The sequence below is a fragment of the Thermobifida fusca YX genome (assembly GCF_000012405.1).
In the GTDB taxonomy this organism is placed as follows: Bacteria; Actinomycetota; Actinomycetes; order Streptosporangiales; family Streptosporangiaceae; genus Thermobifida; species Thermobifida fusca.
The window spans coordinates 3189874-3246952 of record NC_007333.1; the positions used below are offsets into that span (position 1 = coordinate 3189874).

The window sequence follows — 57079 nt, forward strand, 5'->3', positions numbered from 1 at the left end:
ATGGAGGTGTAGCGCCCGGCCACCGACTCGATCTCCCGCATCCGAGGGAGTGCCTGTTCGGGGCGGAGCCCGTAGGCGGCGGCAGTGGCCAGCGCGATCACCGCGTTGGAACGGTTGGCGTCACCCGGCAGCCGCAGTTGGAGCCGGTGCGTCTTCCCTTCCGGGTCGGTGACGGTGTCGGTGGCGTTGTCCAGCGACCAGGTGGTGTACGGCCGGCTGAGGCCGCATTCGGGGCACTCCCAGTGCGGGTCGGGGTCGCGTTTGAGGTGCCCCCCGCATTCGGGGCAGCACCACGAGTCTTCTTTCCACCGCTGCCCGGCCGCCACCCAGGTGGCGTGGGGCGCGGCAAGCCCTGCCCAGGCGACCAGCGGGTCGTCGGCGTTGGCGACGACGTGCGCCTGGCTGGCTGCTAGTGCTTCCCGCCATTTCTTGGCCAGCAGGTTGATTTCGGAGGCGCGGTCCATCTGGTCGCGGCTCAGGTTCATCAGCACGACCACGACCGCGTTGGTTTCCCGGAGCACCTGCGGCAAGTATTTTTCGTCGGTTTCGAGAACGCCGATCAGGGCTTTGGGGTTGTTGGCCAGCGCGGTGATGTGACCGGTCGGCATGTTCGCGCCGTGCTCGTTGGTGGCGATCTCACCGATCTCGCGCAGCGCTGCAGCGATCAGTCTGGTCGTGGTGGTTTTTCCGTTGGTGGCACTGATCAGGGCGATCCGACGTCCACGGGCGAGTTCGGCAAGCAGGTTCGGTTCGACCTTGAGCGCGATTCGCCCCCCGATGACCGAGCCGTCGCCGCGTCCGGTAGCCCGGGACAACGAGGCCGCACCCCTACCCAGCGCGGCAGCAAGCTGGGCACGCAAGGGAAGTTCGCTCATTGATCCCCACAACGTTCGATAGAAGAAATGCACAACGCCTTCGCTACAGGCGGCAGCTCAAGCCTATTGCCCTGGCGGGGAGACAAACCGTCATCACACCTCGGGTCGCTCTTAATTTCATATGTCCGAAACACTGCGGGAACACACTCTTGCACGGTTCTGAGGCGGGAAATATCCGGTTGTGCCGCGCTGTCGGGTTTCCTGGCCGCGGCGTAGTGCGCGCCCTCACCCTGCGGACCGCCGCCAGTCGAGCCGCTCCGGGGGCGGGCCGATGTGGGCCACGACCTCGTCTGCGCCCACGTCGGCGAGGGCCTGTTCGGTGAGGGCGGTGGCGTCCGCCACGGTTTGCAGGGTGGCGGTGGGCAGGGTGAGGATGCCCGGGTTGGCGTCGACGATGATCGGCGCGTCTCCCCGCTCGGGGATGATCATGGCGGTGGGCGGCAGGTGCTGCAGCCCGTAGACGTCGAACTTCTGGGTGGTCATCCGGTCGATGTCCGACTCGGCGGACAGGGTGTCGTGTTCGGCGGCTTGCCCGGTGGCGTTCCCCCAGGCGGTGGCGGAGCGGATGTGCCGGGCCAGGGTCAGCGGAGCAATGGACTTCGCGGCGTAGCGGACCGGTGCGGCCGCGGTGACCTGGTAGGAGGCATCGGTGGTGTACCCGTCGGCAGTGGCGCCGTCCAGAGCAGTGCCGACGATCTCGGTGAGGCGGTGGATCCGCCCCGCGTGGTCTGCGCCGAGGAAGGCTGCGGCGGCCGCGGCTGCTGCAGCGTCCGGTTGGCGCATGACCACGGGGAGGGTTCCGTCGGCGCGCAGTTGGGCCAGGGCGTTCTCGCTGGCTCGCCGGTAGAGCAGCACCACTCCGGTGGCGAGTCGCGCTGCCGCGTCGCTCAGGCGCCGCACCGCCCACTCGGGGAGTGCATCAGCGCCGCACAGGATGATCATGCGCGCCCACGGCCGTCCCGGTTTGCCGCGGGCCGCCCGCAGGTCCAGTAGGGTGCTCAGCGCTTCGACGGTGTAGGTTCCGTAGGCGCGTTCCGCGAACTCTCCGACGCTGCGGTCGGTGGCGATGATCTTCACCTGGGCGTAGGGCTCGCGTTCCGCCTTGATCCCCAGTCCTTCGAAGGGGAGCAGGGCGCGGTGCAGCGCGGCAGCGCGGACTGCCACGTCAGGCTCGTCGGCGAACGCGGCGCGGAGTTTTTCGCGTTCTTCCCGGGTGAGCAGGAGGTGGGCCGGATCGTCGGCGGTGTCGCCGTCGTCGGGGAGGGCGAGCAGTCCCAGGGCGGCAACGACGTGGACGATTTCTGCGTCCTTGCCCAGGACAGCGAAGATCCGTTCCAGGATGCTGCGGCGGGCAGCGATTTCGTCCCCGGGCTCCACGGCCTGGGCGGTGGCGGCGAGGATGGCGGCACGGCGCCGGGCGCTGAGGTGAGCGCCGATCTTGACCCGGGGCAGGTCGGCGGGCAGCACCCAGATCCGGGGGATGAGGCCGCAGCGCTGGGTGAGGGACACGAACTGTTCGGCGACCGCGCGCCCCGACAGGTCCACGACGGTGAGGTCGCCGCCTTCTTTGATCAGTGCGGCTCCGAGCGTGGTGAGCAGCGCGGACCATCCCGCCTCGGCTCCTCCCACGGCGGCTACCCGCTGGGTGCCTTCGGGGATTTCCACGGCATACCAGCGGGGCTGGGCCTCATAGACGCGTTTGCGGTGCTGCCATTCGGTGTATCGGGCGGCGTGTTCTTCCTGGCGCTCCCAGAGCTCTCGTTCTCGGCGTTCCTGTTCCGCGCGTCTTTTCGCTCGCTCCCGGGATAACAGTTCCCCCATGTCGCTGCGGCTCTGAATGAGCATGAGCAGGACGGGAAAGGCCACGGCCAGGCAGGCGAGACAGCCGACGAGGGAGAGCAGGAGCGGCATGACCCCGACGATGGTCAGCAGGAGCAGCACGGTGCCGATGAGGACGAGCAGGCACAGTCCGAACAGGAGCGGCCGGTTGGTCTCGGCTTCCGCGCGGAGCCTGGCCTTCTCCCAATCAAGGTCGTAGTCGACCCGCTCCGGGGGCGTGGGGCGGCGCGGCGGCGGCCCTGGCGGGGGGACCAGGGTCTGGTAGCGCCAACCGAGAAAAGGCCTGCCCGGCCGTTTCCGCTCCGCTCGGTCGTCGGGCACCGCTCATAACCTCCCACCCGGCTACGAGGGGACAAACTAGCGAGTCCTCAGGCGATAGACACGATTGTGGCCAATTCGTAGCCATGGTGTCACAGGTTTGTGGAAAGCACCCCCACGCTCCCCGCTTCTGCGCTGCGGCCTTGGGCGGCCGACTGCTGCGGGGCAGCGCCGGGCGGGTCAACTGTGCGGGGAGGAGGCAGGGCTGGGCGGCTCGGCGGGTTCGAGTGAGACGACGGGGATTGCTTCCACGCCGGTGCTTCCGGTCACCACAGCGGTGAGGAGGGGGAGCGCGGCCCAGCCGATGAGCACGAGGAACAGGAGGGCGGCGGCCAGGGTCAGGACGGCGGGCAGCCGAGTGCACGGCAGGGCGGTCTCCTCGGCAGGGCCGCCGGTGGCGGGGAAGCCGTCGTTCCGGTACGGGCCGGCTTGGGCGGCGAACTCGGCGTGGTGGGCGGCGAGGCCGGGGTCGAAAGCGTTGGTCAACAGCTGGTCGTGGAGGAACGCGGGCGGCGCGGTGAGGGGGAAGGCGTCCCGCAGTGCGTCGGGGGCGGGGAGGGCCGCTCGGGTGCGGTCGCAGTCCGGGCACGTCCTCAGGTGGCGGGTGATGCGTTTGCGCCACGCCGGAGTGAGGTGCCCGCCGTCCCACGGCTGGAGGAGGGTGCGCAGCGCCGGGCAGTGCGCTTCTGTGCGCCGGACGGCGAGGAGGACGCCGACCGCGTCGGTAAAACTCGCGTGCGCTGCAGCGGCTCTCGCGTCGGCGCGCCTGCGGCTGGTCCCGAGAATTGCGGCCAGTTCTGGTCCTGCGAGCTGGTGTCGCACGGTCAGGTGGAGGATTTCGCGTTCGTGCGGGGGAAGACCGCAGAGGGCTTCGTGGAGGAGGAGTCGGGGATCGTCGGGGGACAGGGTGGCGTGGGAGGGGTGCCCGTCCAGCAGGTCGGGAGGTGGATGGCCGTCGCGGAGACGCAATGCCCGGTGGCATTGGGCACGGGTGAGCGCATAGAGCCAGGGGCGGAGTGCGTGGGTGTCCCGCAAGCGGGCGATCTGTTCGCGTGCGATGAGGAAGACGTCGTGCACCGTGTCAGCGGCGGCTTCAGCGTCGTCGAGCGTGACCAGACTGTAGTCGTAGAGGCGGTCGGCGTAGGCCCGGTACGCCGCGCTCAGCCCGTCCCGCTCGTCCTTCGCGATCGCGTGCACGATGTCTGCGTCACGCATGGCCAAGAGCCTAGCTTCACTCCTGTTGTCGGCATAGTCCCCTCATTGCTCCCCTTTGGGCAAGGATGCGCCCTTGGCGGTGCGGCCAAATACGGGGACGGCTCTGGGGCTACCCGGGGGCGAGCGGCGAGGACAACGCTGGTCAGAACGTGGTCTGCGCGCTGCGCGGGTGCGCGCTGGGGTCCCTTCGGCTGGGGCATACAGCCCCGGTGGCAGTGCGGTCGTGCCGCTCGGGGCGGGGCAGCAGGAGCACCGCACGCCCCGTCCGGTTCATGAGGACAGAACGCGGCACTTTCGCGGGCGGCAACGGCGGGACCGCGCACAGCCCCGGCTCTGCGGATACTGGCTTTCCGCGGTACTGCCGCAGAAGAACGTCACCGGTGGCGGCAGGGGACCCGCCTGCCGCCACCGGTGGACGAAAGGTCAACGAGAACGGGCTGGCTAGGCCTGAACGCTGAGTTCGACGGCCTTGCCGACCTCGGCAGTCACCGTGTATTCAGCGGTGAAACCGCCGGAGGCCAGCACCCGCACCTTCCATTCGCCGTCCGCGGCGAAGAAGCGGAAGGTGCCCTCCTCGTTGGTCACAACCTCGCCGACGAAGTCGCCGGAGGAGTTGAGCAGACGTACGTAGGCGCTGGCAAGCGGCTGGCCGTCCCGGGTCACCCGGCCCTGGATGACTGCCTGGTTCCCCACGTTGACGTCTGCGAGTGCCACCCCTCCAGCAGGGGCTCCGCAAGTGCTCACTTGGCTTCTCCCAGTTCCACCGGAACACCGACCAGAGATCCGTACTCGGTCCAGGATCCGTCGTAGTTCTTCACGTTCGGCAGGCCGAGGAGCTCGTGGAGCGCGAACCACGCGATAGAGGAGCGCTCACCGATCCGGCAGTAGGCGATGATCTCCTTGTCCAGGTCGACCCCGGCCTCTTCGTACAGCTTCCGGAGCTCCTCGTCGGACTTGAAGGTACCGTCCTCGTTCACGACCTTGGCCCACGGGACGTTGCGGGCGGTGGGGATGTGGCCGGGAACCTGGGAGACCTCTTGGGGCAGGTGCGCGGGGGCCAGAAGCTTGCCAACGAACTCGTCGGGGGAACGGACGTCGACGAGGGCCTTCTTGCCGATCGCGTCGACGACCTCGTCGCGGAAGGCGCGAATGGAGGTGTCCTGCTCCTTGGCGACGTAGTTGGTCTTCGGGCGCTCCGGCACCTCGGTGACCAGCTCGCGGGAGTCCAGCTCCCACTTCTTGCGGCCGCCGTCGAGCAGGCGCACCTTCTCGTGGCCGTAGAGCTTGAAGTACCAGTAGGCGTAGGCGGCGAACCAGTTGTTGTTGCCGCCGTAGAGCACCACGGTGTGGTCGTTGGCGATACCGCGCTCGGACATCAGTGCCTCGAACCCGGCCTTGTCGACGAAGTCGCGGCGGACCGGGTCCTGGAGGTCCTTCCTCCAGTCGAGCTTGATCGCGTTGCGGATGTGGCCCTTGTCGTAGGCCGAGGTGTCCTCGTCGACCTCGACGATCACGACGTTCGGGTCGTCCAGGTGAGCCTCCACCCAGTCGGCGTCCACAAGGACGTCGGCGCGGCTCATGGGGAACCTCCTTAGTGTGCGTTCTACCGCTCTGAGACGGTGTGCATACTTGCCGGCACGGAATGCTGGTGATCTGGGAAGTCTGCTGCGGCCAGCGGTTGTCTGCGGATCGGATCGGACGTAGTGCTCAGCGCAGCCGGCGCTTGCCCGCGTCAGGGCAGTCGGCTCGGTGCGCAACGGTGGGGGAAACGGAGAGGGGCGGCGGAAAACAGCCGCGCGGCCGTGAGCGATTGCGCTCTAACGGGCAAGGGGACAGAGCGCCGTGGCGACACGGCAGAAGTCGATAGCGCGTCGCTTCGTCAAAAGCGCATCTGTCAGAAGAGTCACGCAGACGATGGTACGTGCTTAAGCGGGGAATGTCACGGGTGGGTTGTTTCACAGGGGAAACGCAGCAGGGCCGCCCTGCGTGAGCGGCCCTGACACAGACGTTGCTGCGGGCTATTCCTGCGGTGTGCTGCCGACGATCGGCACGTTGCTCCCCACGGCGGTCGCCTGGATACCGTTGGGCAGCAGCTCGACCCCGGTCACTTCGAGGTCGAAGGGGAGCCGGGGCAGTTTCATGGTGAGCGTGAGCATGCTCTCCACGGTGCTCACCGGCACGAATTCCTCGCCCAATTCGATGTTGTCCGGGGTGACGGTGAGTTCGTCGCCGTTCACCTCGATGCGGAATTCGCTGGAGAGCGAGACGCTGAACCCTTGGTAGGCGAGGTCGCCGGACATGCGCGGCGTTCCGTTAGCGGTCTCGATCACGATGCCTTGGGGCAGTCGCTTCTGCAGTTCGCTGTAGGGGAGCAGCACGGTGCCTTCGACTCCCCCGGCGACCACCCTGGGTTCCGTCAACAGGTCAGCGAAAGGCGCCTGGACGTCGGTCAGTGTCACATCGACCCGGTCGACCTGCACCTCCTCGACCGTCATCGCGCCGGTGACCACGTGGATCTCCTGATAGTTCCCGCCGATGGCCTGGGTGAGGAACGGGAAGCCGCCGATGGTGACCTCGGGTTTGGCCGCCATCTCGTACTGGTAGGAAATCCGCTTGGCGATTTCGCTCTCTGCCGCGTAGTGCGCCCCCCTGTCGGCGACTGCTAGCAGCACCAGCAGGAAAATCAGGAGGACGAGGAACTTTCTCATCGGGTTTCCAGAACACTCCGTCGATTCGGCGAGCCGCGCTGCGCTTATAACGCACCGGACGCGGGTATCGGTAGGAGATTACTGCACTCGTCCTGTTGGCCTGGTTTTGCACCGGAGTATCCCAGCGAACTTTGAGGAAACGCACAGGATGACCTTGTCTCCGGCACTGCTCGGCTCCCTCGCTTCTACTCCGGCATGAGCATGTCGAGCAGCCGCTCGCCCGCCACCGCACCGGACAGGGAGAGCTCGATGACGTTGGTGGCGACCACGTACCTGGCGGAACGCCGCGCGAAGTCGATGACGTGCGGCTGCTGTTCGTGTTCTTCGTAGGCGAGCCGGTCGCGGTAGATGGCGTAGACGATGCGCTGCTGGGGGGAGCTGGCCACTGTGTGGCAGGCGTACAGGAGGGTGTCGGGTTCCTGGCGGGCGACTTCGTCAACGACGTCGGCGACGCAGGCGTCGAAGAGGTCTTCGTGGCCTTCCCGGAGCGTGTAGATGGTGATGATGCCTTGCAGTCGGGAGACCTGGGAACGCGGTGCGGGCTCCCCGTCTTCCTCGTAGTCGTCGTATTCGCTTCTCCTCCGCCGACCCCGGGCGGGAGTTTCGTCGTCCTCGTCGTAGTCGGCCCTGCGCCGTCTGCGCCGCACTGGCTCTTCCTCCTCGTCCTCGTCGTCAATCTCGTCGTCGAAGAAGTCGTCCTCGTCGTGGTCGCGGACCCGGCGCCGTCCTCCGCGCCGTGCGGGGGCGCTGGCCCGGTGCACCGCAGCCCACAGGGCGGATACTGCACCGAGCATCATGAGCTGGCCGAGGATGCCGAGACCGAACCGGCTGACGAGGATCTCCAGAAGCGCTGCCAGCGCGATCAGCCCCACCACGCCCAGTTCGCGCTGTCCTCGTTCGGGGTCCCGGGAGAGGCGCACTCCAGCAAGGGCCGCCCCGGTGATGAGCGCCACGAGGACGAAGAGATGGACGAGGGTGAGGACGAACATCGGGATGACGTCGTAGTGGTCGGCCGCCGCCGGGTAGCTGGTGTCGTAGCGTCCACGCAACCGGTCCATGGTGAGGATCACCAGCGGGACGATGGTGAGCGTGGTGACGACGAGACGGGTGCCGAACCGTCCGCGGGGCGACTCCACCGTGTATTCGATGGCGCCCCAGCCCAGGAAGAGCGGGCCGATGAGCCCGATCCCGATGTGCAGGAGCCGGAAGGTGGCGTTGGAGAAGTCCAGCAGCGCCGCGGGGAACGCCGCGCTCAGCGCGATCGCGGTGGCCGTCGCGGAGACCGCCCAGGCGATGGTGGCGATGTCCGGGTACCGGTATGCGCGCACACCGAGTGACGCGGTGGCGCTCCACGCCACCAGGGCGCAAACGAATGCAAGTCCTACCTCGACCATCCCGACAATGATGCTGCACTTTCCGGGCGGAACGAGCATTCGTTCCCGGAACGGACCACCAAAAGAGCGGGATCATTCTCGCATAACGGTCACACCTAACAGGTATCTGTGACTTACCTCACTCATCATAGGTGGGGATCTGCTATGACGGACTCATCCGGCATCTCGGGCCGTAGGCTCAGTTCCATGTGGAGCCGTCTCCGAGACCGTGGCCCCAGCCGTACCGCATTCACCGGAGCGGCCTCCGTCACGGCGTCGACCCGACTCTCCTCTCCGGTACCGCGCTCGCCCAGTTTCGACCGCACCGCCGCCTTCTTCGACGTGGACAACACGCTGATGCGCGGCGCCTCGCTCTACTACTTCGCCCGCGGACTGGCAGCACGGAAGCTCTTCACCACCCGCGACCTGATCCGCTTCGGCTGGGGGCAGCTCGTTTTCCGCTTCAGCGGGGCGGAGCAGCGGCATCACATCAACGAGGCATGCGAAACGGCGCTCGCGTTCGTCGCCGGGCGCAAGGTCTCCGACCTCGTCGCCTTGTGCGAGGAGATCTACGACGAGACCGTGGCCGACCGCATCTGGGAAGGGGCCCGGCGGCTGGTCTACCGGCACCTCAATGCCGGACAGCGGGTCTGGCTGGTCACCGCGACCCCGGTCGAACTCGCCGACATCATCAAACGCCGCCTCGGGCTGACCGGAGCGCTGGGCACGGTCGCCGAATCAGTGAACGGGGTGTACACGGGGCGTCTCGTGGGGGACCTGTTACACGGGGCTGCCAAAGCCGAAGCGGTCCGCAAGCTCGCGAAGCTCGAAGGACTCGACCTCGCGCAGTGCACCGCCTACAGCGACTCCTACAACGACCTTCCGCTGCTGTCCCTGGTAGGCCACCCCAACGCGGTCAACCCGGACGACGCTCTGCATCGGCACGCCCAAGCGCACGGCTGGCCGGTGCACGACTTCCGCAGGCACCGCACCGCCCTCACCGTCGGCCTGCCGTCCGCCATGGCAGGCGCCCTGGCCGGAGGAGCCCTCGTCGGGCTGCTCCGGAATCGTCGACGCGGTTGAGAACGCGGGGAGAGAAAGCCCCTACCGGGCCGCTACGCCGCTCAGGTGCTGCGTGCCGGGCGACGCCGGCGCACGGAAAGCACACGCGAGGTCGCCGCCCAGGCAGCCACGTAACTGTCGAAGGCCTCCTGAGAGGTGTAGGTCGGAGACCAGTTGAGGACCCGCTGGACCTCAGTGCAGTCCAGCATCCGGGGCGTGCCCAAGCGCCGCAGTTGCTCCGGTGAGTAAGCCAACCGGTCGCGGCCTGCCAGACTGCTCAGCACGCGCAGTCCAGGGGCAGGCATCGGCAGCTTCATGGACCGCCCGGTCCGGCGCAGGCATTGTGACAAGGGGATCGTCCCCGGAGCGGCCACGTCGAACACGCCTTCCCGATCGACGAGCGCCATCCGTCGGATCACTTCCACCCCGTCGTCCTCGTGGAGGAACTGCATCCGGGGGTCGTGGCCGGGGAGCACCGGCACCCAGCGCCGCCCCAGGTAGCGCGTGAGCGGAGAGTCCACCGACGGGCCCATGAGATCGGCAAAGCGCAGCACCGCGATCGACAGGTCGGGACGGCGGCGGGCCAGGCCGCGGACGTAGCGTTCCGCTTTGGCGGCTTCCATGGCCTCGTGGAGGCGGGCCCGTGCCGCCTTGCGTGCCCGGGCCTTCGTCGCTTCTGGAACCGACTGCCCTGGCTCGGACAGACAATCGTAGACCGCGACCGTCGAACGCACCACAAGCCTGCGCACGGTCGTAGACCGCTGGCAGGCCGCCAGCAGTTGCATCGTGCCCAGGACCCCGTTGCCTGTCCTGTCTTCCCGCCCGTTGTGCGACGGTGCGAGAGCCAGCCGGAGGTGCAGCACCGTGTCTGCACCGGAATCCTGGACGGCCTCGGCAAGGCTGCCGTCGTGCAGTTCAGCCCGGATGAACTCCGCCCGCCCCAGCGGGTGCTCGGGTTCCACCGAGTCCACCCCGACCACCCGGGCTACTTCGGGATGGTCTTGGAGCGCGGTAGCCACCCTGGCCCCCAGATAGTCGGAGACCCCGGTAACGAGCACGACGCGGGCCATATCGAGACTCCTTCGACTGGCTGGCGGCAGTAGCGAGGTTCTTCTCCGCGTCGCCCGGCCGCCGTGCCGTTGGGGGCCGGCAGGGGGTCGGCGCCGTCAGGCGTCCGCGGAGACAGAAAAGCCTACTTCTTGTTGCGGCGTGCGATGCGGGTCTTCTTCAGAAGCTTGCGGTGCTTCTTCTTCGCCATGCGCTTGCGACGCTTTTTAACAACTGACCCCATGGGATCACCACCTCGGTTTGACACGGACAGAGACATGACACGACGGGCGACTTTGGACAGGGGACCGGCCCGCCGTCTCGAAGGCGCCGGACGCCCCGCCGGGGCGCGGCACCGGGCGAGCCGCCCCAACCGAGGCGGTTGCCCAAAGGGCTAGCGTACCCGCTTCCGCCGCTGGCCGAACGCGGCTAGGGCAGAAAGCCTCGTGCTCAGGCACCCGGAACCGAGGAGCTGCCCGGGTAGAGGGAAGCCGCCGGTTCCGCGTAGGAGACGCCGACCAGCCGTTCCTCTTCGAAGGTCAGCGAGGTGACGCTCGCCAGGTTGCACTGGCGCCGGTCCGGCCGATGCCACAGGCGCCGCTGTTCTGCTGCCCGCCGGGTCACCCAGATGGGCAACTGGTGGCTGACGCACACCGCTTCCCGGCCCCACGCTTCTTTGCGTACCTGGCCGATCACCTCGTTCATCCGCTGCACGATTTTGCGGTACGGCTCCCCCCACGAGGGCAGGAAGGGGTTGTACAGCCTGCGCCAGGTGCGCGGGTTGGCGATCGAACGCGAGGTGAAGGCCATGCCCTGGAAATGGTTGGCCGCCTCCACCAGCCGCTCGTCCACGGTGATCGGCAGGCCGAACGCGGCAGAGATGGGTTCCGCGGTCTCCCGGGCCCGTTCCAGCGGCGAAGAGTACAGCACCGCGATATCGCGCCCGGTGAACCACTTCGCCGCGAGTTCGGCCATCTGCCGCCCTCGCTCGCTCAAGTGGAAGTTGGGCAGTCTGCCGTAGAGGATTCCCTCGGGGTTGTGGACTTCACCGTGCCGGAGCAGGTGGATGACGGTGGTCGTGGACATATGCCGGACTGTTTTCCTTCTGGTTCGTTCCTGACCCGTTTCCCACTGTGGCACAACTCGGGCGGAAGTGGACTGACCACGGCCCTTCGCCGTACCGTCCACAGCCCGCGGCACCCCGTCCGCGCTGCTGCCCGGGCAGCGCCCGTGCCTTTCCTCCGGCACAGGGAAACAGCACCCCCGGTCCCGGAGTGGCGGGGCCGAGGGGTGCTGTCGGTGTGGCGTGCCGCTAGGCGACCTGGGCGGCTGCTTTCGCCGCGGCAGGAAGCGCGGAGACGACCCGGTCCAGGGCAGCGTCGTCATGCGCGGCGGAGAAGAACCACGCTTCGAATGCGGCGGGCGGCAGGTACACGCCCTGCTCCAGCATCGCCTGGAAGAACGCCGCGTACCGCGCGGTGTTCTGCGCGCGGGCGCCGTCGAAGTCGACGACTTCTGTGTCGGTGAAGAACACCGTGAACAGGTTGCCGCCGTGTTGGATGCGGTGCGGCACCCCTTCAGCGGTCAGCGCCTCGCTCACCGCGGCGGAGACCCGCGCCGCGGCAGCGTCGATGTGCGCGTAGACCTCGGGTGTGGCGTTCCGCAGGGTGGCAAGGCCGGCGGCGGTGGCCAGCGGGTTGCCTGACAGGGTGCCCGCCTGGTAGACGGAGCCCTCCGGGCTGAGCTGGTCCATCAGGTCGGCGCGTCCACCGAACGCGGCAGCGGGCAGTCCACCGCCCATGACCTTGCCGAAGGTCATGAGGTCCGGGGCGACTCCTTCAAGGCCGTACCATCCCGAGGGGCTGACGCGGAACCCGGTGAGCACCTCGTCGAGGATGAGCAGTGCCCCGTGGCGGGCGGTGATCTCCCGCAGTTTGGCGTTGAAACCGTCGCGGGGCGGGACCACACCCATGTTGGCGGGGCAGGCTTCGGCGATGACGCAGGCGATCTCGTCGCCGGCTTCGGCGAAGGCCGCTTCGACCGCAGCGATGTCGTTGTAGGGCAGCACGATGGTGTCTGCTGCGCTGGCCCCGGTCACGCCCGGCGAGTCGGGGAGGGCGAAGGTGGCCACCCCTGATCCGGCAGCGGCCAGCAGCGCGTCCACGTGGCCGTGGTAGTTTCCGGCGAATTTGACCACTTTGGCGCGCCCGGTGGCCCCGCGGGCCAGGCGGATCGCGGACATCGTGGCCTCGGTGCCCGAGTTGACCAGCCGCACTTTCTCAACCGGGGTGCGCGACACGATCTCTTCTGCCAGCTCCACCTCGGCTTCGGTCGGCGCCCCGTAGGACGTCCCCTGGGCGGCTGCTTTCGCCAGTGCCTCAACGACTGCGGGGTGGGCGTGGCCGAGGATCAGCGGCCCCCACGAGCAGATGAGGTCCACATAGGTGTTCCCGTCGGCGTCGGTGAGGTACGGGCCCTTACCGGAGACCATGAACGGAGGCGTGCCGCCCACCGCTTTGAACGCCCGGACCGGGGAGTTCACCCCGCCGGGGATGACGGATCGGGCACGGTTGAACAGCTCATGCGATTTCAGATGAGTAGCCACGCTTTCAGTCTGTCAGCCCTCGGCCTGGAACCGTCACCGGGACATTCGACGGGTGGCGGCGTGCCTTCCGCCTTGTCCCGCGGCTCTCCAGGGCCGCGGAACTCGCGAGGGGGTTCCGCAAGCTTCACGCCCCCGAACGGGCCTGCTGTGGCGAGGCAGCTGGTCCCCAAGCTGCACCCGGTTTCGGTGGAGAACTGAGCAGACAGCAATAACAGACGACCATATTTCGGCCAATGGAAGACCGGAATAGGGGTGTTGTGGTCGGTAGCCTGCCGATGCGGGTGTCCTCGGGCCCGTTCTGATCGGGGGCGTTCCGCCGTCTAGGCCCCGCGATGCGGGATGACCTGCCCCTCTTTGCTGTGGAAAAGCCGCGGCGCATGGTTTCTCGGGCGGCCCTGAGGTGGATCCGGCCGTGTCGCGGATCAGGCGCGCCGCTTGCCGATCGGGTGAACGACTTACTCGGAAGGCCCGCTTCCTGGCCGGTGGGAGGAGAACCGCTCCTGAGCCCGCCGGGCCCGCGCTCCGGCCCGCCGACTGCGCGGCGGCTCCCCCTCGGGGAACGGCGTGCCGCCGTGCTGCCTCGGGCCGGGACGGTCGCGGCGACCCGGCCGCAAGGACGCAGTAAACCGGAGGGTAACTTAAGACGCGTCCACGCTTCCGGGGCTTCCCGCACCGATTCCGGCCCCGCTATCGACAACCGCGGAGGACGCGATGTCCACACCCTTCGCCACTGCCGACCTCATCGACGCCTACGGTGACGAACTCGCCAGTTGCGAGCTCCAGTTCCGCCAGTTCGGCGGGGTACGGGCCTTCTTCGGCCCCATCCAGACCATCAAGTGCCATGAAGACAATGCCCTCGTCAAAGAAGTCCTCAACCAGCCCGGGGACGGCCGGGTGCTCGTCGTCGACGGGGGCAGCTCCCTGCGGTCTGCGCTGATGGGCGACATGATCGCCCGGGCTGCCGAACGCAACGGCTGGGCAGGAGTGGTGATCAACGGCGCGGTCCGCGACGTCGCCGAACTGGCCACGCTGTCCCTCGGCATCAAGGCGCTGGGCTCCAACCCCCGCAAGTCCGCTAAGGCAGGCGCGGGCCAAGTAGGCGTGAATGTTGCCTTCGGTCAAGTAGTATTCACTCCGGGTGCATGGCTGTACAGCGACGAAGACGGAATCGTCGTCAGCGCCAAAGAGCTGTCTTTGCCCTGACCTGGCAGCCAGCCCCGTGCCGGTGAGGGAACCGGTGACCACCACGGTGGCCACCGGTGGGAGACATCCGTCAACCCTGCCCTCACGGGTAACGACGGTGTTGGTAGAGGTCGTGTCCCGACGTGCCCCCCTTTTTTCCATCTCCCCCTGGTACGCCGGGACACGACCCGTCTGCGGCGGGTGGACGGGACATGCCGGGGATGCCCGCCCACCCGAGTTCAGGCGCGTTCATCCAGGCGCCGCAGCCGTGGGAAACGGCTGTCACCACTCCCCAGCGCCTTGCGACTCCACTGTCCACACGGCCCCGCACACACCGAGTTGCAACGCTCGGTGAATGCTCTGCTTCAGAATGTTACCCCTCCACGTTGGCCACGTGGGTCGATTCGCGATTTTCCCTGCACCAACCTCTTCCGCCCCGAAACCCGGTCGCATCCCGCCCGGATTCGGCATAAATGCCCCGCCCTGGTAGGCAGCAGCCTCACCTGGGGCTGAATCTCGTATTCCACCCCTGCTCATAGGCCTGCACCTGGCAGGATGAAAAGCGCGTGTGCCTGGAGAGCCGAAGCGAATCATCGAGGGAGGCGCGGTGGCCGACCACAAAGACCGAGGTGAGCTACTCACGGAACTACGTCACCAGGTCACGCTTCTGGAAGAAGACCTCCACTCCCGCAGCGAAGAAGACGAGTACGCGGCCGTTCTAGAGACGGAGTACCGCGCAGCCCGGCAGGCACAACGCACCGCAGCCCCCTACCCCGACTGGCGGAACGAGCGCATCACCCAAGTGGCAGCAGCCTGGGTGCTCGGCACGCTGTTCGTCCGGTTCTGCGAAGACAACGGGCTCGTCGAACAGCCCTGGATCGCCGGCCCAGGCGACCGGCTGGCTGCCGCCCAAGCCCGCCAGCGGGCGTTCTTCGCCACCACCCCCAACCTCAACGACCGCGACTGGCTGATCTCTGCTTTCGTCCACCTCGCCAAATGCCACCGCGCCACTGAAGGGCTGTTCAGCCGCTCCTACAACCCGCTGTGGCAGCTCACCCCTGGGGTGGAAGCGATCGGCTCCCTGCTCGAGTTCTGGCGCCGCCGCGGCCCCGACGGCACCCTCATCCACGACTTCACCGACCCTGACCTGGACACGCGGTTCCTCGCCGAGCTGTACCAAGAGCTCAGCGAGTCGGCGCGCGCCGCCGACGACCTGCTGCCCACGCCGGACTTCGTCGTGGACTTCCTGCTCGACCTCACCCTGGAACCGGCGATCGACGAATTCGGCCTGGACCCCGAACTCGACGTGCACGACAGCTCCGGCGCCCCCGTTTGGCGGCACCGCGGGCTGCGGACCGTGGACCCGGCCTGCGGCAGCGGCGAGTTCCTCCTCGGACTGTTCACCCGCATCCTGGCCCGGAACCGCGCGGCCGCAGGCCCCGGCGCGGACCGGTGGGAGCTCGTCCGCAAAGCCCTGAACTCGGTCCACGGCTGCGACAAGAACCCGTTCGCGGCCAACATCGCCCGGTTCCGCCTGCTCATTGCCGTGCTCCGGGAGACCGGGGCACGCCGCCTCGACCAAGCCCCGGACTTTCCCGTCCACATCGCGGTGGGCGATGCGCTACTGCATGGCCGGAACGCCGCACCCCCCGACCACAGCCTGGACGCCGACGGGGTGTTCACCTACACCACTGAAGACATCGGGGACTTGGTGCGGCGCGTCGACCTGCTTGGCCGCAACAGCTACCACGTGGTGGTGACGAGTCCGCCCGCCGTCCCGGTACGCGACCCGCAGGACAACGTCGCCTACCGTTCCCGCTACGACGTATGCTCAGGGACGTATCCGCTGGTCATCCCGTTTGCGCAGCGGATCTTCCAGTTGGCGAGCCGAGAACGCGCGGGTTTCGCGGCACAGTTCGCTCCCAGTGCGTTTCTCAGACGCGAGTTCGGCCGGCGGCTCGTTGAAGACTTCTACGGCCGCACCGTGAAACTCACCCACGTCGTCGACACCTCCGGCGCGGTCATCCCCGGCCGCACCGCTCCGACCGCCATCGTCGTCGGCCGCAACACCGACCGCGGCTGGGCTGACCCAATCCGCGAAGTCCTCGGCGTACGCGGGGAACCCGTCCCGCCGGAGAACCCCGCCCAGGGCATGGTGTGGCGCTCCATCGTGGAGAACATCCAGCGTCCCGGGATCGAAACCTCCTGGGTGCGGGTCCGTAACAGCGACCGCGACCTGCGGATCGCCCACCCGTGGTCGCTCAACGGTGACGGCGCCGACGAACTGCGGCGGCAGTTGGACACCGCCCCCGGGCGCCTCGGCGACCGAGTCGCAGAGATCGGGACCATGGCGCGGCTCCGCGACGACTGCTGTGCCATGGTCGGCGAAGACGTCCTCCGCCGGGCCGGGATCAGCCCTGCCTACCGGCGGCCCGTAGCCGACGGCGACGCCATCCGAGACTTCCACATCAGTGACCCGGTCGTCTCCCTGTGGCCGTACGCGGCAGCAACACTCGCCCCGGAGCTCTCCCCCGAAGCGGAACGCTTCCTCTGGCCCTACCGGACCCTGCTGCGCAGCCGGGCCGACCAGAGCAGCACCCCCGACCAGCACAGCCCGCTGTGGTACGCGTACCCGGTCTTCCACACCGGCCGGTACCGTGCCCCTCTGCTGCTCGCCTACGCGGAGACCGCCACCCACCCCCACGTCGCGCTGGTCCGCGGCGGCATGGTGCTCCGGCACACCGCCCCCGTCCTGCAACTCCCCGAGGGCGCCACCGAAGACGACTACCTGCGGCTGCTGGGAGTGCTCAACTCCTCCGCGGTGTGCTTCTGGCTCAAACAGGACCCTGAGCGGGACCCCCGCGGGGCCTGGCGCGACCCGCAGGAAGAATCCTGGGAGGAACGCCACCGGTTCACTGCGGCCCGGATGCGGAACCTTCCGCTCCCCGCCCACCTGCCCGTCGAGCCCGGGCGGAGCCTGGACACGCTCGCACGGCAAGCCGCCGCCTGGGACCCGGTCGCCCTCGCGGACCGCGAAGTACCCACTCGGCAGCGGTTCGCTGAAGCCCGCCGCGCCTCCGAAACCGTCCGGCACCGGATGGTCGCGCTCCACGAAGAACTGGACTGGCAGGTCTACGGACTCTACGGGCTGCTCTCCGAAAGCGAGGCTGCCGCCGTGCTCGCCCCCGACCCTGCCCGGATTCCCGAGATCGCTCCCGGAGAACGGGCCTTCGAAATCGTCCTCGCCCGCCAGATCGCGGTAGGGGACTCCGCCACCACCTGGTTCGCCCGCAACGCCATCACCCCGGTCACCGAGCTCCCCCAACACTGGCCGGAAGAGTACCGCCGGGTGGTGGAAGCCCGCATCGACCTCATCGAAAAACGCCGCGACCTGGCGCTCGTGGAAAGCCCCGACTACAAGCGCCGCTGGCACTGCCCGCCATGGCAGGAGCGGCAAGGAGCTGCGCTGCGGCACTGGCTGCTGTCCCGGTGCGAACAGCGCGACCTGTGGTTCGACGCTCAGGACGGCCGGGAAGTACCGCGGCCCCGGTCGCTTGCTGACCTGGCTGAGCGCCTGCTGCGCGCCCCCGACCGGGACGCGGTCGCCGCGGTCGCCGAGTGGTACGCCGACGAATACCTGGGGCAGCCCGAGGCCCGCCTAGCCGACGTGCTCGCGGAACTCGTCGCCGACCAGCACGTCCCCTTCCTGGCCGCCTACCGGTACCGGGCAGCGGGCCTGCACAAGTACGCGCGTTGGCAGGAGGTGTGGGCGGCCCAGCAGGAAGAGGACAGCACCGGGCAGCGGGCAGCCGTTCCACCGCCCCCCACGTATGCGGCAGCGGACTTCCGGGCACGGTCCTATTGGGCCAACCGGGGCAGGCTCGACCTTCCCCGGGAACGGTTCGTGTCCTATCCGGGAGTGGTGTTCGCCGACGATCCCACGATGGTGGTGGGCTGGGCTGGCTGGGACGATGCACAGCGGGCCGAAGCCCTCATCTGGCTCGTGGACTCCCGGGCCGGGCACTGGTCGCGGGAGCAGGTCATTCCCCTGCTTGCCGGAGTGTACGAGTTGTTGCCGTGGCTGCGCCGGTGGCATGGCGGCCCGCTCGCCGCACGGGTCGCGCGGTGGCTCACCGCCCAGCAGGAGCAGTACGGGCTCAGCGACGACCATCTCACCACGTGGCGCCCTGCTTGACCATCGCCACGGGTCCCCTGCTCCTTTCCGCTGCGTCTCGGCGCGGTGGGACGCGGGGAGGGACGGCTACGACGTGGGGCCGCACACGTCGGCGAGGATGTCCAGCATCGCGATCGGGTCGGGCAGGTGCACGGGGGTGGACCGTCCGTAGGGGGAGCGGATCCATTCGACGGTCCGTCCGGAAGGCAGCAGCGACGGGGGCGCGGGAATGTAGCTGTCGCGGCAGTGCCAGCGCAGCCCCGGCATGTCCTCGACTGTCTCGGGGAAGCAGTCCAGGCGGCACGACCACCATTCGTCTTCGTCGATCGGCGACCGGGTGGCGACGAAGAACAGATACCGTTCGGAGTCCAGGACCGCGACCGGGCCGAGGGTGAGCCCTGCACGGTCCATCTGGGCCATGGCCATCACCCCGGCACTGGTGGGCACGTCGAGGACGTCGAAGACCCGTCCGGTGGGCAGGATGATGTTCGCCTCAGGGGTGGCGGACCACCAGCGCCGGATCGTGTCGGGGTCGGTACTGGCCTCCATCGCCCACGCGGCACTGATCGGGTGGACTCCCGGAGCCGGACAGCCCAGCCGGTCGCAGGTACAGGACCGCGGCCCCTCCCGGTTGGGTTGGGCACCCCGGCATACCGGCCATCCCAGGGCCGCGTACTCCAACGCGGCATCGACCATGGCAGCCCGTTTCTGGCGACGGCGCCTGAGTCTGCCGCCCAATACACCGACCATGAATCCCCCATCACCTCTCGTGCCGGCCACCGACATCCGGCGCGGGAATCCGTACGGTCGGGCCCGCGGGTGTCGGGGCTGATTCCGGCTTCCTCAGCACCCGTGTGAGCCGCCGGGGAGTGGTCCGTGGTCCGGTCACCGCAAGAGCCGCGCTGCTTCGGTAGCCCAGTAGGTGAGGATCTGTCCGGCTCCCGCCCTCCGGTAGGAGGTGAGGATTTCCACGATCACTCGCTCCCGGTCCAGCCAGCCGTTGCGGGCTGCTGCCTCGACCATCGCGTACTCGCCGCTGACCTGGTAGGCGGAGACCGGCACGGTGACGGCTTCGGCGACCTTGGCCACGATGTCCAGGTAGGCCAGCCCCGGTTTGACCATCACCATGTCCGCTCCTTCGGCCAGGTCCAGCTCGACCTCGCGCAGCGCCTCCTTAGCGTTGGCCGGGTCCTGCTGGTAGCTGGAACGGTCACCGAACTGCGGTGCACACTCGGCGGCGTCTCGGAACGGTCCGTAGAACGCCGAAGCGTACTTGGCAGCGTAGGAGAGGATCGCGACGCCGGTGTACCCGGCCCCGTCCAATGCGGCGCGGATCGCCCCGACCTGGCCGTCCATCATGCCGCTGGGGGCGACCACATCCGTGCCGGCCTCGGCCTGGGCCACCGCGATGGAGGCGTACCGCTCCAGGGTGGCGTCGTTGTCGACCTCGTTCCCTTCGGTGAGCACTCCGCAATGTCCGTGCGAAGTGTACTCGTCCAAACACAGATCGGTCATCACGACGACCGCATTGCCCAGGTCTGCGGTGAGTTTCCGCAACGCCACCTGGACGATCCCGTCGGGGTCGTCGGCTGCTGACCCGCGTTCGTCCTTGACGGCGGGAACCCCGAACAGCATGATCCCGCCGACCCCGGCCTCGACCGCTTCTTCCGCGCTCTTCCGCAGGCTGTCCAGGGTGTGCTGGTAGACGCCCGGCATGGAGCTGATCTCCTGCGGCGCGTCGATGCCCTCCTTGACGAACATCGGCAGGATGAGCTCTTCGGGCCGGACGCGGGTCTCCGCGACCAGCCGCCGCATCGCGGCTGTGGTGCGCAACCGCCGCGGTCGCGCCAGCGGGAAACGGGCCGTCATACGGGTTCTCTCCTGTCCTGAATCAGATCATGAGGTTCTTACGGCGACGCCCCCGGCGCTTCTGGCTGGGCCGCAGCACGGGCTTGCCCGCTTCGATCGCCGCCTGCCGCTGGGCGGCACCGAACTCTGCGAGCGCTTCGGCCAGCGCTGCCACCGACGCCTTCGGCGCGCGGACGTCGACACGCAGGCCGAACTCTTCCGCGGTTTTCGCGGTCTCCGGCCCGATCACGGCGATCACGGTGGTGGCGTGCGGCTTGCCCGCGATCCCGACGAGGTTGCGGACCGTGGAGGACGAGGTGAACATCACCGCGTCGAACCCGCCGCCCTTGATGGCTTCGCGGATAGGTGCGGGCGGGGGTGCGGCCCGCACCGTCCGGTAGGCGGTGACGTCGTCGACCTCCCAGCCGAGGTTCACCAAGCCTTCGGAGAGGACCTCGGTGGCGATGTCGGCGCGGGGCAGCAGGACCCGCTCGATCGGGTCGATATCCGGGTCGTAGGGCGGCCACACTTCAACGAGCCCGGCCGCGGACTGCTTGTCCTCCGGCGGCTGCAGGTCCGGGTGGATGCCGAAGGCGCGGAGCGCGGCCGCGGTCTGCTCCCCGACCGCGGCGACTTTCACCCCGGCGAAAGCCCGCGCATCCAAACCGTAGTCTTCGATACGCTCCCGGATGGCTTTGACCGCGTTCACCGAGGTGAACGCCACCCACTGGTAGCGTCCGGTGACCAGGCCGCGGACCGCCCGCTCCATCTGCTGCGGTGTGCGCGGCGGCTCCACCGAGATCGTCGGCACCTCCTCGGGTACCGCGCCGTAGCTGCGCAACTGCTCGGAGAGGGCCGGGGCCTGCTGGCGGGTGCGCGGCACCAGGACCCGCCAGCCGAACAAGGGCTTGGTTTCGAACCAGGACAGCTTCTTCTGGCGCTGCGCCACCCCTTCCCCGACGATGAGCAGCGACGGACGGGGGATGGTGTGCCCCTTGGCGTCGGCGGCTTTCAGATCGGCCGCCAGCCGGGCCAGGGTTGAGGTGATAGTGGTCTGGTAGGTGGTCGTCCCCATCCGGGTCACCGTGACCGGTGTGGTGTCGGGCCGACCGCCGGCGATCAAGGTCTTGCAGATCCGGTCGAGGCCGGGGCCTTTCGCGTCCGGATCGTCCTCGGTGGGCGCATCCGGGTGGAGCACGACCAGGGTCGCCTTGCTCTGCGCAGCGTTGACCCAGTCCACGTCAGTGTCGGCAGCGTCGAGGATCCGCACCTCGTTGGTGCCGTGCGGCAGCAGCTCGGTTCCCGCGTAGGCAGGGACGGCGGTAATCGAGGAGAGCCCCGGCACGATCTCGAACTCGATCCCCGCGTCGCTGGCAGCCTCGGCAAGAGCCGCGCCCTGGCCGCTCAGCAGCGGGTCGCCCGGGTAGAGGCGGACGACACGCAGTCCTTGCGCAGCCTTGGAGAGCGCGAACGCGTCACCGCTGTCCCCGTACTCGTCCGGGTCGACGATGACCGTGTCAGGGCGGCAGTGGCTCAGCAGCCCTTTCCGGTGCCGGGCAAGATGCGGCGGTTCACGGAACGTGAGGACGACGTCGGCCTGACCCAGCAGCGCGGCGCCCCGCAGTGTCAGCAGCTCGGCGTCGCCCGGTCCAGCACCCACCAGCGCGATGTGACCGGCGGCGGGCTTGGCGGCGTGCTCGGCCCCGGTAGCCGGGGTCTCAGTCTGCGGGTTCACTTCGCTCCTCTTCTCACCTGTCCGCGTCCCTGGCTTCGGCGGGACTCGTGTCAGCTCTCTCCTCTTCCCGCCGCGGCGTCGGCCACGATCTGATCGGCCCCCTGCTCGATCATGTCGTGGGCGAGCTGGCGGCCGAGTGCGGTGGCCGCCTGGACCGCGTCGGGGAATTCGGTGACGGTGACGGTCTGCTCGGCGCGCACAGCCTGACTGCCGTCCGTGGCGACGACCGCGGCGCGCAGGCGGAGGCGATCCTCAGCCACGAACTCGGCGTAGGCGCCCACCGGGGCGGCGCATCCGGCTTCTAGTTCCGCCAGGATGACACGTTCCGCGGTGACCGCGGCCCGGGTGGGGAGATGGTCGACCGCGGTGAGATAGCGCAACGGTCCGGTGAAGTCGGCGGTGCGGCATTCGACGGCGAGCGCGCCCTGGCCGGGGGCAGGCAGGACCTGGTCCACGTCGAAGACGTCGGTAACGTCGTCGAGGCGGCCCACCCGGTGCAGTCCGGCGTAGGCGAGTACGACCGCGTCGAGTTCTCCAGAAGCGACTTTGCCCAGCCGGGTCTCTGCGTTGCCGCGGATCGGCACGTAGCGCAGGTCGGGGCGGAGCGCGGCGAGCTGCGCGACCCGGCGTGGCGACCCGGTGCCCACCGTGGCGCCGGGGGGCAGGTCGGCGAACTTGAGGCCGTCGCGGGCGCACAGGGCGTCCCGCGGGTCGTCCCGTTCTGTGACGGCGGCGAGCACGATCCCCTCAGTGGGGGCGGTCGGCAGGTCTTTGAGGGAGTGGACGGCGAACTCCACCTCGCCGGCGAGCAGGGCGTCGCGGAGCGCGCTCACAAAAACCCCGGTGCCGCCCAGTTGGGTCAGGTGCGCGCGGGTGATGTCGCCGAAGCTGGTGATCAGGACCAGTTCGACCGGTACTCCGGTGCGTGCGGTGAGGATCTCGGCGACCCTGCGGGACTGGTTGGTGGCCATAGTGCTGCGGCGGGTGCCGAGCCTGGCCGGTGTGGTGGACATATCATCTCTCCTCGCCGAGAGCGGTCCCGGGTTTCACTACCGCGCTCGGGATTGCCGGGTCGAGGTCGAACAATTCGCGCAATGCCTCGGCGTAGACGGCCCCTTCAGGGCCGGTCGCCAATTGTTTCACTCGCACCGTGGGCTGGTGCAGCAGTTTGTCGACGACGCGCCGCACAGTGCGGGTGATTTCCGCCCGGGTGCGGTCATCGATACCGGGTAGCCGCCCGTTCAAACGTTCCAGTTCGCTTTCCACCACCTTCTGGGCTTTGCTGCGGAGCGCGACCACGGTGGGGGCAACCCGTTCTGCGCTGCGCACCGCCTGGTATTCGGCGACCTCCTCGGCCACGATGTCGCGCACCGCGGTGAGGTCGGCCACCTGTCCGGTCGCGGTGCCGTCTTCAGCGGCGTCGCGGAGCTCTTCAATATCGACGAGGTGGACGCCGGGCAGTTTGCGCACGGCCTTGTCGATGTCGTGGGGGAGTGCGAGGTCCAGGAAGACCAGGGGGCGGGTGGCGCGGTCGCCGCCCGCAGCCACCTGCTCGGCGGTGAGGACGATCCCTTGCGCTCCCGTGCAGGAGATCACCAGGTCGATGTCGGCGAGGTGGCGGGCGGCGTCCTCGAAGGGCACCGCGCTGCTGCGGACCGACTCGTAGCCTTCAGTGAGGCATTCTGCCAACCGCTGCGCCCGGTCGAAGGTGCGGTTGGCGATGAGTATCGTGCTGGCGCCGTGGCGGGCCACCGTGTTGGCGGCCAGGGCGCTCATCGACCCGGCGCCCAGCACCATGATGCGGCGCCCGGTGAGGAGCTGGGGGTCAGGCAGCGCGGCGCTGACCTCGACGCCGGTGTCGCCGTCGACCGGACAGACCGCTGCAGCGGCAGACGGCTGCGGTTCGCGATCGGGGGTGAGGAAGCGTCCGGCGACGGTCAACCCGAAGCTGACCATGCTGGCTCCGGCCTTGTCCAGGTGGGTCTCGGTGTGGGCGCGTTTGCCGACGCGCAGGGCGCGCTGGCCGAGGTCGTTGAGGACCCTTCCGAGCGTGCCGACGTGCTGGGCGTCTTTGAGCGCGTTGCGGACCTGGCCGAGGATCTGGCCCTCGCCGACGACCATGGAGTCCAGGCCGCAGGCCACGGAGAACAGGTGCTGGACGGCGCGCTCCTCGTAGTGCACGTAGCAGTGCTGGGTGAGTTCTTCCTGGGAGACACCGGTGTACTGGGAGAGGAGTTCGCAGATGGCGGCGACCCCAGGGTGGAACTGGTCGACGTCGGCGTAGACCTCGGTGCGGTTGCAGGTGGAGACCACCATCGCCTCGTTCACGGCAGAGGTGTTGACCATCTCCGTCATGAGTTTGAGGCGTACTTCACCGCTGAGCGCTACCCGTTCGAGCAGCGTCACGGGCGCACTCCGGTGGCTCAACCCTAGGGCGAGGACACTCATCCGCACTCCAATGCAGCCATCGTTTTCGCAACGCTCCCTTCTTTATGCGCGTCCGTTCGAACGCCCGCCTGGCGGCCACCTGCTCTCAGGCTTCCAGCACGTCCACCCAGTCCTTTCCTTGGTCTCGTGCGGACTTGCGCTGCTCGTGGAAGGCCAGGATCTGGAGCTCAATGGACAGATCGACCTTACGCACATCCACATGCTCGGGCACATTGAGGACCACTGGAGCAAAGTTGAGGATGCTGGTGACGCCGGCCGCGACGAACCGGTCGCACACCCGCTGCGCGGCTGACGCGGGAGTGGCGATCACCCCGATTGCGATCTTCTCACTGCGGACAACGCTCTCTAGATGGTCAATATGCCGTACGGTCAGTCCGGCGACCTCGGAGCCCACCACGTCAGGGGCCTCGTCGAGAAGCGCTGCGATACGGAATCCGCGGTTTCCGAACCCTCCGTAGTTGGCCAGGGCGCGCCCCAGGTTGCCGACGCCGATGATGGCCACGGCCCAGTCCTGGGTGAGACCGAGCTCGCGGGAGATCTGGTAGATGAGGTATTCGACGTCATAGCCGACTCCGCGGGTGCCGTAGGACCCGAGGTGGGAGAGGTCTTTGCGGAGCTTGGCCGAGTTCACCCCCGCCGCCGCGGCGAGTTCCCCGGACGACACCGTGGGGATTCCCCGCTCGCTCAGCGCCTGGAGGGCACGGAGGTAGAGCGGGAGTCTGGCGACTGTCGCCTCTGGGATACCCCTATCCCGAGGCCGTGACGGACGGCTGGTCACAGGTGCGCGCTCCTGGGCGACATCGGCATTGCGGGACTTTCCTTGACCGAGTGCGGGTGCCGAGGAGAGGTTCCTGTGGCACCCGTCACATGATCGGTTCGAAAGAATTTGCCCTCAGGTTACGCCCTTGTGAAAGGGTGAACAAAGTGGGGTCGGGTATCACACTCAGGCACGTTCTTCAAGGAGTGCGGCGCGCAGCCGCTGCTCGTTCACCCGCCAGAAGTCGTGCTGCTTGCCGTCGACGAAGATGACCGGGATCTTGTCCCAGTACTCTTCCTTCTCCTTGTCGTCGGCTGTGGTGAGGTCGCGGACCTCGTACCGGGCCCCCGTTTCGGCGCAGACTCGCGCGATCACGGCGAGCGCTTCCTCACACAGGTGGCACCCTGCTTTCCCCAGCATGGTGACCACGTGAGGATTGTCACTTTTCTTGGCATGGTTCGACGCCGACGCCAATCCCCTCGTCCTCCCTACTCCCTGCTGTTTCCGGCTGCCGCGCGGAATCATCCGCCCGCGAACGGCGGAAGCACTTCCACAATCCACCCGGGTTCGAGAACCACCTCGTGATGGGGCCGGACGCCCACCGGAGTGGCGTTCACCAAAAACGAGGAACGCGCTAAAACAGCGAGCATTGCCGCGTTTCCCTCGTATTTCTGGCGCACCTGTTCGAGCAGGTCGCTCAGGGTGCTTGCGGTGAAGGTCTCCTCGTGCCGACCTGCGGCCGCCTTCGCCGCGGCCCAGTACCGCACCGTCCCGCAAGAGGTCAACGGATTATCCTTGTATTCCTCGGAGGCAATTTTTCCACTACGCATTCTTGTCGGGGGCAATGGGGCCTTCGTACGCACCGTTCATGGGCGACGGGAAGGGCACATGAGCCACCTTCTACTACTCACCAACTCCAACGACCCATCCGATCAGATCCTGCCTGCACTGGGCCTGCTCCTGCACTCGGTGCGTGTGGCACCCGCCGAGGCGAGCGCCCTCCTGACCCCCGGTCCCGACAACGCAGCCGGGTCCCCGGTGGACGCAATCCTGGTCGACGCCCGCACCAACCTTGTCGCGGCCCGCAACCTGTGCCGCCTCCTCAACACCACCGGCCTGGACTGCCCGCTCATCGCTGTCCTCACGGAAGGCGGTGCCGCCGCGCTGACCCCTGAATGGCAGGTCACCGACTTCCTGCTCACCACCGCGGGCCCAGCTGAGGTAGAGGCGCGGCTGCGGCTCGCGATCGGCCGGGCCGACAGCGCCGACGACCCTGACGAGATCCGCCGCGGCGACCTGGTCATCGACGAAGCCACGTACAGCGCCCGGTTGCGCGGCCGCATCCTCGACCTCACCTTCAAAGAGTTTGAGCTGTTGAAGTTCTTGGCCCAGCACCCGGGTCGGGTCTTCACTCGCGCGCAGCTTCTCCAAGAGGTGTGGGGATACGACTATTTCGGCGGGACCCGGACGATCGACGTCCACGTACGGCGGCTGCGCGCCAAGCTCGGCCCCGAGTACGAATCCTTGATCGGGACGGTACGCAACGTCGGCTACCGCTTCGTCATGGACCCCGCGGCCAAGTCCAACAGCGACGCGGCGATGCCTCGCATGGCGGAACCGGAGCGTTCGCTCGCCCCGCACCAGCTCTAACCGCACGTGGCGGGTCAGGGCCGGACAGTACGGCCCTCCCCGCCTACGACACGCGATCAACCGGTCACCCCAAGGGGTCGTTTTCGACGCCTAAAAGACTTAGGATGGTACGCGCCAGTTTTCACGCTACTGACCGTTTCACGGTGAGGTAGCGTTCCTTTTCCCTTGCTGTCGGGAACGTGCCTGTTCACACGGTTGGCAGCACGCGGTTTGGTGATCGAGGAGGGCCGTCCCCATGCCCCCTGGGATGGACAAGGCTCGCGTGTCCCGTCCACGGCGGCGCGCCTGGCTCGGAGTCCCCGTGGGTGCGGCTTTTATCGGGTGCCTCCTGGTGCCCACCCTGCCTGCCTCCGCTGACGCCACACTCGACCTGGACTTGTCCAGCCGCTCCGCTCTCCCGGGCACCGCGTTCTCTCTCCCGCTTTCGGTCCGCAACACTCTCGAGTCCGCTGAGGTCACGATCAGCGAAGCGACCGCTACAGCGGACAGTTCTGACGTGACGGACCTCGCCGTGGTCGACCTCCCCGAGGTCCTCTCCCCGGGGGACACTGCTGAGGCCGAGGTCGTCGGAAGCGTGGTAGGCGAGCCCGAAGAGTCCCAGATCCGGATCGAAGTCGAGATCGCCTACTCCTACCCGGCCCCGTGCGAAGCCCCGGAGCCCTCAGCGTCCGCGGATGACGAGTCCTGCCTGGAGACGCCGCTCACAGGAACGGCGCGGGTCAGCGCCTGGCTGCGGGTGCCGCAGTTGACGCCGAAGCCCACCCCGACGCCCACGGTGTCGCCGTCCGTGCCCGCACCATCCCCGTCGGCGACGCCGACAGCACCTGTGCCTCCGGAGCGGCCGTCCACCCCGCCTCCTCCACCACACCCCTCCGCTACGCCGTCGAGCCCGAGCGGGCAGCCTTCAGCCACGCCGTCTCCGCGTTCCTCGTCGCCGCAGTCCCCGATCCCCCACAGCCCGGTGTCGACGCTGCCGCCGCAGAGTGCTGCGGGCGGCCCGTCCTCGCCTCCTGGGCTGCCGACCGACACCGCGCACCTGCCCGAGCTGGCTGCGCCGAGCGACGAGTACGCCGAGCTGCCGATGGTCACTCCCGGCGAGGAGAACAGCGAGCAGGACGGGGCGGCCCCGGTCTCCCAGGAGGGGCCGGTCGACCCGCTGCTCACCCCGTTCATCCTGCTGCTGGTCTTGATGCTCCTGCTGCTGTTGGCCACTCCGCTGGGCCCGGTCCGGCGGGTGCGGGTCCGGCACAGCTACGTGGGGCGGCGCCGCAAGCGCTGACCAGGCGTGACCCGGCCGCGCAGCAGGGCGGGGGACGCTCAGTAGGCTCGTGCCATGAGCCACATCCTCACCACTGACACGCTGAGCCCTGAGCAGGTCGCGGCGGTGCTCGCCCTGGCCGAGGCGGTGCGGGACGCCGACGGTGTTGCCGCGCTGTCGGAGCAGACCCTGTTGCGGGTCCGGCACGGCGCCCGCGGCCGGGGGCGCTTCCACTTGGCCTACGTCGACGCCGAGCAGGGCCGAGTCCTCGCCGGTTGTGCGTTCGCCGAGGTCTCCCCGGGGGAACCGGATTCGGCTGAGGTAGCGGTGGCACCGCAGTGGCGGCGGCACGGCCTGGGGCGGCGGCTGCTGGACGAGCTGTGGGCGCATGCGGATGCGCGCGGCCTGCGGGTGTGGGCGCACGGCGATTTGGCGCCGGCGCGGGCGCTTGCCGCTTCCGCCGGCCTGCAGCGGATGCGTGCGCTGTGGAAGATGCGGCTGCCGCTGCGAGGCACGGATTCGGCTCCTGCTGCCACGCTGCCCGAGCCTGCCTTGCGTCCCGAGGTCGCCCAGCAGGTGGAGATCCGGACGTTCCGGGTGGGGGTGGACGAGCAGGAGTGGCTGCGCACCAACGCCCGCGCTTTCGCTGACCATCCCGAACAGGGCGCTCTTACCTTGGAGGACCTGCAGCAGCGCGAACAGGAGCCGTGGTTCGACCCGGAGGGCTTCTTCGTCGCGGTGGACCGGGGCAGCGGCCGCATCGCGGGTTTTCACTGGACCAAAGTGCACGACGACGGGGCCGGGCTCACCGACGGGGAGCCGGTGGGCGAGGTGTACGTCGTGGGGGTGGACCCAGACTGGCAGGGCAGCGGGCTGGGCCGGGTGCTGACGCTGCGGGGCCTGCACCATCTGCGGGACCGCGGGCTGCCGTGGGTGCTGCTGTACGTGGATGAGGAGAACCGTCCCGCGGTGCAGTTGTACCGTTCGCTCGGTTTCGAACTGTGGGAGAGCGACGTCATGTACGGGCGGGTACCCGAGGAGCGGTGAGCGGGCGTGGCCAGGGGTGCACGCTCAGCGATGGAACAGTGCACGCTCCGCCGTCACCGCAGGCCAGAAAGGGGCAAAATTCTCAAAACGCACCTCGTTCACCCAAACTCTATGAGAGGGACGAACTACTTTTAGCGTCACTCATCCCCACGTTCACCGCCTGTTCATCTTCTTTGGTATGACTGGCCACCTCGGCTCCTTACCTTGGCTTTCGGCGGGAACGCCGACATATCCCGCCCCAATGGTGGACAAGCCAGAGGAAGGACACCCGGGCTGTGAAGCTCATTAGGTACGGCAAGATCGCGGGCGTGACCCTCGCCAGCGCCCTTGCGCTCTCCGCCTGCGGCAGTGACCAGGCAGTCGCTCCCGAGGAGACCGGCGGCACGGCCGCGGGCAGTGTCGACTGTGTCCAAGGCGGCGGGACCCTGGCCGGAGCCGGCGCCAGCTCCCAAGAAAAGGCGATGGCGGCGTGGGTCGCTGCGTACACCAGCGCCTGCGCGGACACCACCGTCAACTACGACTCGGTGGGCTCCGGTGCCGGACGCTCCCAGTTCATCGAGGGCGCCGTCTCCTTCGCCGGGTCCGACTCCCCGATGGACGAAGAGGAGACCGCGCAGGCCACCGAGCGCTGCGGCGGCTCCGAAGCCGTCCACCTGCCCGCCTACATCAGCCCGATCGCCATCATCTTCAACCTCGAGGGCGTCGACTCGCTCAACCTGCGCCCCGAGGTGATCGCTGACATCTTCAACCAGAAGATCACCAAGTGGAACGACGAGGCGATCGCCGCGGACAACCCTGATGTCGACCTCCCCGACGCCGACATCATCCCGGTCAACCGCTCCGACGAGTCCGGCACCACCGAGAACTTCGTGCAGTACCTGTCCGAGGCCGCCCCCGACCACTGGCCGCACGAAGTCAGCGGTGACTGGCCGATTCCCCCGGTCGAAGCCGCCCAGGGATCCTCTGGCGTTGTCTCCGCTGTCCAAGGCGGTACCGGGACGATCGGCTACGTCGACGCCTCGCACGCCACGGAATTCGGCACCGTGGCCGTCGGCGTGGGCGACAGCTTCGTCCCCTACAGCCCGGAGGCCGCCGCAGCGATCGTCGACTCCGCAGAACCGCGGGAAGGCAACACCGAAAACGACCTGGCAGTCAGCCTCAACTACGCCACCGACGAGGACGGCGTCTACCCGATCGTGCTCGTCAGCTACGAGATCGTGTGCCTGGAGTACGAGGACCAGACCGAAGCCGACCTGGTGAAGAGCTTCATCGGCTACGTGATCAGCGAAGAGGGCCAGCAGGCCGCCGCTAACGAAGCCGGCTCTGCGCCGCTCTCCGATGCCACCCGCGACAAGATCCAAGCCGTACTGGACAAGATCCAGGTTGCGAGCTGACCCGCACTGGTCCTGTCGCTGTCAGGGCAGGGCACCACAGACCGCTGTGGGCCCTGCCCTTGGCTGCGTTGTCCTCCCCACTCCCCCGGTGCCCCGCACACCCGCCCAGCGCACCGGCAACGCCTCACCGCGAGGACAGCCGCGCTTTGCCCGCCCTGACCAGAGATTTTTCTCGCTCTTCGGGTATTTCCGGAACGACTCCTGGGTGCCTTCCGTTCTGGTCAGGGGTGTACTCCACAATGTCACGGGCCCTGCCCTCGTCCGGCGGAGCGGTGTCGCGTGCGGGCTCCGCTGCCGCCGAGTGCATACCCGCATCAGTTGACCGGAGTCTCAAATGACCACCACGGATCTGTCCACGACGGGCCGCGCGCAGCGGCAGAGACGTCGCCTCGGTGACGTCCTCTTCGCTGCCGGAGCCCAAGGGTCAGGGATCCTTATCCTGGCGATCCTGGCCGGGGTCGCCGCGTTCTTGATCCTGCAGTCCTTCGACTCCTTGGCTGCCAACCAGGCGAACTTCCTCACCAGCAGCGAGTGGGACGCCAACACCCGGGAAGAGCCCTCCTTCGGTGTGGCGGCCCTCGCCTTCGGTACCGTGCTCGCCGCGGCAATCGCCCTCGTGCTGGCCACTCCCGTAGCGATCGGCATCGCCCTGTTCATCGTCTTCTACGCCCCCCGCCGCATCGCCGCCATCCTGGGCTACCTCGTGGACCTGCTCGCGGCAATCCCCAGCGTCGTCTACGGCCTGTGGGGCATCGGCTGGCTCGTGGTCCAGCTCGCCCCGTTCTATGCCTGGCTGGAGACGTACTTCGGCTGGATCCCGCTGTTCGCCGGACCCGTGTCCACCACTGGCCGCACCATGCTCAGCGCAGGCATCGTGCTCGCCGTGATGATCCTGCCGATCATCACCGCCATGACCCGCGACGTGTTCCTCCAGGTGCCGCAGTCGCACCGGGAGGCTGCCCTCGCACTGGGCGCCACCCGCTGGGAGATGATCCGCATGGCGGTACTGCCGTTCGGGCGCCCCGGCATCATCGGCGGCGCAATGCTGGGCCTGGGGCGGGCGCTCGGCGAGACCATGGCGGTGGCCATGATCCTCTCCCCCTCCCTCGTCATCTCCTGGTTCCTGCTGCAGAGCGGCAACCAGACGATCGCCGCGCACATCGCCCTGCAGTACCCCGAAGCCACCGGCTACGGGGTGTCCGCGCTCATCGCGGCCGGTCTCGTCCTCTTCGCCATCACCCTGGCCGTGAACATGGTGGCCCGCTTCGTCGTCTCCCGCCGCAAGGAGTTCGCGTAAATGTCCGCCACGAAACTGTCTGCTCCGGAGAAGACCGTGCCGCCTCGGCCGCTCGCGCCCTCACTCGGCGCCAAGCCGCTGCCTGCCCTGTTCCCGCCGACCCTGCTCGCCGGGGTCGCCCTGGTCGCGGCCGGGCTGCTGTACGCGCTCGGGTGGTGGAACCCCGCGGTGTGGGCCATCGTCACCGCGGTGGGCTACATGGTGCTCATCACCGCGGCCTCGGCCCTCGTCGAGAACCGCCGCAAAGCCAAAGACCGCCTGGTCACCGCCATCGTCTACACCTGTTTCGGCATCGCCATGGTGCCGCTGGTCTCCCTGCTGTGGACGGTGCTCTCCAAAGGCCTGGTCCGGTTGGACGGCTACTTCCTGACCGTCTCCATGAACGGGGTCACGCCGAGCATGGACGCCGGCGGCGCCTACCACGCCATCCTCGGCACCCTGCTCATGACGCTCATGGCCGCGCTGATCTCGGTGCCCATCGGTCTGATGACCGCGATCTACCTGGTGGAGTACGGCCAGGGGCGGCTCAAGCGGGCGATCACCTTCTTCGTGGACGTGATGACCGGTATCCCCTCCATCGTGGCCGGTCTGTTCGTGGTGGCGCTGTGGATCCTGCTGTTCGGTCCGGGCAAGACCAACGGCGCGGCCGGTGCGATCTCACTCTCGGTCCTGATGATTCCGGTGGTCGTGCGCTCCTGCGAGGAGATGCTGCGCCTCGTGCCCAACGAGCTGCGGGAAGCCTCCTACGCGCTGGGGGTGCCCAAGTGGCTTACCGTGGTCAAGGTGGTCCTGCCCACCGCTATCGCGGGGCTCACCACCGGTGTGATGCTGGCCTTGGCGCGGGTCATCGGCGAGACCGCCCCGCTCATCCTCACTGCGGGCTCCTCAGCGGTCGCCATCAACGCCAACCTGTTCGAGGGACAAATGATGAGCCTTCCGGTGTTCATCTACTCACAGGTGCGCATGGGCGGCGTCATCAACTACGAGCGTGCTTGGGCCGGGGCGCTGACGCTGATCATCATCGTGATGCTGTTGTTCCTCGCCGCCCGCCTGGTCTCGCACTTCTTCGCCCCGAAGACGCGGTAACCCCCTCATCCCCTTTGCCGTCTCATCCGAACCAACCACGGTCTTGAGGAAACACAGTGGCCAAGCGAATTGACGTCTCCGGACTGCACGTCTACTACGGTGACTTCCTCGCCGTCGAAGACGTCTCCATGACTATCGAACCCCGCTCGGTAACCGCCTTTATCGGCTCCTCCGGCTGCGGCAAGTCCACCTTCCTGCGCACCCTGAACCGCATGCACGAGGTCACCCCGGGGGCACGCGTCGAAGGCAAAGTCCTCCTGGACGACCAGGACATCTACGCGCCCGACGTGGACCCGGTGGAGGTCCGCCGCGAAGTCGGCATGGTCTTCCAGCGCCCCAACCCGTTCCCCACCATGTCGATCTACGACAACGTCATCGCCGGGTACAAGCTCAACAACCGGCGGCTCCGCAAGTCCGAAGCCGACGAGATCGTGGAGCGGTCCCTGCGCGGGGCGAACCTGTGGGAGGAGGTCAAGGACCGCCTTGACCGGCCAGGGGCGAGCCTGTCCGGTGGGCAGCAGCAGCGCCTGTGCATCGCCCGGGCCATCGCCGTGGAGCCCAGCGTGCTGCTCATGGACGAGCCGTGTTCGGCGCTGGACCCGATCTCCACGCTGGCGATCGAGGACCTGATCTCCCAGTTGAAGGAGAACTACACGATTGTCATCGTCACGCACAACATGCAGCAGGCCGCCCGGGTCAGCGACGTGACAGCGTTCTTCAACCTGGCGGGTACCGGTAAACCCGGCAAGCTCATCGAGATCGGCGAAACCAACAAGATCTTCACCAAGCCCGAAAAGAAAGAGACGGAGAACTACATCACCGGACGCTTCGGCTAGTCCACTCCACGGCTGTGGCCCGCCCAAGCGCTTGGGCGGGCCACAGCCGTATGCGTACCTGTGTCTCCGCCGCGGGTCAGACGACGGTGTGCAGCAGCCCGTAGACCCCGGCGGCGATCACCGCGGTGACGGGGACTGTGACCAGCCAGAACAGCACGATGGTGGCGAAGATGCCCCAACGCACCCCCGTGACCCTGCGTGCGGTTCCCGCACCGGCAATGGCCGAAGTGGTGGTGTGGGTGCTGGAGATCGGCGCGTGCCACACCAGCGACGTGAAGCCCATGATGGCGGAGACCGCTGCCTCCACCGCGAACCCTTGCGGCGGGTCGATGCGGCTCATCCGCCAGCCCAGGGTGCGCATGATCCGCCACCCGCCGGTGGCGGTGCCCAGCGAGATCGCGACGGCCGAGCAGAGGGTCACCCAGGTAGGAACCTCGTAGGTGTTCTGGCTGCCGACGGTGATGAGCGCCAGGACCACGATCCCCATGGTTTTCTGGGCGTCCTGCAGGCCGTTGCCGAGGGACAGCATCGCCGCGGAAACGCTCTGCGCGAGCCTGAACCCCCGGTTCACTACGCCGGGGCTGGTGTCGCGGAACAGCCACAGGATCCCCAGCATGATGAGGTAGCCCAGCAGCCAGCCCAGAAGCGGGGCCACCAGCATGGGGACGAGGAAGCTGATGAGGACGCCGTCCCAGCGCACTTCTCCTTGGGAGGCCAGTGCCGCCCCGACCATTCCGCCGATCAGCGCGTGGGAGGCGGAGGAAGGCATCCCCCGGTACCAGGAGAAGAGGTTCCAGGCGGCCGCGCTGGACAGTGCCGCGAACAGCACAGCCAGGCCGTCTGCACCGTGGATGGGGCTGATGAAGTCCTGTCCGATCGTGCGGGCCACGCCCTCGCCGAGGAAGGCGCCGAGCAGGGTCATCAGCGTGGCCAGGGCGATCGCAACCCCAGGGGTGAGGGCCCTGGACACGATGGCGGTGACAATGGTGTGCGCGGAGTCGTGGAGGCCGTTGGTGAAAGCGAAGAGCAGAGCAGCCAGGACCACCGCGAGCAGGGCGGATTCGAGGAGCACGGGAAAGTGTTCCTGAGTCGGGGTAAGGGGGTGGTGGGGGTGGGTCAGGCTTCCTTGACCGCGATGCTTTCAATGGTGTTGGCCACGTGCTCGAAGGCGTCGGCTGCGGCTTCCAACTGGTCGACGACGTCTTTGAGTTTGAGCACGGTCAGCGCGTCGTATTCTCCGCCGAACAGGTGGGCGAGCAGACGCCGGTAGACCTGGTCGGCCTGGTTCTCCAACTGGTTGATGGCCACCCAGTAGCCGGAGAGGTTGCGTAATGACCGTAGTTTCGGCATGGCTTCCGCGGTGAGTTCGGCGGAGCGTTCCAGGATCCCGACCTGGTCGATGATGCCTTTGGGGAGGCGGTCGAGCTGGTAGAGCCCGATGAAGTCCACGGCCGCTTCCATGGCGTCCATCACGTCGTCCAAGCTGGACGCCAGGCGGTAGATGTCCTCGCGGTCGAACGGTGTGACGAAGCTCGTGTTGAGCCGGCGCATGATCGCGTGGGTGCGTTCGTCCCCCGCCTGCTCGCACTGCCGCATCTTCTCGGTGATGGCTTCTCGGTCGGCGTCTTCGCTGATGAGTTCCACCAGCAGCCGCGAGGCTGTGACTAGGTTGTTCGCGAAATCGGCGAACATCTCGTAGTAGCTGTCATCGCGCGGTGTCAGGCGAAGACGCACATCTTTCTCCCATGAGTGCGGTAAGGCTCATGTCCTTGAAGTGTCGGACCCTGTCCCGCGGAAGTCCCTTCGGGCACGACCGCGCCGCACCCCGGCGCCTGCGACGCGGGGTGCGTCACTCGATGTTCACTTACAGCTACCCCAGCGTCCGCCAGAATGCCGACGTAGTGGAGCGATTCCATCCTAACCGCCTCCCCTGCGGCAGGCAGGGAGATGACTCATCAACGCACTGGCAGTCCTCGGAGGTATGGTTCGTGAACGAGACGTGAAACCGGGGGAAACCTGCAGGTCACAGCGTTTCACCGGCACGTCATCGCCACAAAACGCAAGATTAACGCACAAGTTCTGGCAATAACCCCGAATCAGGAGAACTGGCAATTTATCCACACACCGTCCCGGTGGGCACGGTGATTGTTCTGCGATCGTGACCTCTCCCATGGCATCTCTCTCCCCTGCTGCGCGGCGCCGCCTCGCCGCCCTACGCTCCGCACTCGACGAGCAGCTCGCCGCCCTCGGCGAACCGCCCTATGCGGGACCGGGCCACCCCGCTGCTGCCCTCACCGCCTGTGTGCAGGCCCTGCTGCGCGCCCAGCGCCGCGGCCTGGCCCCGCACCGCCCAGGGGTCAAGGCTGCGGTGCGCGCCACCCTTGCCGAACTGGCCTCCCGCTACCCCGGACAAGCCGTTGAAGTGCGAGTTCCGCCGTATGGGGCAGTGCAGTGCTTCCCCGGTCCCCGCCACACCCGCGGCACCCCGCCGAACGTGGTCGAAACCGACCCCCTGACCTGGCTTGCCCTGGTCACAGGTGACCTCACCTGGGCAGATGCGGTCTCTTCCCACCGTGTGTCAGCCAGCGGAGCACGCGCCGACCTGTCCCCGGCCCTTCCGTTGTGGTCTCCTCCACACGAAGCACCCCTGCATGGCACCGGCACCGGTGACAGCCGTTAAGCTGGATCACGTGTCGCAACCCGACGGCCGCCTCAGCCTGGACATCGATCCTTTAGAACGCGGACCGCAGGACGCCTGCGGAGTGTTCGGGGTCTGGGCTCCCGGCGAAGAAGTAAGCAAACTGACCTACTTCGGTCTCTACGCGCTCCAGCACCGCGGCCAAGAGTCCGCGGGCATCGCCCTCAGCAACGGTGAGCGGATCGTCGTCTACAAAGACATGGGGCTCGTGTCCCAGGTCTTCAACGAAGTCACCCTGGACTCCCTCAAAGGGCACCTGGCGATCGGCCACTGCCGCTACTCCACTACCGGCTCATCCGTCTGGGAGAACGCGCAACCCACGTTCTTCAGCGCGCGGGAGGGCGGTCTCGCGCTCGGCCACAACGGCAACCTGATCAACACCCCGGAGCTCGCGGCGCTGCTGCCGTCGGATCGCCTGAGCGCGACCACGGACACCGAGGTGCTCACCCGTCTGCTCGCCGCCGCCCCGCACCGCACCACCGAGGAAGCCGCCCTCGACGTGCTGCCCAAAGTCAAGGGCGCATTCTCCCTGGTCTTCATGGACGAGCACACCCTGTACGCGGCTCGCGACCCCCAGGGAATCCGCCCGCTGGTCCTGGGCCGCCTCGACACCGGGTGGGTCGTGGCCAGCGAGACCGCGGCGCTCGACATCGTTGGTGCTTCCGTGGTGCGCGAGGTCGAACCGGGAGAGCTGCTGGTCATCAACGCGGACGGCGTCGCTTCCCGGCGTTTCGCCCCGGCCGAGCCCAAAGGCTGCCTGTTCGAATACGTCTACCTGGCCCGTCCCGACACCACGATCGCGGGACGCAACGTCAACAGCGCCCGCGTCGAAGTGGGGCGGCGGCTGGCCCGGCAGCACCCGGCCGATGCAGACGTGGTCATCCCCGTCCCCGAATCGGGCACGCCCGCGGCCGTGGGCTACGCCGAAAGCAGCGGCATCCCGTTCGCCCAAGGGCTGGTGAAGAACTCCTATGTGGGCCGCACGTTCATCCAGCCGAGCCAGACGCTGCGCCAGCGCGGCATCCGGCTCAAGCTGAACCCGCTGCGCGAAGTCATCGAAGGCAAGCGGCTGGTCGTCGTCGACGACTCGATCGTGCGGGGCAACACCCAGCGGGCCCTGGTGCGGATGCTGCGCGAGGCGGGCGCTGCCGAGGTCCACGTCCGGATCTCCAGCCCGCCCGTGATGTGGCCCTGCTACTACGGCATCGACTTCGCCACCAAAGCCGAACTGATCGCGGGTAGCCTCTCCGTCGAAGAGATCTGCCAATCCATCGGCGCAGACTCGCTCGGCTTCATCGATCTCGATGAACTGGTCGCAGCCACCAGAGTCGAGAAGAACCGGCTGTGCCGGGCCTGCTTCGACGGCGTCTACCCGGTCGAGGTCGACGAGGACTCCCGCGGCAAGTACCTGTTGGAGAAGTCCTGCGGCGCCCCTAAGCGCCCCTAGCCGCCGTCACGTTCCCAGCCGTCTGTGTGCCTGCGGTCCAGCCGCACGGCAACCTACGACTACAGAAGAGGTTTTCCGTGTCAGAGCGCGCCCCCACCGCTTATGCCGCCGCCGGCGTCGATATCGCCGCCGGGGAACGCGCGGTGGAATTGATGAAGCGACATGTGGCACGCACCCACCGGCCGGAGCTCGTCCCCGACGCCAGTGGTTTCGCCGGGCTGTTCCGGCTCGATCTCTCCAAGTACACCGCCCCCGTGCTGGCCACCTCCACCGACGGTGTCGGCACCAAGGTGATGCTCGCCCAGGCATTGGACCGGCACGACACGATCGGCATCGACCTGGTCGCCATGGTCGTGGACGACCTGGTGGTCAGCGGAGCCGAGCCGCTGTTCCTCACCGACTACATCGCCTGCGGCTCCGTGGTGCCCGAGCGGATCGCCGAGATCGTCAGCGGGATCGCGGAAGGCTGCTGCCAGGCGGGATGCACGCTGATCGGCGGGGAGACCGCGGAACACCCCGGTGCGATGGGTCCCGACGAGTACGACCTGGCCGGGGCCGGAACCGGGATTGTGGAGGCGGATGCCATCCTCGGCCCGGACCGGGTCCGCGTGGGCGACGTGGTGATCGCGATGGCCTCCTCCGGCCCGCACTCCAACGGCTACTCGCTCATCCGGCGTATCGTGGCCGACGCCCAGCTCGACCTGCACGCGAACGTGCCGGAACTGGGCGGCCCGCTCGGCGAAGTCCTGCTCACCCCTACGAGGATCTACGCCAAGGACTGCCTGGCGCTCGCCGCCGATATGGAAGTGCACGCGTTTGCCCACATCACCGGGGGCGGGCTTGCCGCGAACCTGGCCCGTTCCCTGCCCGCTACCGCGGACGCTGTCGTGGACCGCGCTTCCTGGGCGCCTCCCGCGGTCTTCGGTTTCCTCGCCCGCCACGGCCAGGTCTCCCAGGAGGACATGGAAGCCACCTTCAACATGGGCGTGGGCATGGTGGCGATCGTGGCCGAGGACGCCGCGGAGCGGGCGCTGGAGCTGCTCGCGGAACGCGGAGTGCCCGCCTGGGTGCTGGGCTCTGTGATCCCCGGTTCCGGGAAGGTGGTGATGACCGGGGAATACCGTTCGTAGACATGCGAAACCGGGGCTTCTCAACGGTGAGAGCCCCGGGTTTCGCCGCTGTCTAGATGTCTGGCTCGGCGGTTCCGTCGCCCAGAGTCGCTCGATTTACTCGAGAGTCACGCGATCCGGAATCCGGTCCCGTGCGATCTGTCTCTGGTCGACGTGGAGATCAGCAGATCAGCGACGTTCTGAGTCGGAGCCATCGCTGGGCGGGTAGTTCTCCGCGAAGTCCGCGTAGCGCTCGATCAGCTCGTCGTAGGGGTCCCGGTACGTGTCGTCCGGTGAATCCGAAGACTTCGACGCACCCCCACCGACACCCAGCTCTGCCCGAAGCCGATCAAGGTCCGTGTTGACGGTGCTGTACTTCAACCGCCGGGCGACCTTCTGCTGCTTGGCCCTGGCACGGCCGCGCCCCATTGGCTCGACCCCCTCAACGATTGGGTTCTTCCAAACCCGTTCACTAGCAAAACCGCATTGCCGGGCTGGCGGCCATCACCGAACTGACGACAGGCCCCAGCTTTACGTACGAATACAACCGTACCCGGTTCAGAGGCGACGTGCCTACGCCGCCCGTGTCCTACCGAGCGTGCCGCTTGTGTCACGCCCGTGGAGGACGGGATTGCGCGACGCACAACCCTGAGGTTTCACCTCCTACAGACTAGGAACGCCGTCTCGTCCCGCTTCCTTCCCCGCACCAGAGCATGCCCCGCGGGACGGGACCGGATCCCGGTGCGGGTCACGTGTGAGGTTACTCTCCTTGCCACGGTGCCCTTCAGCGGGACCGCTGTCCGAAAACTGCCGCCATTCCAGGCGAAATCCCCGCACGTCGGCGCCGTTCTGTGCCACTATGCGAACGTGCTCCCCTATCCCGCCTACCTTCGCCTCTACCAACCACTCTCCGTTTTTCCCCGTCGCGAACGGGAGTACTGGAAGGCGTATGCGGAGTCGCCGCGGTATCGGGGGCGGCACGAGGCGATGGCTGCTGAGCACGCGGAGAGCCTGCACCGGCTGCTCTCCAAACCGCCGCTGGCTGCGCCCCTGGCAGAGAGCAGCGACGCCTACATCCACCGGGTCGGCGACGAGCTGCTGGTCTGTCCTTGGCAGACACGGCTGCGTTCCTGGCTCGCTTTCTCCACGTTACAGGCTACGACGTCGCGGCGGCTATTCCAGAGTTTCCTGCCGGACTTGGTCGCCCAGGAGACCCAGCGCGATTTCGAGCGATGGCAGTCCCGCACCGGTCGCACGCGGCCTCAGATCCTGACCAGCACGTGGGAGGTGCCGCTCCCCTGGTTCGTGCTTTTCGATGCCGCAGAGCGCCATCTCGTCCTGGACCAGGCCGGGGAGGAGTACCGTCCTCCTGCGCCTCATGGCGGGGCGTGCCCCCAGTGTGCGACCTCTCTTCCCGCTTTCCAGCAGACGCCGGTGCGCGCGCTGCTCTACCTCACCCGGGCCGCCGACGCGCTTCCTCGCCTGGTGAGAGCGGTTCGCCTCGTGAGCGGATACTCCCCTGCGAGTTCCTCCTTCCTGTACGCCTTGGAACGACTGGAGGAGTGGGTGAGCGCGGTGGCGCACCCCCGCGCACTCCTGGAGCTTGACTACGGCGGCCTTGTCCTCCTCATGGACGACGCCACGCTGCGGTCGGACCAGTCGGTCGCGGAGGTGCATACGGCACTGACCGCGATCGAACAGGACCGGCCGGAGCTGGTGGCCGCAATGCGCTTGCGGCTGCGGACGCGGTGGAACGCGATCCGCGCGCTCCGCCACGCCAATTGAGGGCCCTGCGGGTTTGCCCGCCTTCGCGCTCACCGCGCCCAGTGTGCAGGCTCACAATCCCCGTTTCCCCCGGTGGCAAACCTGGTTCGCCAGGTTTCTCGGGAGGTGTTTCCGGTTGTCGCAGGGTGGACGCGGGGGATGGCTCCATAAGCCTCTTAGTTGACAACAAAATTACCAAAGGGGGACATACCCTTCGATAGACGGCGATATAGACTGCACTGGGACCGTTACAGAGAGCAACGAGAACATTCGAGAACCCCTACCGCATAGGGGTTTCCACGCCGCGCGTCTGCGTTGGCGGCCGTCCCAGGCCTGCCACCGGCGCCCTGACCCGCACAGGAGGAAAAAGGCCAGACCAACCATCCACGACCGCACCCGAGGAGGGGGAGCATCCCCAGTTAAGGATGCGCTGTCTTTGCGTTTTCGGTCAGCCGGATTACCGAAACCCCCGTCCGAGAATGAAGTTTTGACCGAATACGCCACATGCCACTAAACGTATCGCTAGAATCACTCAGCGTGACGCGCTACATGTGCGACTTTGCAATCCCATTTGACAAAGTCGCGTTAAGTGGTCGCACAATCACCTCGGGTGATGCCAATATAGACCTCAGGGAAATATTGGACATCCGGACCAAGCGCCAGGATTGAAAAGTCTCAAGGATCAACACACCGATCCGGGAGGAGAGGCCGTACATATGTCAACTCGCACGCCCGAGGCGGAACCCCTGTTGACCCCTGCCGAGGTCGCCACGATGTTCCGCGTGGACCCGAAGACCGTCACCCGGTGGGCGAAGGCTGGAAAGCTGACGTCGATCCGCACCCTCGGCGGTCACCGCCGCTACCGGGAGACCGAGGTTCGCGCCCTGCTGGCCGGGATTCCCAGCCAGCGTAGCGAGTAGCCCTCCTCGCCTCGACCAATTCGGCGGGATGGCGGGGGGACGCCCGCGATACCCGAAAGAGTAGAGAATCTCGAGGGGCGGGCCGCTATGGCGGTCCGCCCCTCAGCATGGCGCGGCGTCTCTTGCACAGACCCACTTCAGGACAGCACTTCCCCCTCGATGTAGTCGGTCCCGATCTGCTCCCAGTGGAGGAAACGTTCCGTCTCCCCCAGCAGCATGGCGGTCAGCCACACGGCCACGCCCACGTCGTCCGCGGCTCCGAAAAGGGGGATGAACAGCTCAGGAACGAGGTCGATGGGGGAGATGATGTAGGCGAGAGCGGCGAGCAGCAGCACGATCTTCGAGGTAGACAGCTCGCGGTACTGCCCGCGCATCCGGGCTTTCAGCATGCGGGGAAGGGCTTTGACCCGGGCCGCGAGGGACGGCTTCCCGGGCTGGGTGCTCTCATAGACCAGCTTCATGGCGGCAGCGCCGGCCGCAGCACGATTGGACTTGCGCATTCCTCCACCTCGTCGGGTCCGTGCGCCCGGAGAAGTTCCGGACGTCTCTTGCGATATGACGTGTCTCCGTTCGGTTCTGTTCCCTGCCCCGCCCAATCCCACGCCCGACACATCCCGCTTTGTCCGCCTGTTCCCCGCGTGCGTTCGGTAACCGATGTGGCATAGGTTGGTTATGGTCATTGCGGCCACACCCATTCCACCGTTACGACTGTCTGTTCCGGAGGAAGCATTACCGCCCGAGTGCCCGCTCCCCCGCGCCTGCTGCGCCTCCTCGCAGCCGTTACCGGAATACTGCTGACCACCGCGTGCTGGACGCCTCCCCCGGACGCCCGCCCGCCCATGGCAGAGACCGCCTCGCTTCCTCTGCCCAGGCCGGACGACATGCCCGGACCGCGCGACACGCCCGCACCGTCGCCTCCGGCTGCGCCGCTGCCCCTCGACGGCGCCGTAGTCGTCGTCGACCCGGGCCACAACGGCGGCAACGCTGACGCGGCCCGCGAGATCAGCCGCGCCGTTCCCGCAGGCCCCAGCACCAAGGAGTGCGACACGGTGGGCTCCCGGACCGAGGACGGCTACTACGAGCACGAGTTCACGTGGGAGCTGTCCCTCCTCGTCCGCGACCGCTTGGAGGAGCAGGGCGCAACCGTCATCCTCACCCGCGACAGCGACGACGGGGTCGGTCCCTGCATCAACGAACGCGCCAAGATCGGCAATGAGGCTGAGGCGGACGCGGCGATCTCCATCCACGCCGACGGCGCCGCCCCCGGCTCACGGGGCTTCCACGTCATCGTCCCCGGTGAAGTCCCTGGGTTCACCGAACCGATCCTGGAGTCCTCCTACGCCCTCGGCGTAGCGCTCCGCGACGAATTCCACGCGGTGACCGGACACCCCTACTCCGACTACCTCGGTGAGGAAGGCATCGACGTCCGCACCGACCTGGGCGGGCTCAACCTGTCCACCGTGCCCAAGGTGTTCCTCGAAGTCGGCAACATGCGCAACCCTGAAGACGCGGCCAAGCTCACCGACCCCGAGTGGCGTGCCCTCGCCGCGGACGGCATCGTCGCCGGGATCAGCCGGTACCTCGAGGAGGCGCCAGCGCGGTGACCCGCAGCCGCCTGGCACGGCGGCACGGTTCCCCGCTCGGACCCGCTTCCCCACAGGGTGCCCCGGACACTCCGGGTTCGCTTTGTATGGTGCTGATCACTTCCTGACTGCACAATGGGTGCTATGCCACTGACATCCAGTGACGTGCGCGACAAGCGGTTCAGCACCTCGCGCCTGCGCCTAGGGTACGTCCAGGAGGACGTCGACGCCCTGCTGCGCCGGGTGGAGGAGACGCTGCGCGCGCTTGAGCAAGGAACCCGCCCCACAAAGCTCATCACCGCCTCCGACGTAATGCGCGCGCAGTTCCGCACCACGGTCATGCGGCCGGGCTACGACGAAGAGGAGGTGGACGCCTTCCTCGACGAAATCGCGGAAACCCTGCGGGAACTCGGGCTGTACTCGCAGCAGTTGCGCACCGGGAAGCACAGCGCCGAATACTTCCGCCGCGAGGCCGCCCCCAAGCCCCGGGAACCGGTCTCCCCGCGCATGCGCCCAGAAGACATCCGGAACAAGGGCTTCCACACCACCCGGCTGCGGATCGGCTACTCAGAGGAGGAAGTCGACGCCTTCCTCGACCTGGCCGAGGCCACGGTTGCCGCTCTGGTGGAGGGCAGGCCCCAGGAGGCCCGGTTGACCGCATCACAAGTGCGCGGCGTCCGCTTCTCCAGCACGCGGTTCCGTCCCGGCTACGTAGAAGAAGAGGTGGACGCGTTCCTCGACGAGATCGCCGACGAGCTGGAACGCTACGGCCTGCACTGACCTCGGCGGATCAGTCGGCGCGCAGGCTCGCGAGCAGCAGGTCGGCGTAGTACTCGCCCAGCTGGGCGCCGTCCAGCTCGCCGTCGGCCCGGTACCACATGCTCAAGTGGTGGATGGAGCCGAAGAAGTAGTTGACCACGATGTCCGCCGGGATCTTGTCTTGGAATACCCCTTCACGCATCCCCTCCTCGACCAGGGAGCGGAACAGCTCGTGGTAGGCGCGGCGCTCCTTGCGCACCTCGCGCTGGCGGTCCGGCGAGAGCATGTGCAGTGAGCGGAAGAAGATGACCATGTCGTCAAGGTTGTCCACGGTGGTCTTGACGACATCGGCGGCCGCTGCGTGCAGGCGTTCGGTGACGTCTCCACCTCTCTCGACGATCTGGGCGAGCCGGCTCATCTGCAACTGCAGCACGCGCTGGTAGATCGCGAAGAGCAGGTCGTCCTTGGAGGTGAAGTAGTGGTACATCGCCCCCTTGGTGACCCCGGCTGCCTCAACCAATTCTTGGACTGAGACGCGGTCGAAACCACGCTGGGCAAACAGCCGGGTGGCCTCGGCCAGGAGGCGGTCCGGCACGGAAGGGGAGACCGTGGTGGACTCCGCTGACTGCGTCATGTTCCCCTACACCTCTCGCGTCCGCCGCGGATCTGCGGCGCCGTCACTCCCCGGATGGGCACGTCCCCTCAGCATAGAACACGCGACATACCGACCAGTCTGTCGGTTCGGGTAACCATGGCGGGGAAACCCTGACACCATTGTGTTCCGGAGCTCACCCACCGCTCAATCCAGCAAGAATGAACGGTAAGGGTTTTCGTATTAAGGTCTAGCTTCGACCCGCTGCCACAGACTGTCCCACAACCGAACCTATGTTCGATAAAGTGCGCGGGTGAGTCTTTACAACGAGCAGATCGACGTCCGTTCCACCACTAACGACGCTCCTGTCCTCTTCTCCTGGCGCGGCACCCTCTACCGGGTGCGCCGCGTCATCGGCACCTGGCACGGCACCAGTTCTGAGGCCGCCAGCGAAGTGCGGCTCGTCCGAGTCGCCGCCGAATCCGACCACGGCCACCGCGGCATCGCCGACATCGTGCTCGACACCGCGACCAACCATTGGACGATGCGTCGTCTGTGGTACTGACCGGCTACGGCGCGGTCCCATCCGCGCCGACTTCCACCTCCACGGTCGTCTTTCCTTGCAGCTCGCAGAGGGCCTGCCCGGCGGTGATCTCGGCCACCCACGCCGTGAAATCCGCCGGGTCGGTCCCGTACAGCGCGACATCGATCTCCACGTCGGCCCCGTACCGCACGTCCACGACCCGGTGCGGCGACTCCCGCAGATCGCTCTCCAACCGCCCGGCCTGCTGGTAGTCGGCGAGCACTGTCACCACCGGAAGAGAGCGGCGCTCCAAGATCCCGACCTCGTCGATCGCCGCGGCCACCGCGCTCCCATACGCCCGGATCAGCCCGCCCGCGCCCAGTTTGATCCCCCCGAAATAGCGGGTCACCACCGCAGCCGTGTCCGTCAGCCCGCGGTGCCGCAGCACTTCCAGCATGGGCACCCCCGCGGTCCCGGCGGGCTCCCCGTCGTCGCTAGACCGCTGGATCCTGCCGTCCTCCCCCACAATGTAGGCCGTGCAATTGTGGGTGGCGTTCCAATGCAGTTTGCGCCGCTCCGCAATAAACTCCCGTGCCTCGTCCTCGCTGCTCACCCGGGCAAGCGCGCAAATGAACCGGGACTTTTTGATCTCGATCTGGTGTTCGCCGCCGCGTCTGATCGTTCTCATGCCGCCTTCGATCGTATGCGCCGCGTCCCGGCCCCAGCATGCTCTGTATGGTCGGTGCCATGCCGACACCTCCCTTCGTCCTCCGCTTGCGCGAGCAGGTGGGCCACGCCCTGCTGCCCCTCGTCGGAGTGACGGCCGTGGTCATCGACCCTGCCGGGCGCATCCTCCTGCACCGCCGCGCCGACGACGGACGCTGGTGCACCCCTGGCGGCCTCGTGGAACCAGGCGAGCAGCCAGCCGCCACCCTGGTGCGGGAACTGGAGGAGGAAACCGGGCTCCGCGTCCACCCGGAAACCCTGGTCAGCGCCGTCATGGAAGCGCCCTACACCTACCCCAACGGGGACCAGGTGCAGATCCTCGACCTCACCTTCCGGTGCCGTCCCCTCTCCGGGGAAGCCCGCGTCAACGACGACGAGTCGCTCGACGTGCGCTGGTTCGACTACGCCGCACTCCCGCCCATGCCCGGCCGCATCATGCGCCGCATCAACCACGCACTCGAAGGACGAGTCGGCTGGTTCGACCGCCGCAACGGCCCGTGGAGCGAGACCTGACCGTGCCGGGCAGGCGTCGCCGGCGCGCCCCACACGCTGCTGGGCCGCGCCGGATCCGGTCAGTTCGGCAGGTTCTCTTCGATCGCCCTGATGATCTCGGGGTCTTCAGGCTCCACCTGGGGCCGGAAGCGGTACAGCACCCTGCCGCCGGGGGCGACCAGGAACTTTTCGAAGTTCCACTGGACATCCCCCGCCAACCCCTGGGAGTCCCGAGCCTTGGTCAACTCGACGTACAACGGATGCCGGTTGGGGCCGTTGACCTCCATCTTCTCCAAGATGGGGAAACTGATGCCGTACGTGGTGGCGCAGAACAACCGGATCTCCTGGGCATCCCCCGGCTCCTGGCCGCCGAACTGGTTGCACGGCACCCCGATCACCGAGAACCCCCGGTAGGCGTACGCTTCCTGGAGCCTCTCCAGGCCGCTGTACTGGGGGGTCAGGCCACACTTGGAAGCGACGTTGACGATCAGCAGCAGTTGCGTCTGCGGCAGCCGGAACGGCTCGCCCTCCAACGTCCGCAACTCGCTCTGGTAGATCTTCATGTCCCGGAGCCTAGCCTCAGCCCCCTGCCCGTCCGAAGACCCCACAGGCGAATCCTGCCGCGCCGCATGCCGAACCGTCCCGTGCTCACTCCCCCGCGGGCCTAGGATCGTGGCGCAGGCAATCCGGCACAGAGAGTTAGGGAGCGTCATGCGCAGCAGACAGCACGGCCTTTTGCGGCTGGTCACCAGCGTGGTCCTCCTGTCTGCCGCAGTGTCCTGCACCGGTGAGGACAGCCCCGAGCCGGAACCGTCGCCCACCCCGCAGCCGACCCCCACCGTCTACGCGGGGGAAGCCCCGCCCGGGCTCGCCGCCCAGCCGCTGCGCTACCTGCACGACCCTGCGCAGCCCGGCCAGGACATCCTCAGCGACCCCCTGGGGGTGCGCATCCACTCGGTTGGCGACGCCTTCCTCATCAGCTCCAACAGCGAAGAACGGCACCTGCTGCAGCACGCGGCCGACGGCACAGTCCTGTGGCAGGGGGAATCCCACATCGAACGGTTCACCCAGGACCGGGACGGCGCAGACGTCTTCGAAGTGAGCACCCGCACCGGCGACCGGGTGACCCGCACCGTGGTGAACGAGGCCGGGGAAACCGTGTGGACCGGCTCCGACCCCCGGGAGAGCTACCTCAACGGGCTCGTGGTGCGTGCCCCCGCCGAGTGGAGCGCCAGCGACCCGTACGGCACGTTCACCCTCCGCGACCCCGCCGCGGACGGCGTGGAATGGTCCTACGAGTTCACCGCCCCCGACGAGGCGGAAGCCAGCAGCGCCGAGGACCGCGACACGGCAGACGACGAAGACGACGCAGCAGAGCAGGCCGCCCACCTGGGAGTCCCGGTCGGGGCGCGCGACGAAGTCGTGCTGCTCGACGACGGCGCGGGCCTGCTCCAAGCCCGCGACCTGACTGACAAAGGGGCGCTGCTGTGGAGCGTCTCCGGTGACACGGTCGCTGCCGACGACGGCCGCACCCTGTCCGCTCCCCGGCCGCGCCTGGTCGGCTTCTACTCGCTGCCGGCCGACGACACGTCGCCCAGCGACGAGGCAGACGACGAAGACACCGACGCCGAGGCGCAGCCGCGCCGCACCGTCCTCGTCCGCTGGAGCAGCCCGGAAGAATCCTCGCTGCTCTCCCTGCACGACCTGCGCGACGGGGAGACCCTGTGGACGCTCACCGAACCCGGCAGCAACACGGTCGGCCGGGCTTTCGCTACCACCCCGGTCACCGGAACCGTGTGGAACGGCACCACCGGGGTCCTGCTCGTGCCGCAGGCCGACGCCACCACGTCGCTCATCGCCGTGGACCTGGTGTCCGGGGAAACCCTCTGGGTGTTCGAGGACGCTGTGGAACGGTCGATCGCCCCGCGCTTCGCCCTGGCCGGATACGTCTACGGGGACACACGCGCCGAAGACGGGGGTACGCAGGTCGTGTTCGACAGCAGGACCAAAGACGTCGTCGCCGACGACCTTTCCGGCTATGTGGAAGCGGTGACCGACGACGGGTACGCCCTCGTCGTCCAGAACCGCCAGCGGTTCGTCTTCGCCCCCGAAACCCCGCCCGGCGGCACCGCCACTCCGTCACTGTCCCCCACAGAGCGTGGCTGAGATGCGCTTTCCCTGAACCCTGGTGCCCGGCGAACCGAACGCCATTCTCTACTATCCGGGGTATGAGCGTGCCGGAGAACACAGCCACGGCGACCGGTGCTCTGCCCTTGGCAGCTGAGTTCCCCTCGGTGACGAAGGAGCAGTGGCGCGAACTGGTCGCGGGAGTGCTGCGGAAGAGCGGGGTCGACGTCGAGTCGGCGCCCGAGACGCCCGAAAGCCTCCTGACCACCACCACTTACGACGGGATCGCCATTCAGCCGCTGTACGACAGCGGCGACGACATCGAATCCGGTTTCCCCGGCCTTGCGCCGTTCATCCGGGGAGCACAGCCACAGGGCGCGGTTGTCGAGGGCTGGGATGTGCGCCAGCGCCACGCTCACCCCGACGCCGCGACCGCACGCAACGAAATCCTCGAAGACCTGCACAACGGCGTCACCTCGATCTGGCTGGGCGTGGGCGCCGCCGGAGTGCCCGTCGACCGGATCGACGAGGCGCTCGCCGACGTCCACTTGGACCTGGCCCCGGTCGTCTTGGACGCCGGAGCCGACTACGAGGCTGCCGCGGCCGCCCTGCTCGCCGCCTACGCCGACCGGAACCTGCCGGACAGCGTGGTCTCCGGCAACCTGGGCATCGACCCGCTGGGAGTCGCTGCCCGCACTGGGGAGCGGGCCGACCTGGCCGCGGCCGCGCGTTTCGCTGCCCCGCTCGCCGCCACCCGGCCCCAGTTGCGTCTCGTTGTCGCCGACGGCACCCCCGTGCACGAGGCCGGCGGCTCCGAAGCGCAGGAACTGGGTGCGGCGATCGCCGCTGGCGTGGCCTACCTGCGTGCGCTCACCGACGCCGGGCTGGACCTGGCGGACGCGGCTTCCCGGATCGAATTCCGGTTTGCGGCCAGCGCCGACCAGTTCCTCACCATCGCCAAGCTGCGTGCTGCGCGCGCCATGTGGCACCGGGTCACCGAAGTGTGCGGGCTCACTGAACCGCACCGCGGCATGCGCCAGCACGTCGTCACCTCCGCGGCAATGATGACCCGCCGCGACCCGTACGTGAACATGCTGCGCACCACGCTGGCGTGCTTCGCGGCGGGAGTCGGCGGCGCGGACGCGGTCACGGTCCGCCCGTTCGACCACGCCCTGGGGCTGCCTGATGCACTCGCCCGGCGGATCGCTCGCAACACCCACTCGCTGCTGCTGGAAGAGTCCCACATCGCCCGGGTCATCGACCCGGCGGGCGGCTCCTACTACGTGGAACGCCTCACCGCCGACCTGTACCAGCGCGGCTGGTCGTTCTTCCAAGAGCTGGAAGCCGCCGGCGGCATCGTGGACGCGCTCGCGTCCGGGCTCGTGGCTGACCGGGTGAACGCGGTGTGGGAGGAGCGCCGCGTCAACCTGGCCCACCGCCGCGACCCGCTGACCGGGGTGAGCGAGTTCCCCAACCTTGACGAACCAGTGCTGGAGCGGGCTCCCGCGCCTGTGGTGCCCGTGGCGGACGCACCCAACGTGCTGCGCCCGCGACGCTACGCCGCCGGTTTCGAGGAGCTGCGCGACCGGTCGGATGCGACACTGGCCGCCACCGGTCAACGGCCCCGGATCTTCCTGGCCACGCTGGGCCCGGTCGCCGTGCACACGGCCCGGGCTACTTTCGCCGCCAACCTGTTCCAGGCGGGCGGGATCGAACCGGTCAGCGGCGGCGGCGCCGGGCCCGAGGAGGCCGCGGCCGCGTTCCGGGAAAGCGGGGCGCGTGTCGCCTGCGTGTGTTCCAGTGACCGGGTCTATGCCGAACAGGCCGCGGCCACGGTTGCCGCGCTGCGTGAAGCAGGCGCGGAACGGGTACTGCTGGCCGGGCGTCCCTCTGAGGACTTCTCCGCTGCCGGGGTCGACGACTTCGTGTTCACCGGCTGCGACGCACTGACCCTGCTCACCGACCTCACCGACTTCCTTGGAGCAGCCCGATGAGCGCGAACATCCCGAACTTTGCGGAGATCGCTGCGGGCACCCCCGCGGCGGCCTCCAGTCCGGAACAGGCCGAGCGGTGGCGTCAGGCGCTCGTGGAAGCCACCGGGAAGAACCCGGACGCACTGGTGTGGGAGACCCCTGAAGGGATCAGCGTCAAACCGCTGTACACCCAGGCTGACCGGGAAGGCTTGGACTTCCTCCGCACCTATCCAGGGTTGGCGCCGTTCCTGCGCGGCCCCTACCCGACCATGTACACCACGCAGCCGTGGACGATCCGGCAGTACGCGGGCTTCTCCACGGCGGAGGAGTCCAACGCGTTCTACCGCCGCAACCTGGCGGCCGGCCAGAAAGGGCTGTCGGTCGCGTTCGACCTGGCCACCCACCGCGGCTACGACTCCGACCACCCGCGGGTGGCGGGCGACGTGGGCATGGCCGGGGTGGCGATCGACTCCATCTACGACATGCGGCAGCTCTTCGACGGCATCCCGCTGGACCGCATGAGCGTGTCCATGACCATGAACGGCGCAGTGCTCCCCGTGATGGCCCTCTACATCGTGGCCGCGGAGGAGCAGGGGGTGGCGCCCGAACAGTTGGCGGGGACCATCCAGAACGACATCCTCAAAGAGTTCATGGTCCGCAACACCTACATCTACCCGCCGCAGCCGTCGATGCGGATCATCTCCGACATCTTCGCCTACACCTCCAAGCGGATGCCGCGGTTCAACTCCATTTCGATCTCTGGCTACCACATGCAGGAGGCCGGGGCTACCGCGGACCTCGAGCTGGCGTACACGCTGGCGGACGGGATCGAATACATCCGCGCCGGGCTCAACGCCGGGCTGGAGGTGGACGCTTTCGCGCCCCGCCTGTCGTTCTTCTGGGCGATCGGCATGAACTTCTTCATGGAGGTCGCCAAACTGCGTGCCGCGCGGCTGCTCTGGGCGAAGCTGGTCAAACAGTTCTCGCCGAAGAACCCCAAGTCGCTGAGCCTGCGCACCCACTCGCAGACCTCCGGCTGGTCGCTGACCGCCCAGGACGTGTTCAACAACGTGGTGCGCACCTGCGTGGAGGCGATGGCCGCCACCCAGGGCCACACCCAGTCCCTGCACACCAATGCGCTGGACGAAGCCCTGGCACTGCCCACCGACTTCTCCGCGCGGATCGCCCGCAACACCCAACTGGTGCTGCAGCAGGAGTCCGGCACCACCCGGGTGATCGACCCGTGGGGCGGCAGCGCGTTCGTGGAGCGGCTCACCTTCGAGCTCGCGGCCCGCGCCTGGGGACACATCCAAGAGATCGAAGAAGCCGGGGGCATGGCGAAAGCCATCGACGCGGGCATCCCCAAGATGCGGATTGAAGAAGCCGCGGCCCGCACCCAAGCGCGGATCGACTCCGGACTGCAGCCGGTCATCGGGGTCAACAAGTACCGGCCGGAGACCATGGACGAAATCGAGGTCCTCAAGGTCGACAACAGCCGGGTGCGCGCCGAGCAGATCGAGAAGCTGCGGCGGCTCCGCGAGGAGCGCGACGAGGACGCGGTGCAGGAGGCGCTGCGGCGGCTCACCGCAGCGGCGGCCGCCGAGTCGAACGGTGCGACACTGGAGAACAATCTGCTCGCCCACGCGGTGGATGCGGCCCGGGCTATGGCCACGGTCGGGGAGATCTCCGAAGCGATCGAGAAAGTGTACGGACGGCACTCCGGGCAGATCCGCACCATCCAGGGCGTGTACCGGGAAGAGGCGCACAACGCGGAGGCGGCACGACAAGCCATGGACGAGGTTGCCGCGAAGGTCGCGGAGTTCGAAGAAGCAGAGGGACGCCGGCCGCGGATCCTCGTCGCCAAGATGGGCCAGGACGGCCACGACCGCGGGCAGAAGGTGATCGCCACCGCTTTCGCAGACCTCGGTTTCGACGTGGACGTGGGCCCGCTGTTCCAGACGCCCGCTGAGGTCGCCGCGCAGGCGGTCGAAGCCGACGTGCACATCGTCGGTGTGTCGTCGCTGGCCGCGGGGCACCTCACGCTGGTGCCTGCGCTCCGCGACGAACTCGCCGCCCTGGGGCGCTCCGACATCATGATCGTGGTCGGCGGGGTGATTCCGCCGTCCGACTTCGACGCCCTGTACGAGGCGGGTGCCGCGGCGATCTTCCCGCCGGGCACGGTGATCGCCGAGGCTGCGCTAGGGCTCCTCGACCAGCTTCGGGAGCGGCTGGGACACTGAGTGGTCCCACCCAGGCGCGGGGATCCCGGACTGCCGGGGTCCCCGCGTGTTCCATCTGTCCCGGCCGCACTCGCTGACCTGCAGACGATCGAGGAGCTATGAGCAGAACGATTGACATCGACGCCTACGCCGAGGGTGTGCTCGCCGGCCACCGGCCCACCTTGGCGCGGGCGATCACCCTGGTGGAGTCGCGCCGCACCGACCACGCGAAACTGGCCCAGCAGTTGCTGGTCCGGCTGCTGCCGCACAGCGGGAACGCGCACCGGGTGGGCATCACCGGGGTGCCCGGGGTGGGCAAGTCCACGTTCATCGACGCGCTGGGCAGCATGCTGACCGGGCGGGGGCACAAGGTGGCCGTGCTCGCCGTGGACCCCTCCTCGGTCCGCACCGGCGGCAGCATCCTGGGCGACAAGACGCGGATGACGCGCCTGGCCACGGACCCGAACGCGTTCGTGCGTCCCTCCCCCTCGGCGGGGACGTTGGGCGGAGTGGCCCGTGCGACCCGGGAGACGATGATCCTCATGGAAGCCGCCGGATTCGACGTGGTGCTGGTGGAGACGGTGGGTGTCGGCCAGTCCGAGGTCACCGTGGCCGAGATGGTGGACTGCTTCCTGTTCCTCACCTTGGCGCGCACCGGCGACCAGCTCCAAGGCATCAAGAAGGGTGTTCTGGAGCTGGTGGACGTGGTCGCGGTCAACAAGGCCGACGGTCCGCACGTGCAGGAGGCCCGCCGGGCTGCGCGGGAACTGTCGCGGGCACTGCGGCTGCTGCAGCCGCCCTCCCCGTCGTGGACTCCCCCCGTGCTCACTTGCAGCGGGCTGGAAGGGAGCGGCCTGGACGAGGTGTGGGAGCAGGTGCTGGCCCACCGGGCAGCGCTAGAAGAGACCGGGGAGCTGGCTGAGCTGCGCAGCCGGCAGCAGGTGGACTGGATGTGGGCGCAGGTCCGGGACCGGCTGCTGCAGGAGCTGCACACCAATCCTCGGGTGCGGGAGCTGGCCCCGCAGCTGGAGAACGAAGTGCGGGAGGGCACGATCACCGCGACGCTTGCCGCGGACCGAATCTTCGCCGCATTCACCGGAGTATCCCGGGACGAGTGAATCACCACCACCCCCACTTTTCCCAGGGGTCTGGCATTCTCGGGCCGGTTGCTCTCAGTAACGTGAAAATTTCTTGCTCTCAGCCATTCCCGATTGGCGTTTTGGCTAATACCGTGTGTGTCCAAAGCCTTACGAGCGACCAGGGGATCGGGGAGAGGCGCCCCCGCTACTCGGTGCGGGTGGACACCGTGGGGCGGGAGTATCGGCGCGAGTAGGGACCGCGCTGAGGGCAACCGGTCTATGACATGGCCTGAGGTCGCTATGGGGGACCCCTCATGACTTCGTGAGGCTGGGAGGAGTGACAACGTGTACAGGCTTGGGGTGAGCACCCGGGTCGAGAACCGCAGCGTGATCGTGTCAGTGGAGGGCGATCTCGACATTGCTACCGCGGGCGACCTGCGTTCCGCGGTCCAATCCGCGGTCGACGCACACGGGCCGTGGCTGATCCTTGACTTCTCCGCGCTGGACTTCATGGACTCCAGCGGTCTCAACGCCATCATCCACGCCTACCACCTGGTGCGGGAGCGCGGCGGCAGCCTCGCTCTCGCCGCTCCCAACGAGCGGGTGACGAAGGTCATCCGCCTGGTGGGACTGCACCGCCAGCTTCCCGTGCACCGGACGGTGGCGGAGGCTGTGGCCGCCATGCGGGCTCTCGTGGTCAAGCAGGCCGGCTGAGTCTGCGCACGGTTCCGGTACGGCGCCGTGCTTCTGTGGGTCCGGCCGTATTCCGACCGGACCCACTTCTGGTGTGCGGTTCGCGGATGTTTCGTGAAGCAGCGGAAGGGTTTTGTTCCGCGTCCCGCCGGTGTTTTCCCCGCCCTAATATCGTGACTATTAGCTACAGATTCATTACTTTAAGCAACTGCTGTTGGTAACGTTTTTCCCGCCGCACCGCTAGGCGTCCAGCACCGCGGGATCAACCGCGGCGCGGACCGTCTCCCGCGCCTCGCAGGGCCCGGCAGCGTCCATTGCCAGCGCAGCCAGCTTCCGACAGTCCGCCACCGTGTGCCGGGCCAGCGCCCCGCGCACCACTGGCAAAGCCGCGGCAGCCATCGACAGACTCGTCACCCCGAGCCCCACGAAAACCAAAGCGAGCAGTGGATCAGCCGCAGCCTCCCCGCACACTCCCACCGGCCGTCCCGCCTCCCGGCCTGCCGCCCCGACCCGGCCCACCAGGTGCAGTACCGCGGGCTGCCACGGGTCCAGCAAGTCGGACAGCGCGGGGCGGGTGCGGTCTGCCGCCAGCGTGTACTGGGCGAGGTCGTTCGTGCCGATCGACACGAAATCCACCTCGCGCACAACCCGGTCGGCCAGCAGCGCGGCCGACGGCACCTCAACCATCACCCCGACCTCGGCGATCCCTGCTTCCCGAGCCAAAGCCACGAAATCCGCGGCCTCCTGCGGGGTGGCGACCAGCGGCGCCATCACCCTGACGCGCGTCCGCGTCTCCTGCGCGGCCCGGGCCACCGCGGCAAGCTGCCGGCGCAGCACCTCAGGGGAGGTGCGCACCATGCGGAACCCGCGCACCCCCAACGCCGGATTGGGCTCGTTCTCCTGCGCCAAGAACGCCAGCGGCTTGTCCGCCCCCACATCCAGCGTGCGGACCGTCACCACACGGCCGCCGAACGCGCGGAACACCCGCGCATAGGCGGCGCTCTGCTCCGCACCCGTCGGCTCGGCCACCCGGTCCATGAACAGGAACTCGGTGCGCAGCAGCCCCACGCCCTCGCAGTCGTGCCGGGCCGCGCGTTCCGGATCCTCCCCGCCCAGGTTGAGGAGGAGCTCCACCCGCTGTCCGTCCTTGGTGCGGCCCGGCCCCGTAGCGAGCCCTCTGGCAGCCTGGGGGCGGGAATGCCGCTGGGTCGTGCACTGCTGCGCGGAGGAATGCACCACGACCGTGCCCTGGTCTCCGTCCACCGTGACCGGGGTCCCCTCGCACAACTGGTGCGCCTCAGCACAACCCACCACCGCGGGAATGCCGAGCGAACGGGCCAGGATCGCGGTGTGGTCCGTGGCCCCGCCCACCCGGGTGACGATCGCCAGCACCGTGTCCGCGTCCAACCTGGCCACATCCGCGGGGGCAAGATCGTCAGCGACCAGGACGAACGGGTGCCCCGGGACGGGCGGCCGCGGCATGGGGACATCCAACAGCACCGCTAACGCCCGATTCCGGATGTCACCGAGGTCCGCGGCGCGTCCCGCCACGTACTCCCCTGCACCGCGGAGCAGCTCCTGATAGGAGGCGACCGCCTCGTCGAGCGCCCACTCCGCGGCAAGCCCGTTGCGCACCCGCTCAGCGATCCCCGCAGCGAGTTGCGGGTCGCTGGCCATGAGCGCTTGGGCTTCGAGAATCTCCCGCGCCTCGCCGTCCACCGTGGCGGCTTGGCGGCGGAACTGGTCGGCGACCTGGTGGAGCGCGGCCGTAGCCCGGGCGATCTCCGCGTCAGGATCGGTGACCGCCGGGCGCCGTGGGGGAAGCGTCGGCGGCGCGGCCAGGACCGCAACCGGTCCCGTGGCTTTGCCCGGGCTGGCCGCGACCCCGGTCAGGGTCTGTTCTCCAGCAGCGGGGGAGCACCCCCGGTCCGGTTCCATCCGATCCTCCGTCATCCGTTGCGCACCGCCGTGCGCGCCCCGCAGCCCGCGCGGGCCGCGGCAGCGCAAACCGCCTCCATGGTGGGGCACCTGCCGCTGTTCCGCCAACGGCCCACCATTCCGACAACGGCAGACAACCCTCCACCACCCTGCCTGAAGGGGACCGGCGAAACCACATTGTTCGCTTTCGGAAATCTCGGCATAGTGCGTTCACTCAGGCACATTGAGTAATGTATGCGCCCGAAAGCCGTGAATTACATCACTCCCGGAGAGGAACGGCCATGCGCATCCCGTCGACCGCCATCGGTGTGGCCCTGTCCCTGCTTCTGTTGGCGGGCTGCGGCTCCTCCGAAGAACCCAGACCAGAACCCTCCCACCAAGTCCAGGCGACCTTCGAACCCTGGCGGGAAGGGGCGACCGCCATCACCTACGACGAGGAGAACGTTCCTATCGGAGCCACCGTCGAAGTCACCATCACCCCGATCGACTCCGGCTCCGAGATCATGCTCAGCGTCACCGGACTGGTCGGCGACCGCGACTACGGCGCCCACCTGCACACCAACCCGTGCGGCGAAAACCCGGAAGACGCGGGCCCCCACTACCAGAACGAGCCTGCCCCCGACCCCTCCACGCCCGACCCCGACTACGCCAACCCGGAGAACGAGGCGTGGCTGGACTTCCAC

Annotated in this window: 53 protein-coding genes (2 of these 53 running past the window's edge); 25 read left to right on the forward strand and 28 right to left on the reverse strand. The window is 68.0% G+C overall.

Annotation, left to right across the window (positions count from 1 at the left end; genetic code table 11):
* The 8 genes from TFU_RS13515 to TFU_RS13545 all read right to left on the reverse strand — a co-directional run.
* A protein-coding gene (locus TFU_RS13515; protein WP_011293137.1) for a MurT ligase domain-containing protein crosses the window boundary here: on the reverse strand, positions 1-875 show its 5' portion. The gene continues 382 nt to the left of window position 1, outside the view; the window shows 875 of its 1257 coding nt (coding positions 1-875); it begins with the start codon at positions 873-875; the stop codon falls past the left edge of the window.
* 225 nt (positions 876-1100) lie between these two features.
* Complete coding sequence (locus TFU_RS13520) at positions 1101-3035, reverse strand: hypothetical protein (protein WP_011293138.1); 1935 nt, start codon at positions 3033-3035, stop codon at positions 1101-1103.
* 177 nt (positions 3036-3212) lie between these two features.
* Positions 3213-4247 carry an RNA polymerase sigma factor gene (locus TFU_RS13525; protein WP_011293139.1) on the reverse strand — a complete coding sequence of 345 codons (1035 nt, stop codon included), beginning with the start codon at positions 4245-4247 and terminating at the stop codon, positions 3213-3215.
* A 441-nt stretch (positions 4248-4688) separates the two neighbouring features.
* Positions 4689-4991 carry a DUF1416 domain-containing protein gene (locus tag TFU_RS13530; RefSeq protein ID WP_011293141.1) on the reverse strand — a complete coding sequence of 101 codons (303 nt, stop codon included), beginning with the start codon at positions 4989-4991 and terminating at the stop codon, positions 4689-4691.
* A complete protein-coding gene (locus tag TFU_RS13535; RefSeq protein WP_011293142.1) occupies positions 4988-5827 on the reverse strand; it encodes a sulfurtransferase in 840 nt (279 codons plus the stop codon). The genes TFU_RS13530 and TFU_RS13535 overlap by 4 nt, the downstream gene beginning before the upstream one ends.
* 237 nt (positions 5828-6064) lie before the next feature.
* Positions 6065-6154 carry a putative leader peptide gene (locus TFU_RS16360; protein WP_353801228.1) on the reverse strand — a complete coding sequence of 30 codons (90 nt, stop codon included), beginning with the start codon at positions 6152-6154 and terminating at the stop codon, positions 6065-6067.
* A 111-nt stretch (positions 6155-6265) separates the two neighbouring features.
* Positions 6266-6955, reverse strand: coding sequence for an LmeA family phospholipid-binding protein (locus TFU_RS13540; protein WP_011293143.1), 690 nt, complete (start codon positions 6953-6955; stop codon positions 6266-6268).
* Positions 6956-7140: 185 nt separating this feature from the next.
* Positions 7141-8349, reverse strand: a complete 1209-nt coding sequence (locus TFU_RS13545; RefSeq protein ID WP_016189272.1) for an antibiotic biosynthesis monooxygenase — start codon at positions 8347-8349, stop codon at positions 7141-7143.
* Between the two features lie 144 nt (positions 8350-8493).
* Between TFU_RS13545 and TFU_RS13550 the strand changes: the two genes are divergently transcribed.
* Positions 8494-9411: an HAD family hydrolase gene (locus TFU_RS13550; RefSeq protein ID WP_011293145.1), complete on the forward strand. Its 918-nt coding sequence runs from the start codon at positions 8494-8496 to the stop codon at positions 9409-9411.
* Between the two features lie 41 nt (positions 9412-9452).
* On the opposite strand, the gene TFU_RS13555 is transcribed toward TFU_RS13550, so the two are convergent.
* The 4 genes from TFU_RS13555 to hemL all read right to left on the reverse strand — a co-directional run bounded on the left by TFU_RS13555 (position 9453) and on the right by hemL (position 13042).
* Complete coding sequence (locus TFU_RS13555) at positions 9453-10460, reverse strand: NAD-dependent epimerase/dehydratase family protein (RefSeq protein WP_011293146.1); 1008 nt, start codon at positions 10458-10460, stop codon at positions 9453-9455.
* 122 nt (positions 10461-10582) lie between these two features.
* Complete coding sequence (locus TFU_RS15900) at positions 10583-10681, reverse strand: 30S ribosomal protein bS22 (RefSeq protein WP_011293147.1); 99 nt, start codon at positions 10679-10681, stop codon at positions 10583-10585.
* A 206-nt stretch (positions 10682-10887) separates the two neighbouring features.
* Positions 10888-11523, reverse strand: a complete 636-nt coding sequence (locus TFU_RS13560) for a histidine phosphatase family protein (protein WP_011293148.1) — start codon at positions 11521-11523, stop codon at positions 10888-10890.
* 226 nt (positions 11524-11749) lie between these two features.
* On the reverse strand, positions 11750-13042 hold the full coding sequence (gene hemL / locus TFU_RS13565; RefSeq protein ID WP_011293149.1) for a glutamate-1-semialdehyde 2,1-aminomutase: 1293 nt from the start codon (positions 13040-13042) through the stop codon (positions 11750-11752).
* Positions 13043-13753: 711 nt separating this feature from the next.
* On the opposite strand from hemL, the gene rraA reads away from it, so the two are divergent.
* Together rraA and pglX are read left to right on the forward strand one after the other, a co-directional pair.
* Complete coding sequence (rraA, locus tag TFU_RS13570; RefSeq protein ID WP_011293150.1) at positions 13754-14245, forward strand: ribonuclease E activity regulator RraA; 492 nt, start codon at positions 13754-13756, stop codon at positions 14243-14245.
* 586 nt (positions 14246-14831) lie between these two features.
* A complete protein-coding gene (gene pglX / locus TFU_RS13575; protein ID WP_370492170.1) occupies positions 14832-18419 on the forward strand; it encodes a BREX-2 system adenine-specific DNA-methyltransferase PglX in 3588 nt (1195 codons plus the stop codon).
* A gap of 66 nt (positions 18420-18485) precedes the next feature.
* On the opposite strand, the gene TFU_RS13580 is transcribed toward pglX, so the two are convergent.
* From TFU_RS13580 to TFU_RS13615, 8 genes are all read right to left on the reverse strand, one after another.
* Positions 18486-19094, reverse strand: coding sequence for a bifunctional DNA primase/polymerase (locus TFU_RS13580; protein ID WP_016189275.1), 609 nt, complete (start codon positions 19092-19094; stop codon positions 18486-18488).
* Between the two features lie 189 nt (positions 19095-19283).
* Positions 19284-20267 (reverse strand): porphobilinogen synthase, encoded by a 984-nt coding sequence (gene hemB, locus TFU_RS13585; RefSeq protein ID WP_011293153.1) that lies wholly within the window; start codon positions 20265-20267, stop codon positions 19284-19286.
* A gap of 22 nt (positions 20268-20289) precedes the next feature.
* Entirely contained in the window at positions 20290-21981 is a 1692-nt protein-coding gene (locus TFU_RS13590; protein WP_011293154.1) for a uroporphyrinogen-III synthase, read from the reverse strand.
* Between the two features lie 50 nt (positions 21982-22031).
* On the reverse strand, positions 22032-22994 hold the full coding sequence (gene hemC / locus TFU_RS13595) for a hydroxymethylbilane synthase (RefSeq protein ID WP_011293155.1): 963 nt from the start codon (positions 22992-22994) through the stop codon (positions 22032-22034).
* 1 nt (position 22995) lies between these two features.
* Positions 22996-24429 (reverse strand): glutamyl-tRNA reductase, encoded by a 1434-nt coding sequence (locus TFU_RS13600; RefSeq protein WP_011293156.1) that lies wholly within the window; start codon positions 24427-24429, stop codon positions 22996-22998.
* Between the two features lie 85 nt (positions 24430-24514).
* Positions 24515-25207, reverse strand: a complete 693-nt coding sequence (locus tag TFU_RS13605; RefSeq protein ID WP_011293157.1) for a redox-sensing transcriptional repressor Rex — start codon at positions 25205-25207, stop codon at positions 24515-24517.
* A gap of 165 nt (positions 25208-25372) precedes the next feature.
* On the reverse strand, positions 25373-25606 hold the full coding sequence (locus tag TFU_RS13610) for a glutaredoxin family protein (RefSeq protein ID WP_049755081.1): 234 nt from the start codon (positions 25604-25606) through the stop codon (positions 25373-25375).
* A gap of 101 nt (positions 25607-25707) precedes the next feature.
* On the reverse strand, positions 25708-25971 hold the full coding sequence (locus tag TFU_RS13615; RefSeq protein ID WP_038044160.1) for a MoaD/ThiS family protein: 264 nt from the start codon (positions 25969-25971) through the stop codon (positions 25708-25710).
* Between the two features lie 103 nt (positions 25972-26074).
* On the opposite strand from TFU_RS13615, the gene TFU_RS13620 reads away from it, so the two are divergent.
* From TFU_RS13620 to pstB, 7 genes are all read left to right on the forward strand, one after another.
* On the forward strand, positions 26075-26836 hold the full coding sequence (locus tag TFU_RS13620; protein WP_011293160.1) for a winged helix-turn-helix transcriptional regulator: 762 nt from the start codon (positions 26075-26077) through the stop codon (positions 26834-26836).
* 262 nt (positions 26837-27098) lie between these two features.
* A complete protein-coding gene (locus tag TFU_RS13625; protein ID WP_146088096.1) occupies positions 27099-28115 on the forward strand; it encodes a hypothetical protein in 1017 nt (338 codons plus the stop codon).
* Positions 28116-28169: 54 nt separating this feature from the next.
* Positions 28170-29141, forward strand: coding sequence for a mycothiol synthase (mshD, locus tag TFU_RS13630; protein ID WP_011293162.1), 972 nt, complete (start codon positions 28170-28172; stop codon positions 29139-29141).
* A gap of 275 nt (positions 29142-29416) precedes the next feature.
* Positions 29417-30535, forward strand: a complete 1119-nt coding sequence (gene pstS / locus TFU_RS13635; protein ID WP_011293163.1) for a phosphate ABC transporter substrate-binding protein PstS — start codon at positions 29417-29419, stop codon at positions 30533-30535.
* A gap of 334 nt (positions 30536-30869) precedes the next feature.
* Entirely contained in the window at positions 30870-31832 is a 963-nt protein-coding gene (pstC, locus tag TFU_RS13640) for a phosphate ABC transporter permease subunit PstC (protein WP_011293164.1), read from the forward strand.
* Complete coding sequence (pstA, locus tag TFU_RS13645; protein ID WP_011293165.1) at positions 31833-32918, forward strand: phosphate ABC transporter permease PstA; 1086 nt, start codon at positions 31833-31835, stop codon at positions 32916-32918. It begins immediately after the preceding gene.
* 56 nt (positions 32919-32974) lie between these two features.
* A complete protein-coding gene (pstB, locus tag TFU_RS13650) occupies positions 32975-33754 on the forward strand; it encodes a phosphate ABC transporter ATP-binding protein PstB (RefSeq protein ID WP_011293166.1) in 780 nt (259 codons plus the stop codon).
* A 76-nt stretch (positions 33755-33830) separates the two neighbouring features.
* On the opposite strand, the gene TFU_RS13655 is transcribed toward pstB, so the two are convergent.
* Positions 33831-34826 (reverse strand): inorganic phosphate transporter, encoded by a 996-nt coding sequence (locus TFU_RS13655; RefSeq protein ID WP_011293167.1) that lies wholly within the window; start codon positions 34824-34826, stop codon positions 33831-33833.
* Between the two features lie 44 nt (positions 34827-34870).
* Positions 34871-35488: a DUF47 domain-containing protein gene (locus TFU_RS13660; RefSeq protein ID WP_011293168.1), complete on the reverse strand. Its 618-nt coding sequence runs from the start codon at positions 35486-35488 to the stop codon at positions 34871-34873.
* A gap of 436 nt (positions 35489-35924) precedes the next feature.
* Between TFU_RS13660 and TFU_RS13665 the strand changes: the two genes are divergently transcribed.
* The 3 genes from TFU_RS13665 to purM all read left to right on the forward strand — a co-directional run bounded on the left by TFU_RS13665 (position 35925) and on the right by purM (position 39029).
* Positions 35925-36434: a sterol carrier family protein gene (locus TFU_RS13665; protein ID WP_011293169.1), complete on the forward strand. Its 510-nt coding sequence runs from the start codon at positions 35925-35927 to the stop codon at positions 36432-36434.
* A 10-nt stretch (positions 36435-36444) separates the two neighbouring features.
* Positions 36445-37899: an amidophosphoribosyltransferase gene (purF, locus tag TFU_RS13670; RefSeq protein ID WP_011293170.1), complete on the forward strand. Its 1455-nt coding sequence runs from the start codon at positions 36445-36447 to the stop codon at positions 37897-37899.
* Between the two features lie 77 nt (positions 37900-37976).
* Positions 37977-39029 (forward strand): phosphoribosylformylglycinamidine cyclo-ligase, encoded by a 1053-nt coding sequence (gene purM, locus TFU_RS13675; RefSeq protein WP_011293171.1) that lies wholly within the window; start codon positions 37977-37979, stop codon positions 39027-39029.
* A 168-nt stretch (positions 39030-39197) separates the two neighbouring features.
* On the opposite strand, the gene TFU_RS13680 is transcribed toward purM, so the two are convergent.
* Positions 39198-39437 carry a DUF3073 domain-containing protein gene (locus tag TFU_RS13680; protein WP_011293172.1) on the reverse strand — a complete coding sequence of 80 codons (240 nt, stop codon included), beginning with the start codon at positions 39435-39437 and terminating at the stop codon, positions 39198-39200.
* Positions 39438-39875: 438 nt separating this feature from the next.
* On the opposite strand from TFU_RS13680, the gene TFU_RS13685 reads away from it, so the two are divergent.
* Both TFU_RS13685 and bldC read left to right on the forward strand, forming a co-directional pair.
* A complete protein-coding gene (locus tag TFU_RS13685) occupies positions 39876-40793 on the forward strand; it encodes a hypothetical protein (protein WP_038044171.1) in 918 nt (305 codons plus the stop codon).
* Between the two features lie 695 nt (positions 40794-41488).
* A complete protein-coding gene (gene bldC, locus TFU_RS13690) occupies positions 41489-41692 on the forward strand; it encodes a developmental transcriptional regulator BldC (RefSeq protein ID WP_011293174.1) in 204 nt (67 codons plus the stop codon).
* Positions 41693-41829: 137 nt separating this feature from the next.
* Here the strand turns inward: bldC and TFU_RS13695 are convergent, their stop codons facing one another.
* A complete protein-coding gene (locus TFU_RS13695; RefSeq protein WP_016189286.1) occupies positions 41830-42192 on the reverse strand; it encodes a YkvA family protein in 363 nt (120 codons plus the stop codon).
* Positions 42193-42432: 240 nt separating this feature from the next.
* Here TFU_RS13695 and TFU_RS13700 point away from each other — a divergent pair, with 240 nt between their 5' ends.
* Together TFU_RS13700 and TFU_RS13705 are read left to right on the forward strand one after the other, a co-directional pair.
* Positions 42433-43296, forward strand: a complete 864-nt coding sequence (locus TFU_RS13700) for an N-acetylmuramoyl-L-alanine amidase (protein WP_016189287.1) — start codon at positions 42433-42435, stop codon at positions 43294-43296.
* 114 nt (positions 43297-43410) lie between these two features.
* A complete protein-coding gene (locus TFU_RS13705) occupies positions 43411-44055 on the forward strand; it encodes a DivIVA domain-containing protein (protein WP_011293177.1) in 645 nt (214 codons plus the stop codon).
* A 10-nt stretch (positions 44056-44065) separates the two neighbouring features.
* Here the strand turns inward: TFU_RS13705 and TFU_RS13710 are convergent, their stop codons facing one another.
* The gene (locus TFU_RS13710; RefSeq protein ID WP_011293178.1) at positions 44066-44668 is read right to left on the reverse strand and encodes a TetR/AcrR family transcriptional regulator; all 603 of its coding nucleotides are present in this window, start codon (positions 44666-44668) and stop codon (positions 44066-44068) included.
* A gap of 271 nt (positions 44669-44939) precedes the next feature.
* Between TFU_RS13710 and TFU_RS13715 the strand changes: the two genes are divergently transcribed.
* Positions 44940-45191, forward strand: coding sequence for a DUF6504 family protein (locus tag TFU_RS13715; RefSeq protein ID WP_011293179.1), 252 nt, complete (start codon positions 44940-44942; stop codon positions 45189-45191).
* A 4-nt stretch (positions 45192-45195) separates the two neighbouring features.
* On the opposite strand, the gene TFU_RS13720 is transcribed toward TFU_RS13715, so the two are convergent.
* Positions 45196-45837, reverse strand: coding sequence for a YigZ family protein (locus TFU_RS13720; RefSeq protein WP_011293180.1), 642 nt, complete (start codon positions 45835-45837; stop codon positions 45196-45198).
* Positions 45838-45896: 59 nt separating this feature from the next.
* Between TFU_RS13720 and TFU_RS13725 the strand changes: the two genes are divergently transcribed.
* Positions 45897-46388: an NUDIX hydrolase gene (locus tag TFU_RS13725; protein ID WP_011293181.1), complete on the forward strand. Its 492-nt coding sequence runs from the start codon at positions 45897-45899 to the stop codon at positions 46386-46388.
* Positions 46389-46447: 59 nt separating this feature from the next.
* Here TFU_RS13725 and TFU_RS13730 read toward each other — a convergent pair whose 3' ends face one another.
* A complete protein-coding gene (locus TFU_RS13730) occupies positions 46448-46930 on the reverse strand; it encodes a glutathione peroxidase (protein ID WP_016189289.1) in 483 nt (160 codons plus the stop codon).
* Between the two features lie 148 nt (positions 46931-47078).
* Between TFU_RS13730 and TFU_RS13735 the strand changes: the two genes are divergently transcribed.
* From TFU_RS13735 to TFU_RS13755, 5 genes are all read left to right on the forward strand, one after another.
* On the forward strand, positions 47079-48533 hold the full coding sequence (locus TFU_RS13735; RefSeq protein WP_016189290.1) for a hypothetical protein: 1455 nt from the start codon (positions 47079-47081) through the stop codon (positions 48531-48533).
* A gap of 62 nt (positions 48534-48595) precedes the next feature.
* The gene (locus TFU_RS13740; protein ID WP_011293184.1) at positions 48596-50488 is read left to right on the forward strand and encodes a methylmalonyl-CoA mutase family protein; all 1893 of its coding nucleotides are present in this window, start codon (positions 48596-48598) and stop codon (positions 50486-50488) included.
* The gene (gene scpA / locus TFU_RS13745; protein WP_011293185.1) at positions 50485-52707 is read left to right on the forward strand and encodes a methylmalonyl-CoA mutase; all 2223 of its coding nucleotides are present in this window, start codon (positions 50485-50487) and stop codon (positions 52705-52707) included. Before TFU_RS13740 ends, scpA begins: the two co-directional genes overlap by 4 nt.
* Before the next feature lie 98 nt (positions 52708-52805).
* Positions 52806-53804, forward strand: a complete 999-nt coding sequence (meaB, locus tag TFU_RS13750) for a methylmalonyl Co-A mutase-associated GTPase MeaB (protein ID WP_011293186.1) — start codon at positions 52806-52808, stop codon at positions 53802-53804.
* Positions 53805-54110: 306 nt separating this feature from the next.
* Positions 54111-54479, forward strand: coding sequence for an STAS domain-containing protein (locus TFU_RS13755; RefSeq protein WP_011293187.1), 369 nt, complete (start codon positions 54111-54113; stop codon positions 54477-54479).
* 219 nt (positions 54480-54698) lie between these two features.
* Here the strand turns inward: TFU_RS13755 and ptsP are convergent, their stop codons facing one another.
* Positions 54699-56396 carry a phosphoenolpyruvate--protein phosphotransferase gene (gene ptsP / locus TFU_RS13760; protein ID WP_011293188.1) on the reverse strand — a complete coding sequence of 566 codons (1698 nt, stop codon included), beginning with the start codon at positions 56394-56396 and terminating at the stop codon, positions 54699-54701.
* 281 nt (positions 56397-56677) lie between these two features.
* On the opposite strand from ptsP, the gene TFU_RS13765 reads away from it, so the two are divergent.
* On the forward strand, positions 56678-57079 hold the 5' portion of the coding sequence (locus TFU_RS13765; RefSeq protein ID WP_011293189.1) for a superoxide dismutase family protein. 162 nt of this gene lie beyond the right edge of the window; the window shows 402 of its 564 coding nt (coding positions 1-402); its start codon is at positions 56678-56680; the stop codon falls past the right edge of the window.

Excerpts from the sequence above, each read along its gene's own strand:
- TFU_RS13705 (WP_011293177.1), top strand. The coding sequence starts at position 43,411 with ATGGGTGCTATGCCACTGACATCCAGTGACGTGCGCGACAAGCGGTTC.
- TFU_RS13560 (WP_011293148.1), bottom strand. The coding sequence starts at position 11,523 with ATGTCCACGACCACCGTCATCCACCTGCTCCGGCACGGTGAAGTCCAC.
- mshD (WP_011293162.1), top strand. The coding sequence starts at position 28,170 with ATGAGCCACATCCTCACCACTGACACGCTGAGCCCTGAGCAGGTCGCG.
- meaB (WP_011293186.1), top strand. The coding sequence starts at position 52,806 with ATGAGCAGAACGATTGACATCGACGCCTACGCCGAGGGTGTGCTCGCC.
- TFU_RS13720 (WP_011293180.1), bottom strand. The coding sequence starts at position 45,837 with ATGAGAACGATCAGACGCGGCGGCGAACACCAGATCGAGATCAAAAAG.
- TFU_RS13620 (WP_011293160.1), top strand. The coding sequence starts at position 26,075 with ATGAGCCACCTTCTACTACTCACCAACTCCAACGACCCATCCGATCAG.
- TFU_RS13525 (WP_011293139.1), bottom strand. The coding sequence starts at position 4,247 with ATGCGTGACGCAGACATCGTGCACGCGATCGCGAAGGACGAGCGGGAC.
- TFU_RS13725 (WP_011293181.1), top strand. The coding sequence starts at position 45,897 with ATGCCGACACCTCCCTTCGTCCTCCGCTTGCGCGAGCAGGTGGGCCAC.
- rraA (WP_011293150.1), top strand. The coding sequence starts at position 13,754 with ATGTCCACACCCTTCGCCACTGCCGACCTCATCGACGCCTACGGTGAC.
- TFU_RS13600 (WP_011293156.1), bottom strand. The coding sequence starts at position 24,429 with ATGAGTGTCCTCGCCCTAGGGTTGAGCCACCGGAGTGCGCCCGTGACG.
- TFU_RS13710 (WP_011293178.1), bottom strand. The coding sequence starts at position 44,668 with ATGACGCAGTCAGCGGAGTCCACCACGGTCTCCCCTTCCGTGCCGGAC.
- TFU_RS13730 (WP_016189289.1), bottom strand. The coding sequence starts at position 46,930 with ATGAAGATCTACCAGAGCGAGTTGCGGACGTTGGAGGGCGAGCCGTTC.
- bldC (WP_011293174.1), top strand. The coding sequence starts at position 41,489 with ATGTCAACTCGCACGCCCGAGGCGGAACCCCTGTTGACCCCTGCCGAG.
- TFU_RS13555 (WP_011293146.1), bottom strand. The coding sequence starts at position 10,460 with ATGGCCCGCGTCGTGCTCGTTACCGGGGTCTCCGACTATCTGGGGGCC.
- pstA (WP_011293165.1), top strand. The coding sequence starts at position 31,833 with ATGTCCGCCACGAAACTGTCTGCTCCGGAGAAGACCGTGCCGCCTCGG.
- TFU_RS13680 (WP_011293172.1), bottom strand. The coding sequence starts at position 39,437 with ATGGGGCGCGGCCGTGCCAGGGCCAAGCAGCAGAAGGTCGCCCGGCGG.
- TFU_RS13580 (WP_016189275.1), bottom strand. The coding sequence starts at position 19,094 with ATGGTCGATGCCGCGTTGGAGTACGCGGCCCTGGGATGGCCGGTATGC.
- hemC (WP_011293155.1), bottom strand. The coding sequence starts at position 22,994 with ATGTCCACCACACCGGCCAGGCTCGGCACCCGCCGCAGCACTATGGCC.
- TFU_RS13740 (WP_011293184.1), top strand. The coding sequence starts at position 48,596 with ATGAGCGTGCCGGAGAACACAGCCACGGCGACCGGTGCTCTGCCCTTG.
- ptsP (WP_011293188.1), bottom strand. The coding sequence starts at position 56,396 with ATGGAACCGGACCGGGGGTGCTCCCCCGCTGCTGGAGAACAGACCCTG.
- TFU_RS13545 (WP_016189272.1), bottom strand. The coding sequence starts at position 8,349 with ATGGTCGAGGTAGGACTTGCATTCGTTTGCGCCCTGGTGGCGTGGAGC.
- TFU_RS13735 (WP_016189290.1), top strand. The coding sequence starts at position 47,079 with ATGCGCAGCAGACAGCACGGCCTTTTGCGGCTGGTCACCAGCGTGGTC.
- hemB (WP_011293153.1), bottom strand. The coding sequence starts at position 20,267 with ATGACGGCCCGTTTCCCGCTGGCGCGACCGCGGCGGTTGCGCACCACA.
- scpA (WP_011293185.1), top strand. The coding sequence starts at position 50,485 with ATGAGCGCGAACATCCCGAACTTTGCGGAGATCGCTGCGGGCACCCCC.
- TFU_RS13540 (WP_011293143.1), bottom strand. The coding sequence starts at position 6,955 with ATGAGAAAGTTCCTCGTCCTCCTGATTTTCCTGCTGGTGCTGCTAGCA.
- TFU_RS13535 (WP_011293142.1), bottom strand. The coding sequence starts at position 5,827 with ATGAGCCGCGCCGACGTCCTTGTGGACGCCGACTGGGTGGAGGCTCAC.
- pstC (WP_011293164.1), top strand. The coding sequence starts at position 30,870 with ATGACCACCACGGATCTGTCCACGACGGGCCGCGCGCAGCGGCAGAGA.
- TFU_RS13550 (WP_011293145.1), top strand. The coding sequence starts at position 8,494 with ATGACGGACTCATCCGGCATCTCGGGCCGTAGGCTCAGTTCCATGTGG.
- TFU_RS13695 (WP_016189286.1), bottom strand. The coding sequence starts at position 42,192 with ATGCGCAAGTCCAATCGTGCTGCGGCCGGCGCTGCCGCCATGAAGCTG.
- TFU_RS15900 (WP_011293147.1), bottom strand. The coding sequence starts at position 10,681 with ATGGGGTCAGTTGTTAAAAAGCGTCGCAAGCGCATGGCGAAGAAGAAG.
- TFU_RS13610 (WP_049755081.1), bottom strand. The coding sequence starts at position 25,606 with ATGCTGGGGAAAGCAGGGTGCCACCTGTGTGAGGAAGCGCTCGCCGTG.
- TFU_RS13665 (WP_011293169.1), top strand. The coding sequence starts at position 35,925 with ATGGCATCTCTCTCCCCTGCTGCGCGGCGCCGCCTCGCCGCCCTACGC.